64 protein-coding genes and 3 pseudogenes are annotated in these 56,090 nt (G+C 71.3%); 46 read left to right on the plus strand and 21 right to left on the minus strand.

Going from position 1 to position 56,090, the window contains the following annotated elements; genetic code table 11:
- Positions 1-155: 155 nt before the first annotated feature.
- The gene (locus ABH931_RS28610) at positions 156-1,055 is read left to right on the plus strand and encodes a DUF5655 domain-containing protein (protein WP_370119481.1); all 900 of its coding nucleotides are present in this window, start codon (positions 156-158) and stop codon (positions 1,053-1,055) included.
- Between the two features lie 509 nt (positions 1,056-1,564).
- Here the strand turns inward: ABH931_RS28610 and ABH931_RS28615 are convergent.
- The 3 genes from ABH931_RS28615 to ABH931_RS28625 form a co-directional block, all read right to left on the minus strand.
- Positions 1,565-2,488, minus strand: a complete 924-nt coding sequence (locus ABH931_RS28615; protein ID WP_370119484.1) for a LysR family transcriptional regulator — start codon at positions 2,486-2,488, stop codon at positions 1,565-1,567.
- 92 nt (positions 2,489-2,580) lie between these two features.
- Positions 2,581-3,720: a YbfB/YjiJ family MFS transporter gene (locus ABH931_RS28620; protein WP_370119487.1), complete on the minus strand. Its 1,140-nt coding sequence runs from the start codon at positions 3,718-3,720 to the stop codon at positions 2,581-2,583.
- Between the two features lie 119 nt (positions 3,721-3,839).
- Positions 3,840-4,142 carry a muconolactone Delta-isomerase family protein gene (locus ABH931_RS28625; protein ID WP_370119312.1) on the minus strand — a complete coding sequence of 101 codons (303 nt, stop codon included), beginning with the start codon at positions 4,140-4,142 and terminating at the stop codon, positions 3,840-3,842.
- Between the two features lie 270 nt (positions 4,143-4,412).
- Here ABH931_RS28625 and ABH931_RS28630 point away from each other — a divergent pair, with 270 nt between their 5' ends.
- From ABH931_RS28630 to ABH931_RS28650, 5 genes are all read left to right on the plus strand, one after another.
- Entirely contained in the window at positions 4,413-5,126 is a 714-nt protein-coding gene (locus ABH931_RS28630; protein WP_370119315.1) for an SDR family NAD(P)-dependent oxidoreductase, read from the plus strand.
- Between the two features lie 58 nt (positions 5,127-5,184).
- Positions 5,185-6,024: an oxidoreductase gene (locus ABH931_RS28635; RefSeq protein WP_370119318.1), complete on the plus strand. Its 840-nt coding sequence runs from the start codon at positions 5,185-5,187 to the stop codon at positions 6,022-6,024.
- Between the two features lie 49 nt (positions 6,025-6,073).
- The gene (locus ABH931_RS28640; RefSeq protein WP_370119321.1) at positions 6,074-6,718 is read left to right on the plus strand and encodes a DsbA family protein; all 645 of its coding nucleotides are present in this window, start codon (positions 6,074-6,076) and stop codon (positions 6,716-6,718) included.
- A 59-nt stretch (positions 6,719-6,777) separates the two neighbouring features.
- Positions 6,778-7,317 carry a YbhB/YbcL family Raf kinase inhibitor-like protein gene (locus tag ABH931_RS28645; RefSeq protein ID WP_370119324.1) on the plus strand — a complete coding sequence of 180 codons (540 nt, stop codon included), beginning with the start codon at positions 6,778-6,780 and terminating at the stop codon, positions 7,315-7,317.
- A 168-nt stretch (positions 7,318-7,485) separates the two neighbouring features.
- A complete protein-coding gene (locus tag ABH931_RS28650; RefSeq protein WP_370119326.1) occupies positions 7,486-7,902 on the plus strand; it encodes an Ohr family peroxiredoxin in 417 nt (138 codons plus the stop codon).
- A gap of 158 nt (positions 7,903-8,060) precedes the next feature.
- On the opposite strand, the gene ABH931_RS28655 is transcribed toward ABH931_RS28650, so the two are convergent.
- A complete protein-coding gene (locus ABH931_RS28655) occupies positions 8,061-8,447 on the minus strand; it encodes an SgcJ/EcaC family oxidoreductase (protein WP_370119329.1) in 387 nt (128 codons plus the stop codon).
- A gap of 75 nt (positions 8,448-8,522) precedes the next feature.
- Between ABH931_RS28655 and ABH931_RS28660 the strand changes: the two genes are divergently transcribed.
- From ABH931_RS28660 to ABH931_RS28700, 9 genes are all read left to right on the plus strand, one after another.
- Positions 8,523-9,143, plus strand: coding sequence for a TetR/AcrR family transcriptional regulator (locus tag ABH931_RS28660; RefSeq protein ID WP_370119332.1), 621 nt, complete (start codon positions 8,523-8,525; stop codon positions 9,141-9,143).
- Between the two features lie 814 nt (positions 9,144-9,957).
- Positions 9,958-10,479: a hypothetical protein gene (locus tag ABH931_RS28665; RefSeq protein WP_370119335.1), complete on the plus strand. Its 522-nt coding sequence runs from the start codon at positions 9,958-9,960 to the stop codon at positions 10,477-10,479.
- Positions 10,480-10,489: 10 nt separating this feature from the next.
- A complete protein-coding gene (locus ABH931_RS28670; RefSeq protein WP_370119337.1) occupies positions 10,490-11,557 on the plus strand; it encodes a hypothetical protein in 1,068 nt (355 codons plus the stop codon).
- Between the two features lie 248 nt (positions 11,558-11,805).
- Complete coding sequence (locus ABH931_RS28675) at positions 11,806-12,687, plus strand: alpha/beta fold hydrolase (RefSeq protein ID WP_370119338.1); 882 nt, start codon at positions 11,806-11,808, stop codon at positions 12,685-12,687.
- Positions 12,688-12,914: 227 nt separating this feature from the next.
- Positions 12,915-13,781 carry an enoyl-CoA hydratase/isomerase family protein gene (locus ABH931_RS28680; RefSeq protein ID WP_370119340.1) on the plus strand — a complete coding sequence of 289 codons (867 nt, stop codon included), beginning with the start codon at positions 12,915-12,917 and terminating at the stop codon, positions 13,779-13,781.
- A gap of 41 nt (positions 13,782-13,822) precedes the next feature.
- On the plus strand, positions 13,823-14,212 hold the full coding sequence (locus ABH931_RS28685; protein WP_370119343.1) for a heme-binding protein: 390 nt from the start codon (positions 13,823-13,825) through the stop codon (positions 14,210-14,212).
- A gap of 22 nt (positions 14,213-14,234) precedes the next feature.
- Positions 14,235-14,900, plus strand: a complete 666-nt coding sequence (locus tag ABH931_RS28690) for a hypothetical protein (protein ID WP_370119344.1) — start codon at positions 14,235-14,237, stop codon at positions 14,898-14,900.
- Positions 14,901-15,063: 163 nt separating this feature from the next.
- A complete protein-coding gene (locus ABH931_RS28695; RefSeq protein WP_370119347.1) occupies positions 15,064-15,978 on the plus strand; it encodes an aromatic prenyltransferase in 915 nt (304 codons plus the stop codon).
- 84 nt (positions 15,979-16,062) lie between these two features.
- Positions 16,063-16,848, plus strand: a complete 786-nt coding sequence (locus ABH931_RS28700) for a class I SAM-dependent methyltransferase (protein ID WP_370119350.1) — start codon at positions 16,063-16,065, stop codon at positions 16,846-16,848.
- 276 nt (positions 16,849-17,124) lie between these two features.
- Here ABH931_RS28700 and ABH931_RS28705 read toward each other — a convergent pair whose 3' ends face one another.
- The 17 genes and pseudogenes from ABH931_RS28705 to ABH931_RS28785 all read right to left on the minus strand — a co-directional run bounded on the left by ABH931_RS28705 (position 17,125) and on the right by ABH931_RS28785 (position 30,989).
- Positions 17,125-18,381, minus strand: coding sequence for a DUF317 domain-containing protein (locus ABH931_RS28705; RefSeq protein WP_370119353.1), 1,257 nt, complete (start codon positions 18,379-18,381; stop codon positions 17,125-17,127).
- A 61-nt stretch (positions 18,382-18,442) separates the two neighbouring features.
- A pseudogene (locus ABH931_RS28710) lies at positions 18,443-18,745 on the minus strand (DUF317 domain-containing protein); the annotation flags it as partial.
- A complete protein-coding gene (locus tag ABH931_RS28715; RefSeq protein WP_370119355.1) occupies positions 18,742-19,173 on the minus strand; it encodes a hypothetical protein in 432 nt (143 codons plus the stop codon). The pseudogene ABH931_RS28710 and the gene ABH931_RS28715, both read right to left, overlap by 4 nt.
- Before the next feature lie 7 nt (positions 19,174-19,180).
- Positions 19,181-19,780: a hypothetical protein gene (locus ABH931_RS28720; protein WP_370119358.1), complete on the minus strand. Its 600-nt coding sequence runs from the start codon at positions 19,778-19,780 to the stop codon at positions 19,181-19,183.
- A gap of 8 nt (positions 19,781-19,788) precedes the next feature.
- A complete protein-coding gene (locus ABH931_RS28725) occupies positions 19,789-20,280 on the minus strand; it encodes a hypothetical protein (RefSeq protein WP_370119360.1) in 492 nt (163 codons plus the stop codon).
- Positions 20,281-20,291: 11 nt separating this feature from the next.
- Entirely contained in the window at positions 20,292-21,005 is a 714-nt protein-coding gene (locus ABH931_RS28730; RefSeq protein WP_370119363.1) for a hypothetical protein, read from the minus strand.
- A gap of 476 nt (positions 21,006-21,481) precedes the next feature.
- Positions 21,482-21,859, minus strand: a complete 378-nt coding sequence (locus tag ABH931_RS28735) for a hypothetical protein (protein WP_370119366.1) — start codon at positions 21,857-21,859, stop codon at positions 21,482-21,484.
- A gap of 24 nt (positions 21,860-21,883) precedes the next feature.
- Positions 21,884-22,642, minus strand: a complete 759-nt coding sequence (locus ABH931_RS28740; protein ID WP_370119369.1) for a hypothetical protein — start codon at positions 22,640-22,642, stop codon at positions 21,884-21,886.
- Complete coding sequence (locus tag ABH931_RS28745) at positions 22,639-23,049, minus strand: hypothetical protein (protein WP_370119372.1); 411 nt, start codon at positions 23,047-23,049, stop codon at positions 22,639-22,641. Before ABH931_RS28745 ends, ABH931_RS28740 begins: the two co-directional genes overlap by 4 nt.
- A gap of 40 nt (positions 23,050-23,089) precedes the next feature.
- Complete coding sequence (locus ABH931_RS28750; protein WP_370119375.1) at positions 23,090-23,791, minus strand: hypothetical protein; 702 nt, start codon at positions 23,789-23,791, stop codon at positions 23,090-23,092.
- Entirely contained in the window at positions 23,788-25,314 is a 1,527-nt protein-coding gene (locus tag ABH931_RS28755; RefSeq protein ID WP_370119489.1) for an ATP-binding protein, read from the minus strand. The genes ABH931_RS28750 and ABH931_RS28755 overlap by 4 nt, the downstream gene beginning before the upstream one ends.
- Complete coding sequence (locus tag ABH931_RS28760) at positions 25,311-25,754, minus strand: DUF6238 family protein (RefSeq protein WP_370119377.1); 444 nt, start codon at positions 25,752-25,754, stop codon at positions 25,311-25,313. The genes ABH931_RS28755 and ABH931_RS28760 overlap by 4 nt, the downstream gene beginning before the upstream one ends.
- Positions 25,755-25,765: 11 nt before the next feature.
- Entirely contained in the window at positions 25,766-27,196 is a 1,431-nt protein-coding gene (locus ABH931_RS28765) for an SCO6880 family protein (protein ID WP_370119380.1), read from the minus strand.
- A gap of 85 nt (positions 27,197-27,281) precedes the next feature.
- Entirely contained in the window at positions 27,282-28,553 is a 1,272-nt protein-coding gene (locus ABH931_RS28770) for an ATP-binding protein (RefSeq protein WP_370119383.1), read from the minus strand.
- Between the two features lie 182 nt (positions 28,554-28,735).
- Positions 28,736-29,425: a hypothetical protein gene (locus tag ABH931_RS28775; protein ID WP_370119386.1), complete on the minus strand. Its 690-nt coding sequence runs from the start codon at positions 29,423-29,425 to the stop codon at positions 28,736-28,738.
- Positions 29,425-29,748, minus strand: a complete 324-nt coding sequence (locus ABH931_RS28780; RefSeq protein WP_370119389.1) for a DUF6112 family protein — start codon at positions 29,746-29,748, stop codon at positions 29,425-29,427. The genes ABH931_RS28775 and ABH931_RS28780 overlap by 1 nt, the downstream gene beginning before the upstream one ends.
- 101 nt (positions 29,749-29,849) lie before the next feature.
- Complete coding sequence (locus tag ABH931_RS28785; protein ID WP_370119392.1) at positions 29,850-30,989, minus strand: C40 family peptidase; 1,140 nt, start codon at positions 30,987-30,989, stop codon at positions 29,850-29,852.
- A 678-nt stretch (positions 30,990-31,667) separates the two neighbouring features.
- Here ABH931_RS28785 and ABH931_RS28790 point away from each other — a divergent pair.
- From ABH931_RS28790 to ABH931_RS28940, 31 genes and pseudogenes are all read left to right on the plus strand, one after another.
- The gene (locus ABH931_RS28790) at positions 31,668-32,426 is read left to right on the plus strand and encodes a site-specific DNA-methyltransferase (protein ID WP_370119492.1); all 759 of its coding nucleotides are present in this window, start codon (positions 31,668-31,670) and stop codon (positions 32,424-32,426) included.
- Positions 32,427-32,540: 114 nt separating this feature from the next.
- A pseudogene (locus tag ABH931_RS28795) lies at positions 32,541-34,308 on the plus strand (type IV secretory system conjugative DNA transfer family protein).
- Positions 34,305-35,207 (plus strand): hypothetical protein, encoded by a 903-nt coding sequence (locus ABH931_RS28800; RefSeq protein ID WP_370119395.1) that lies wholly within the window; start codon positions 34,305-34,307, stop codon positions 35,205-35,207. The pseudogene ABH931_RS28795 and the gene ABH931_RS28800 overlap by 4 nt, the downstream one beginning before the upstream one ends.
- A gap of 79 nt (positions 35,208-35,286) precedes the next feature.
- Positions 35,287-36,189, plus strand: a complete 903-nt coding sequence (locus ABH931_RS28805; RefSeq protein ID WP_370119397.1) for a hypothetical protein — start codon at positions 35,287-35,289, stop codon at positions 36,187-36,189.
- An 89-nt stretch (positions 36,190-36,278) separates the two neighbouring features.
- On the plus strand, positions 36,279-37,637 hold the full coding sequence (locus ABH931_RS28810) for a DNA cytosine methyltransferase (RefSeq protein ID WP_370119399.1): 1,359 nt from the start codon (positions 36,279-36,281) through the stop codon (positions 37,635-37,637).
- Positions 37,638-37,989: 352 nt separating this feature from the next.
- Positions 37,990-38,196 carry a hypothetical protein gene (locus ABH931_RS28815; protein WP_370119401.1) on the plus strand — a complete coding sequence of 69 codons (207 nt, stop codon included), beginning with the start codon at positions 37,990-37,992 and terminating at the stop codon, positions 38,194-38,196.
- Complete coding sequence (locus ABH931_RS28820) at positions 38,193-39,326, plus strand: DnaB-like helicase N-terminal domain-containing protein (RefSeq protein WP_370119403.1); 1,134 nt, start codon at positions 38,193-38,195, stop codon at positions 39,324-39,326. The genes ABH931_RS28815 and ABH931_RS28820 overlap by 4 nt, the downstream gene beginning before the upstream one ends.
- Before the next feature lie 46 nt (positions 39,327-39,372).
- The gene (locus ABH931_RS28825) at positions 39,373-39,864 is read left to right on the plus strand and encodes a hypothetical protein (RefSeq protein ID WP_370119406.1); all 492 of its coding nucleotides are present in this window, start codon (positions 39,373-39,375) and stop codon (positions 39,862-39,864) included.
- Entirely contained in the window at positions 39,861-40,517 is a 657-nt protein-coding gene (locus ABH931_RS28830; RefSeq protein ID WP_370119409.1) for a hypothetical protein, read from the plus strand. The genes ABH931_RS28825 and ABH931_RS28830 overlap by 4 nt, the downstream gene beginning before the upstream one ends.
- 329 nt (positions 40,518-40,846) lie before the next feature.
- Complete coding sequence (locus tag ABH931_RS28835; RefSeq protein WP_370119411.1) at positions 40,847-41,167, plus strand: hypothetical protein; 321 nt, start codon at positions 40,847-40,849, stop codon at positions 41,165-41,167.
- Positions 41,168-41,179: 12 nt separating this feature from the next.
- Positions 41,180-41,821: a hypothetical protein gene (locus ABH931_RS28840; RefSeq protein ID WP_370119414.1), complete on the plus strand. Its 642-nt coding sequence runs from the start codon at positions 41,180-41,182 to the stop codon at positions 41,819-41,821.
- Entirely contained in the window at positions 41,818-42,009 is a 192-nt protein-coding gene (locus ABH931_RS28845; RefSeq protein ID WP_370119417.1) for a hypothetical protein, read from the plus strand. Before ABH931_RS28840 ends, ABH931_RS28845 begins: the two co-directional genes overlap by 4 nt.
- Before the next feature lie 28 nt (positions 42,010-42,037).
- Positions 42,038-42,337: pseudogene (locus tag ABH931_RS28850) on the plus strand (DNA cytosine methyltransferase); the annotation flags it as partial.
- Positions 42,338-42,482: 145 nt separating this feature from the next.
- Complete coding sequence (locus ABH931_RS28855) at positions 42,483-42,815, plus strand: hypothetical protein (protein WP_370119420.1); 333 nt, start codon at positions 42,483-42,485, stop codon at positions 42,813-42,815.
- The gene (locus ABH931_RS28860; protein WP_370119423.1) at positions 42,812-43,093 is read left to right on the plus strand and encodes a hypothetical protein; all 282 of its coding nucleotides are present in this window, start codon (positions 42,812-42,814) and stop codon (positions 43,091-43,093) included. Before ABH931_RS28855 ends, ABH931_RS28860 begins: the two co-directional genes overlap by 4 nt.
- A gap of 102 nt (positions 43,094-43,195) precedes the next feature.
- On the plus strand, positions 43,196-43,762 hold the full coding sequence (locus tag ABH931_RS28865) for a DUF4913 domain-containing protein (RefSeq protein ID WP_370119425.1): 567 nt from the start codon (positions 43,196-43,198) through the stop codon (positions 43,760-43,762).
- A 12-nt stretch (positions 43,763-43,774) separates the two neighbouring features.
- On the plus strand, positions 43,775-44,524 hold the full coding sequence (locus ABH931_RS28870) for a hypothetical protein (RefSeq protein WP_370119426.1): 750 nt from the start codon (positions 43,775-43,777) through the stop codon (positions 44,522-44,524).
- A complete protein-coding gene (locus ABH931_RS28875; protein WP_370119429.1) occupies positions 44,521-45,054 on the plus strand; it encodes a hypothetical protein in 534 nt (177 codons plus the stop codon). The genes ABH931_RS28870 and ABH931_RS28875 overlap by 4 nt, the downstream gene beginning before the upstream one ends.
- Before the next feature lie 36 nt (positions 45,055-45,090).
- On the plus strand, positions 45,091-45,927 hold the full coding sequence (locus ABH931_RS28880) for a winged helix-turn-helix transcriptional regulator (RefSeq protein ID WP_370119431.1): 837 nt from the start codon (positions 45,091-45,093) through the stop codon (positions 45,925-45,927).
- Positions 45,928-46,064: 137 nt separating this feature from the next.
- Entirely contained in the window at positions 46,065-47,153 is a 1,089-nt protein-coding gene (locus ABH931_RS28885) for an MFS transporter (RefSeq protein WP_370119433.1), read from the plus strand.
- An 86-nt stretch (positions 47,154-47,239) separates the two neighbouring features.
- Positions 47,240-47,932, plus strand: a complete 693-nt coding sequence (locus ABH931_RS28890) for an HAD family hydrolase (protein ID WP_370119436.1) — start codon at positions 47,240-47,242, stop codon at positions 47,930-47,932.
- On the plus strand, positions 47,929-48,477 hold the full coding sequence (locus ABH931_RS28895) for a hypothetical protein (protein ID WP_370119438.1): 549 nt from the start codon (positions 47,929-47,931) through the stop codon (positions 48,475-48,477). The genes ABH931_RS28890 and ABH931_RS28895 overlap by 4 nt, the downstream gene beginning before the upstream one ends.
- Positions 48,452-49,027, plus strand: coding sequence for a hypothetical protein (locus ABH931_RS28900; protein ID WP_370119441.1), 576 nt, complete (start codon positions 48,452-48,454; stop codon positions 49,025-49,027). Before ABH931_RS28895 ends, ABH931_RS28900 begins: the two co-directional genes overlap by 26 nt.
- The gene (locus tag ABH931_RS28905) at positions 49,002-49,856 is read left to right on the plus strand and encodes a hypothetical protein (protein WP_370119444.1); all 855 of its coding nucleotides are present in this window, start codon (positions 49,002-49,004) and stop codon (positions 49,854-49,856) included. Before ABH931_RS28900 ends, ABH931_RS28905 begins: the two co-directional genes overlap by 26 nt.
- 17 nt (positions 49,857-49,873) lie before the next feature.
- Positions 49,874-50,251 carry a hypothetical protein gene (locus ABH931_RS28910; RefSeq protein WP_370119446.1) on the plus strand — a complete coding sequence of 126 codons (378 nt, stop codon included), beginning with the start codon at positions 49,874-49,876 and terminating at the stop codon, positions 50,249-50,251.
- Positions 50,248-51,108, plus strand: coding sequence for a hypothetical protein (locus tag ABH931_RS28915; RefSeq protein ID WP_370119449.1), 861 nt, complete (start codon positions 50,248-50,250; stop codon positions 51,106-51,108). The genes ABH931_RS28910 and ABH931_RS28915 overlap by 4 nt, the downstream gene beginning before the upstream one ends.
- A gap of 191 nt (positions 51,109-51,299) precedes the next feature.
- Entirely contained in the window at positions 51,300-51,749 is a 450-nt protein-coding gene (locus tag ABH931_RS28920) for a hypothetical protein (protein ID WP_370119451.1), read from the plus strand.
- 16 nt (positions 51,750-51,765) lie between these two features.
- A complete protein-coding gene (locus ABH931_RS28925; RefSeq protein ID WP_370119453.1) occupies positions 51,766-52,551 on the plus strand; it encodes a hypothetical protein in 786 nt (261 codons plus the stop codon).
- 191 nt (positions 52,552-52,742) lie between these two features.
- A complete protein-coding gene (locus ABH931_RS28930) occupies positions 52,743-52,964 on the plus strand; it encodes a hypothetical protein (RefSeq protein WP_370119495.1) in 222 nt (73 codons plus the stop codon).
- Positions 52,965-53,133: 169 nt separating this feature from the next.
- Positions 53,134-54,282 carry an AAA family ATPase gene (locus tag ABH931_RS28935; RefSeq protein ID WP_370119497.1) on the plus strand — a complete coding sequence of 383 codons (1,149 nt, stop codon included), beginning with the start codon at positions 53,134-53,136 and terminating at the stop codon, positions 54,280-54,282.
- The gene (locus tag ABH931_RS28940; RefSeq protein ID WP_370119456.1) at positions 54,279-56,078 is read left to right on the plus strand and encodes a hypothetical protein; all 1,800 of its coding nucleotides are present in this window, start codon (positions 54,279-54,281) and stop codon (positions 56,076-56,078) included. Before ABH931_RS28935 ends, ABH931_RS28940 begins: the two co-directional genes overlap by 4 nt.
- Positions 56,079-56,090: the final 12 nt, after the last annotated feature.

Below are 56,090 nucleotides of genomic sequence, written 5' to 3' on the forward strand. Positions count from 1 at the left end.
CACCCAGAGTGAACTCGCCTGCGACTTGCCCGGGATCTGAGCACACCTATCACTGCGTGATGTGCGCAACATTCACTAGACAGATGACCTTCTGCGCAGTAGGTTTCCCCGCTTGCGGATCATGGACCGCTGCATGAGGGGGATTTTTGCTGCAGGTGTTCCGGGTGACGGATGGGGCTGTACGTAGGATCGAGGGCGGGGCGGCGGAGTTGGAACGCCACCTGCAAGTGCTGATCGAGGCCAACATGCCGGAGATGCTCGGGATGCGCTTCCTGGCGCACGAGTACTCGACCGGGCCTCTCCACAGGGGCCGGATCGACACGCTGGCCCTGGACGAGGACGGGTCGCCCGTCGTCGTGGAGTACAAGCGGACCGGCAGCGCCAGCGTGTTGTCACAGGGCCTCTTCTACCTCGCCTGGCTGGTGGAGCACCGAGACGAGTTCGAGGCGCTCGTGGTGCAGCGGCTGGGCGAGGATGCTGGCCGCACTGTCGACTGGAGCAACCCGCGGATCGTCTGCGTGGCGACCGAGTTGACCCGCTACGACACTGTGGCGGCCGGCATGTCGCACCACCGGGTCGACCTTCTGGTGTACCGGCAGTACGCGCAGGACCTCGTGACTCTGGAGCTGGTGGCTTCGGTCGCCGGGGGCTGCGGCCCTCGGGCGGTGCGCGCGGGTTCGTCGACCCGCGCGGAGGGCACCGGTCGGCGGGGTGTCCGGCAGTCGCTGGATTCGGCGTCGCCTGACCTTCAGGGCCTGTTCGCCGAGCTGGAGGAGCGGCTGCTAGACCTGGGCGACGGTACGTGCGTCGAGCTGCAGCACTACCTGGCGTTCCGTCGCCGCCGGAACTTCGCGTGCGTGCGCGTGACCCGCGACTCCCTGGTCGCGGTCCTGAACGTCGACCCCTCGACTGTCAGCCTTGCCCCGGGGTTCACCAGGGATCTGCGCGGCGTCGGCCATCTCGGGACTGGCGACCTGGAGGTGCGGATCGCCTCGGCGGCCGAGCTCGACAGAGCCGAGCCGCTCTTTGCCGCGAGCTTCGCTGCGGCGGCCTGAGTGACGAAGGCGGTCCGGGCAACTCACGTTGTCCGGACCGCCTTCGTCGACGACACTTCGCCTGCCCTGGGGCGGCGTCTCCTGACCACGAAGCGGTCGCGGCGGGCGGCGGTGAGAGCCATGCGCGACCGGCACCCTCGGTAGTGCACCGTCACGTCGTCGGGCCAGAGTCGGCTGGTCACGGTGTGGCGGCTGCGTCGTATGCAGCCTGGAACTCCTGGGCCGTCAGAACCCCAGAGCCTCGGACCGCGTGGACGGTCCCACTGGTCATCATTTGAGAAGCCGCTTCTAGGACCTACGCTGGCCACCACGGGCAACTTCATACCTGGTCGGACGAGCGCGGGCTGCCCCAGAGCGAGACTGAGCCCTGACACGCACAGGCATGCACGATCCCGCCCTCGGTCGGTCCCATGGACCCGGCGGGGGTTCATCGTCTTGGCGAGAGATGGATGCAGTCCGCTTTCGCGGAAGTCTACGAGTGTGGGCCGGGCTGTGATCCACTCGGGTGTCTAAACTCTGTGCGGGTCGGTGGCGGGCAGCCAGGCATCCGGGGCGTGGATGCCGGTGTCGGTAGTGCCCTGGGTAAGGGCGTCGACTGTGGTCAGGACGGCGGAGCGGACTTCGTTGCGGCGCCAGACTAGGGACCAGGTCCAGTAGATCTTCGGGTCGATGACCGGGCGCTGGATCAGGTCCGGAGGCAGCGGCGTGGTCTGGCCCTTGGGCGAGTTGATGATGGGTCGGCGCGAGCGGCGTACGTGGTCGAAGAAGGCGGGCCCGGTGATGCCGCCGTCCAAGATGTGTTCGGCCTGGGCGCCGGTGTCGTCGGCGATCTGCTGGGCGTAGACGTTCCACGATTGCCAGGAGGTGGTGTCGTCGTCCAGGAGGACGGCGGTGTCCCCGGCCCGAACCGGCGCCGGATCCGGCCCGGCGGTGACCGCGTAAAGCCGGTCGGCGCCCAGCAGCCGGGCGTTCAGGTTATGGCGTTCGAGGCCTTGGACGTCGATCCAGCACACAGCCAGGTCCAGGCTGCCGTCGGCGACCCGGGCCGCCTGGGTGTGGGACGGGGCGACCCAGGCGTCGACGTGCAGCCTCGCGACGGCCGAGGCGCGCGCGTTCAGGTCCGGGGGGAGCCAGTTGACGTAGCCGAGTCGGACCGGTTCCGAGCCCGAGATCCGCGCGGCCCGGCTGCGCAGGTCCTCGGCTCGCTCCAGCAGCGAGCGGGTATGCGGGAGCAGTGCGGCGCCGGCGGGGGTGAGGGTCACCGAGCGGCGATCGCGGTCGAACAGCCGTACTCCCAGGTCGTGTTCCAGGGCTTTGATCTGCTGGGACAGTGACGGACCGGCGATGAACAGCCGGTCTGCGGCTCGCCGGAAGTTGAGCTCCTCGGCGACTACCACGAAGTACTGCAGCTGACGCAACTCCACCTGCTCAATGCTAGATGGACTGGAAGGCCCGGCTCACCACGGGACAGGAGCCGATCCTGGTCGCCGGGCATACCGGCTGGTGCGGGCATGGACGGCTTGATTTACGGGGTCGTCGGCTGGTGCGGGTTGCCGATCCGCAGTGCGGCAGCGGTCGCGGCTGAGGCAAGGACCACGGCTGAGGCCAGCAGCAGCGCCTGGTGGTAGCCGTGGTGCAGTAGCGGGGCGGCGGCGAGCGGGCCGAGGATCTGGCCGACGGAGTAGCCCGCGGTCAGCAGCGCGACCGAGCGCGGGAACTGCAGGTGCGCTCCGAGTCCAAGTGCGATCGTGCTCACGCCCAGGAACGTCGCACCGAACAGGGCGGCAGACAGGACAGCTGCCGCCACGCCGTCGAGCAGGGCCGGCAAGGCGATGCCGACAGCCTGGACCACCAGCGCGACGAACAGCAGATCGGGACCGGACCAGCGCCGGCCCAACCATGCCCACAGTGCCGGGGAGGGCACTGCGGCCAGCCCGACCAGCACCCACGCGCCGCTGCCGAACCAGCCCGGCGACGTCTGCTCGATCGCTGCTACCAGGAAGGTGCCGGCGATGATGTAACCGACGCCTTCGAGGCTGTAGCTGAGGAACAGCATCCCGAACCGGCGCCGTGTCCCGAATGCGGGCGTCCGGTCTGTGACGGGCAGGGCGACGTCCGGCGGGCGGGCTGGTTCCGGACGCAGCCCCCACGCGCCGATACTGAGCACCGCGGCCAGCGCGGCCGTGCCCCACCACGCGGCTCGCCAGTCGCCGACGGCCCTCAGCGCCAGAACCAGCAGTCCGGACAGGGCGATGCCCGCACCGACACCGCCGAACCCCCATCCGGGCAGGGACGGCGGGTGTCCGCGCAGGTTGCTCAGCAGGGCGCTGACAGCGACGACGAACACCAACGCGCTGGCGACGCCCGCGAGCAGACGCAGCGCCTCCCACGCGAGCACCGCGTGAGTAGCCGGCATCGCGGCCAGCGTCATGACCAGCACCACCAGCGAGGCGCGCAGCACCACGCGCGAGCGGGCCAGCGCGGGCAACGCAATGCCGCCGAGGGCGCCGACCAGGTAGCCGATGTAGTTCGCGCTGGCCAGGCGCGCGCCCGCGGATGTGGTCAAGCCCGCTTGGGCGTGCATCAGGGGAAGGATCGGGGTGTATGCGAAGCGCCCTACCCCCATGCCGGCCGCCAGCGCCGCGGCGGCCGGGATGACGTACATCCGCAAGACCGCAGGCCGGCTGTCGGCGGGGGCGACGCCATTCGCGACCGGGTTAGTCGCGAGGAATGAGAACAGCCCCCGCCAGGTCACCGAGGCCGAACGCCGCGGGGCGCGGTCTGTCACCGGGCGGCGTCGTCCTTGCCCGGGTCATTGGGGTGCGACTGCAGCGCGGTGACCTTCAGCGTCATCCAGGACCGCAGCGGGAGGGTGCCCAGCACCTTCTCGTGCAGGGCGGTCTCGTCGTCCGCGCGCCAGATTCCCAGGCTGCGCGTCTCGCCGACCGGGCGCCACAGTCGGAACAGATGCCCTGTGGCCGCGAGTTCCCCGGCCCGGACCGCCTCGGCGGCCCGGCGGCTGTCGACCTCGGCCTGCTCGGTGCCCTCGGGGATCGTCGTGGTGATCTCGACCAGGAACTCCTGCATGGTCTGCTCTCCGTCTCGTGTCGTGCGCCGGGGCCCTTGATCCGGTGCTCCGTCAACCAACCGTGTGCCTGCTCCGGCTGTGCCCGCCACGACCACTCTCCTCCAACCTGATAGGTACAGGCTCCCACCGCAGGTCACAGGTGGTGTGCGGCTTCGCAGGGGTCTTTGACACCGCCAGAGGGGGCCGTCTAGCGTCAAATACGTCAGCTAGCCGACCGGTCAACTATTTGATTCGGTCGAGTCACCGCACCTCCCACAGAGAAGGTCATCATGACTACTGCCGGACAGAAGGTCGCTGTCATCACCGGCGCATCGCAGGGCATCGGCGCAGGCCTGGTCGACGCGTACCGCAAGCTGGGCTACGGCGTGGTCGCCACCTCGCGCACCATCGCGCCGTCGGCGGACCCGGAGGTGCTCGCCGTCCAGGGCGACATTGCCGACCCGGCCACCGCCGAGCGCGTGATCGCTGCGGGCATCGAGCGGTTCGGCCGCATCGACACCTTGGTCAACAACGCGGGGGTGTTCATCGCCAAGCCGTTCACCGAGTACACGTCGGCGGACTACGAGGCGGTGAACGGCGTCAACCTGACCGGGTTCTTCCGCATCACCCAGCTCGCCGTCGAGCAGATGCTCGCGCAGGGCACCGGCCACGTCGTCCAGATCACCACCAGCCTGGTCGACCACGCCAGTTCGGACGTCACCTCGGTGCTGGCCTCGCTGACCAAGGGCGGGCTGCAGTCCGCGACCAAGGCGCTGGCCATCGAGTACGCCGGCCGCGGTATCCGCAGCAACGCGGTCGCGCTCGGCATCGTCAAGACCCCGATGCACCCCGAGGCCTACCACGAGACGTTGGCCGCGATGCACCCTCTGGGCCGGATGGGCGAGGTCGGCGATGTCACCGAGGCCGTGATCTACCTGGAAGGCGCCTCCTTCGTCACCGGCGAGATCCTCCACGTCGACGGCGGACAGAGCGCCGGCCACTGACCGGGCCCTAGCCCGCGGCCAGCACGTCCACGACATCCCCGCGACCAAGGAGTTCCCGATGAGCAAGACATTTCTGATCACCGGAGTCAGTAGCGGACTGGGCCGCGCGTTCGCCCAGGAGGCCCTGGCTGCCGGGCACCTGGTCGCCGGCACCGTCCGCAACCGCGACCAGATCGCCGAGTTCGAAGCCATGGCACCGGGCCGCGCCACCGGCTGGCTGCTGGAGGTCACCGACGACGCGGCCGTTGTCGCCGTGGTCGAGGACGTCCAGACCCGCATCGGCCCGATCGACGTCCTGATCAGCAACGCCGGTTACGGCGTGGAGGGCACCGTCGAGGAATCCTCGATGGACGACCTGCGCCGCCAGTTCGACGTCAACGTGTTCGGGACGGTGGCCGCGATCAAGGCGGTCCTGCCGTCCATGCGACAGCGGCGCAGCGGACACATCGTCACCGTGTCCTCCATGGCCGGGCTGACCGCGCTGCCCGGCGTCGCGTTCTACGGCGCCAGCAAGTTCGCCGTGGAGGGCATCTCAGCGTCCCTGGCCCAGGAGGTCGCTCACCTCGGCATCCACGTCACCTCCCTGGCCCTGGGCGCGTTCCGCACCGACTGGGCCGGACGCTCGATGACCCGGGTGCCGCGGACCATCGGCGACTACGACGCCGTCTTCGACCCGATCCGTACCGCCCGCCGGGCCAAGGACGGCCACCAGCCCGGAGACCCCCACCGCGCCGCCAAGGCCCTGCTCGCGGTGCTGGACGCCGACAAGCCGCCGGTCCACCTGGTGCTGGGCACCGACGCCCTGCGCCTGATCGAAACCGGCCGACAGCGCCTGGACGACGACATCGCCGCCTGGTCGGACCTGACAGCCTCCACCGGCTACCCCGCAGCCGCGTGACCCATCCGTTGCCGCGCGCCCCGGCCGCGGCCGTTGTCTGGAGACCCCGATGAGCGATTCCCCCACCCCTACCGCGGTCGATTTCTGGTTCGACCCGGTGTGCCCGTGGACCTGGCTGACCTCCCGCTGGATGCTGGAGGTCCGAAAGACCCGGCCGGTCGAGATCACCTGGCACGTCATGAGCCTGGCCGTCCTCAACGAGGCACGCCTGGACCAGCTGCCGCCGGCCAACCGCGAACTGATGGGCCAGGCCTGGGCACCGGTCAGGGTCCTGATCGCCGCGCAGGAGGGCTTCGGCCCCGGCGTCCTGGAGCCCCTCTACACCGCGCTGGGCACCCGCTACTTCTCCCAGGGCCAGCCCAAGACCCGCGCCACGATCGAGGCCGCCCTGCGCGAGGCGGGACTGCCCGAGCACCTCGTCGATGCCGGCGACACCGACGCCCACGATCCGGCCCTGCGCCGCTCGCACCGCGAAGGAATCGAGCTGGTCGGCCAGGAGGTCGGCAGCCCCATCATCGCCGTCCCCGGCCCCGATCCCGCCAGCAGCAAGATCGCCTTCTTCGGGCCGGTCCTCACACCTACCCCCACTGGCGAGCAGGCCGCCCGCCTGTGGGACGGCGTCCTGGCTGTCGCCTCCACACCCGGCTTCTACGAGATCAAGCGGACCCGCACGGTCGGGCCGATCTTCGCCTAGCCGCCCCCATCCCCGAACAGCGCCCGCAGACTCCAGCACACTTCGAAAGGACCGACGCGATGAGTGCCAACGACCCCTTTGCCCGCCTCCCCGAGGCGGACTCCTTCACCGTTTCCAGCACCACCGTCGCCGACGGTGCCGCCTGGTCGCCCGCCCAGCTCTCCGGCATCCTCGGTGTCCCCGGCGGCAAGGACGCCTCCCCGCAGCTGTCCTGGAGCGGCGCCCCGGCGGGCACCAAGAGCTACGCCGTCACCGTCTACGACCCCGACGCCCCAACCGGGTCCGGGTTCTGGCACTGGGCGCTGGCCGACATCCCCGCCACCGTCACCGAGCTGCCCGAGGGCGCCGGCGACGACACCGGATCAGGGCTGCCCGAAGGAGCCTTCCAGCTGCCCAACGACGCCCGTGCAGCCCGGTACATCGGTGCCGCCCCGCCGGCCGGGCACGGTCGCCACCGCTACTTCATCGTGGTGCACGCCCTGGACACGGCCTCCATCGGAGTGCCGGCCGACGCCACCCCGGCCTTCCTGGGCTTCACGATGGCCAGCCACATCCTCGGCCGCGCAGTCCTGATCGCCACCGCTGAGACCCCGGCCTGACCAGTCGCCTCCCGCGGCATCGGCGAACGACCTGTCCCACCTCAGCGTCGCCAGCGCTGACGTGCTCGATCCGGTCCAAGACCAGGAAGGCACAGGACCGCTGGGCAGCGTTCATCGGCCGCGACCGCGACCACCATCCACGCCACAACCACAAGGAGCAGTCCATCCATGGACGCCATCTACACCGCGGTAGCCACCGCCAACGGCCGCAAGGGACGTGCAGTCAGCTCCGACGGTCAGCTCGACCTCAAACTCGCCTTCCCGCCCGCGCTCGGCGGTGACGGCGCGGGCACCAACCCCGAGCAGCTGTTCGCTGCCGGCTACGCCGCCTGCTACTCCAGCACCCTCGGCGTCGTCGGGCGCGAGCGGAACCTCGACACCGGCGACGTGTCGGTGACCGCCGAAATCAGCATCGGCCACGACGAAAACGCCACCGGCCTGGCTCTCTCAGCCGTCCTGCGTGTCGAGCTGCCCGAACACCTGCAGAACTCCACGGGCCGAAAGCTGGTCAAACTCGCCCACGCCGCGTGCCCCTACTCCAAGGCGACGCACGGAAACATCCCCGTCGACATCGTCGTCCAGTGAACACCACGCATTGGCGCCGCACTATCGTGCGGCGCCAACAACGGAGCAGACAGCCGCTCCTGGGTGATATTCGTCCCGGGGCAGGGACGGCTGTACGACGCGTTCCGGCCGCCCCGGTTGCCGACCGGACGGCCGGCAACCGAGGCCGGTCGCCGGGGTCAGTGCTCGTTGCTGACCCGGGAGACGTGGTACTGACGGATCTCCCAGCGATCACCAGTGCGCTGCAGGACCAGGGAGAGATACACCCGCGCCTCCCAGTCCGCCGGGTCGCGGAAGGTGACGTCCACGAATCCGCCCGCCGCCTCCTGGCCGATCGCCCACGCGTGCAGCACGCTGACGTCCTCGGCGCGGCGGTAGTTGGGGACGGCACCGTAGTACTCGGCCACCGCGTCGCGGCCGACCAGAGGCTCCGGCCCGAAGCCCTGGAACAGCGCGTCGGGGGCGAACAGCGCAGCCATGCCCTTCAGATCACGGCTGTTGAACGCCGCCGTCCAGCGCTCCACGACCTCGTGCACAACACCCACTTCGTGCTTCGACTGATTCATCGCGTCCACGTCCTCCATCACCGTAGTAGCCGACCGGTCTACTATAAGATAGACGACCGGTCGTAGACTTACGTCATGGGACGGACCAGTGACGCCAGGGAGAAGATCCTGGATGCCGCGCACGAGCTGATCGAACTGCGCGGCTACTCGGGGCTGGGCGTGGCGGAAATCTGCAAGGCCGCCGACGTGCCCAAGGGCAGCTTCTACTACTTCTTCGAGTCGAAGGAAGCACTCGCGCTGGCGGTCATCGACGAGCACTGGGTCGGCGAGCACGGCGACTGGAAACGCATCCTGCGCAGCGACGCCGAGCCCTTGCAACGCCTGCGGCGGCTGTTCGCGGAGACCGAGGCCGGTCAGCGGGCCGGGCAGCAGAGCTGCGGCACGGTTTCGGGATGCCTGTTCGGCAACCTGACCCTGGAGCTGAGCAACCAGACCGAGCCCATCCGCCTACGTCTGCAGAAGATCTTCGAGGATCAGGTCGACATGGTGGAGCAGGTCGTCACCGAGGCCCAGCAGCGGGGCGAGGTCGCGGTCGTCGATGTCCGCGAGGCCGCCTACTCGGTGGTCGCGCAGTTGGAGGGCCAGGTCATGTTCGCCAAGCTCTACAACAATCCCCAGCGCCTGGGAACGCTGTGGAGCAACTGCCTGGCCCTGCTCGGCGCTCGCGTCCCGCAAGCAGCCGCGCACGCAGGCTGACGGCGTCGGACTCGTCACCGCGGTACCGCTGGTCCTCTGCCTGCTGTTCGCACTGACGCGCCCAGAGAAGTTCTGAGAAGCACCACCCCGGCAGGGTTCCCATCCTGCAGGCGCCGCACGTCGTCTTTCCGGCGCCAGCCGGGCGAGCCGATGCCGGGCCGGCTCGTCGACAACGGAGCGTTCCCCCGGGAGGTCTTGCACCCCGGACCCGGACCCAGGCCTGGGGCCTGGCCAGCGGCGAGGTCCCCGAAGCGTCCAATGGGGCAGGCTCCCATACGCGCTCGAACCGGCTGCCCACGGCCCGCGACCTCTGCATCCCGCCGCAGCCGGTCGGCGGTGCCGACATGCAACCCCGCAAGCCCGCCACGCAGTACCTGCGGCAGCGCCGGCCTGAGGTGCCGTCACTCGATAGCAGGATTCTTGTCTGCATCCGGACAAGCCACAGGGGGCCGTGAGCTGCGGTAGAAGTCTGCGTCTATCAGGTGGAAGGAAGCGGATCGTGGCGACAGCGCGATGGCGGGGGGAGCGTTGAACCTGCCGGTGCACCGGCGAGAACCTTCAACCACCCTGCAGGAAGCGGCCGATGCCCCGATCGGCAGGCTCGCCGGTGTGTCGGGACCTAAGTAGACGACCGGTCGAATATCTTCTCCTTCGTGACGCCCACGGGCAGCCGCCGGCGTCGTCCGACCACCGCACGAGAGGAACGTAAGTGAACGTCGTCAGAGGTAGACAAGAGCATGCGCAGCTCCAGCGCGTGGAGGGTGTGAGTCCAGGAGCGCTGGGTCGGCGCGGTTTCCTGGGTGGGCTTGCCGTCTTGCCTGTCCTGTACAGCGTCGGGTCGGCCACCTCTGCTGCGGCCGTCACGGCGCCGCAGCCGGGCAGCGCCCCGACGGCTACCGGCGACTTGCTGCGCGGAACGGAGCGCAGATACCACGCCCCGCTGCTGGCTGCGGGAACCCGCCTGGTGTTGCCGGCGGGCATCAAAGCCGCGTCCATCCAGGACTACTACCGCCGACCGCATCTGACCTCGGCCGAGTCCGCCTGGCCGCGCATGACAGCGGCCGACGGCACCATGGTCGACGCGTCGACCGTCCCCGAGCGCGGCGCACCCACCCGCACCGCGATCCTGAGCGGCTTCACCGAGGGCTGGTACGAACTCATCCACGCCAACGGCAGGGCCGACCGCGTGACCTGGGACGCCGGCAAGTTCCCCTTCCTGTCGCTCCACGGCGAGTTCGGCGCCATGACCGAGGCCCTGTACCGCGACCGCCTCTACACGCTCGCCCTGCAGCCGTTCTCCTTCAATCCGTACTCCCGCAACACCTCGACCCTCTAGGAGGCGCGCAATGTCTCATCACCTTGACTACCCCGCCGATGAAACGCTGGACATCACTGACGCCTACTGCTTCGCCGGAGCCTGCGGCAACGACGACCCGCGCACGGTGATCGGGGTCAACACCTCGCCGCTGAAAGGCGAGCCCTGGAACCCCGCAGGCTACTACGAGCTCAAGATCGACACGGACGGCGACTACGTCGAGGACATTACCTTCCGCGCCACCTTCCCGATCGGCCCCGACGGCACGCAGTACGTGCAAGTCGAGCAGCTGACCGGCAAGGCTGCCACGGACCGCAGCGCCTCGGGCACCATCATCACACCCCCCAATGCTCCCGTCGGGCAGGTCGTCGAATGCCTGAACGGCATCAGGCTGTTCGCCGGGCAGCGCACGGACCCGTTCGTCAACTTCGTGCCCTACCCCATCGCCACGACGACCGCGCTGAAGGACGGCACCTTCCCGGACTTCGCCGCGGCCGGTCCCCCCAGTGACTTCTTCGCCGGCACCACCGTCCGGTCCTACGTTCTCGAACTGCCCGTCGAGATCACCGGCAGCGACCGGTTTCACTTCTGGGCGACCACCGCGTACTTCGACACCGGGCACAACATCTGGGTCCAGGTCCAGCGCGCCGCAGAGCCCAACATGACCACCTTCTTCGACTTCGCCAACGGCTCGGCGCACGTGGACTACAACGCCACCGTCCCCACCGACGACCTCGTGGGCCGGCCCGCCGACCCGGCAACCGATCCGGCCTCGGGAATCTGGGGCCAGGTCAGGGACAACATCGCGGCAGTCGTCCAAGCCGGCAACACCTACGGCAACCACCCCCACCACTACCCCACCGCACGGGCCTACGGCGCGTGGGCGGCAGACACCCTTCTCCCGAACGTCATCCGGTTCACCCCCGGCACCGAGGCCGACTGGAACCCCTGGCACGGCCTTCACAACGGCAAGGGCCTGTCCGAGGACATCGGGTCCAACATCATCAAGATGATCGTGAACCAGGACTTCTCCTCCGGGCTCAAGCCGGTGCCGCTCCTGGACTACTTCCCCTATGTCTCCCCGCCGCCGGCCAGCTGACCGTGCCGCGATCCGGTACGTGCTGGTCGGGCCAATGCGGGACGGAGTTCACCAGGATTACCCCTCCCGAAATCCTGACGACGACGGTGCACCCGACACCGATGACAGCGCCTGCGGTGATCGAAACCCTTGCAGGTTCCCGCTGGACTTGCGTCCCCAAGTGGTGTTGACCCGCACGGCGTCTGCTGATTTGCCCCCGACCGACGTCGCGGCCGGAGACACGTTCTCTCACAATCCGGAGCACAACGATGAGCGACAACAGGCATCAGGACGGCATTCACCCCTTCCCGGCCGGTATGCAAACGCGTGAGATCGAGACCAACGGCGCCACGATCCACGTACGCGTCGGCGGACAGGGCCCGGCGGTCGTCATGCTGCACGGCTTCGGCACGACCGGCGACATGTGGGGTCATCTGGCGAGCACACTCATCGAAGACCACACGGTGATCGCGCCCGACCTGCGCGGGCTGGGACTCTCGTCGAAGCCTGACGGCGGCTACACCAAGAAGAACCAGGCAGCCGACGTGTGGGGCGTCCTGGACGCGTTGGGCGTGCGGACGATCGAACTCGTGACGCACGACATCGGCATCATGGTCGGCTTCGCGTCTGTCGCCACGCACCCCGAGCGCGTGAGCCGATGGGTGGCGATCGACGCGCCGCTGCCCGGCATCGGCCCCTGGGACCAGATCACGCAGGACCCGACCATGTGGCACTTCGGCTTCGGCGGTCACGACATGGAGCGCCTGGTCGCCGGGCGCGAGCGCATCTACCTCGACCGCTTCTGGAACGAACTCTCCGCGGTCCCAGAGCGGTTCGACGAAGCGAAGCGCGAGCACTATGCGGCGCTCTACGCGCAGCCCGGCGCCATGCGAGCGAGCTTCGCCCAGTTCCTGGCGTTCACCCAGGACGCGGCCGACAACGCGAAGTTCCTCGCGCAGGGCAAACTCCAGATGCCAGTCCTGGCCTTCGGCGGAGAAGCCACCTTCGGCCCCGGAATCGGCGATGTACTCAGGTGTGTCGCCGACAACGTCGAACATGCGATCATCCCGGACTGCGGACACTGGATCACCGAAGAGCAGCCCCAGACCACGACCGATCTGGTCGTGGACTTCCTGCGCCAGGCGCGCTGAAAGCCCGCCCCTTTGCGCCCAACGCAGTTGCATGACAACACGCGGTGTCCAAGCGCAAGGCTCGACGACACGAGCGCGCACACCGGCCTGGTTCGCACCGATGACCGCGCCGCAGCGAATTCCGCGCCCGCACGATCGGCAACCCGCGTGCCTCAACAGAGCCGGCGCGATGTCCCCGGCGAGAAGGAACAACCCCATCAAGTCAACATCACTTCTCGGAGATCATCATGAGTACCACTGACGGGGCCCCAGCAACCGAGGCCGCGCAAGTCAGGCTCAACCGAGTCACCGATTCCTACTTTCGCGTGGCGCTCGACAACCCGCCGCTCAATCTCATGGGCCCGGAATTCGTCCTGCAGATCCGAGAGGTCGTTACGGCGCTGGAGAACGACAACCGAGTGAAGGTGGTCGTCTTCGAAAGTGCCGTTGACGGCGTGTTCCTGAACCACTCCGACTTCCTCGCGAACTTCGACGATCTGACCAGCATTCCGCAGGGCCCGACCGGCCTGGAGGCGTGGCCGGATGTCCTGGTGCGCCTGACGCGTGCCCCGTTCGTTTCGATCGCGCTGATCCGGGGGCGGGCCACCGGAAACGGCAGTGAGCTCCTGCTCGCTTGCGACATGAGCTTCGCGAGCCGCGAGAAAGCACTCTTCTCACACTTCGAGGTGGGCGCCGGCGTCGTCCCCGGTGGAGGGCCAATGGCCCGACTGCCGCGGGTCATGGGGCGGGCACGCGCCCTCGAAGTACTCCTGGGCGCGGACGACATCCCAGCCGCCGATGCCGAACTCTTCGGCTACGTGAACCGTGCGCTGCCGGATGCCGAACTGGACGGCTTCGTCGACGCACTGGCCACCCGGATCGCCTCGTTCGACAAGTGGGCGATCGCCAACACCAAGCGCCTCGTGAACGAGGCCAGCCTGCCGCCCGACGTCGAAATCAGAGCGGGCTGGGATGCCTGCATGGCCTCCGTCAAGCGCCCAGCGGCACAGGACCGAGTCAAAAGCCTACTGGCGCAAGGACTCCAGAAGCCCGGCGACACCGAAGATCGACTCGGATTCTCTGTGGGACAGCTCGGCCCCAAGGGCGAGCGCTGAATCCAACGCCTATCTCGCACTCTGAAAGGAAGCACCACACCATGGACCTGCTCACCACCGCGAAGGCAATCGCCGACCGCGTCCAGTCTGAATCGGTGAAGCAGAACGTACCCGTCGCGGTAACCGTCATCGACGTCCACGGCAACGTTGTGCTCGTCCACCGCATGCCCGGAGCGCCCGTATTCGCGCTTGAAATCTCAGAGCGGAAGGCCTACACGTCGGCGCTCGTCGGCATCCGTACCGCCGACCTCGTCCCCCTCGTCCAACCCGGCGCGGATCTCTATCCACTCCTGACCATCGCCGGCGGTCGCTACACCGCGATGGGCGGCGGCGTGCCGCTCACGGACGATGGCAAGGTCATCGCTGGCGTCGGAGTCAGCGGCGGAACGACGGAACAGGACATCGCCATCATCGAAGCGGCGATGAAATGAGTCGCAAGTATCGAGCGCGACGGTGACGACGGTTCGCGGCGGCGCGCTGAACGCGGCGGACAGCGCGGAACTGGAGCGGCTCGTGCAGCAGGCGGCGCGCGGCGGGAGGGACGTGCTACTCCAACAGCTGGACAGCCCTGGCACCGATCCGGATGCCGTGGCGGAACTGGCGATTCACTGCGCCTTCGACCACGTGGCCACGCTCGTCTTCCCCCGCACAGTCGACGAGGTCCGCGATTGCTTGACCGCGTGGGGCTGGGCCTGCGCTCCAGCAGTCCCCAGCGTCGTAGTCCGCGGCCGCCTCGCCGCCCGCTACCCCCTGCGCGTGGAGGACCTGGATGTCTGGATCCTCCACGCGCGAAAGGACAGGCACCCCAACCTGGAAGTGTTCTGCCTGCCCACCACTCGGCTCGTCGACATCGTGGCCGCGCGCGAAAGGCGCGAAGGCAACGAGCGCCACCTGGCACTGCTCGTCCGGACCCCCGCCCCAGAGACCCTGGACCGCCTGGCCCACCTGATGGTGGGGAGGCTCGGCATGGTGCCCGACGGCGGTGGCTACAACCCGCACGAGGACCGAGGAGCCGGCGGGCGTACCGTCCTGTACTTCCGACACCCGCTCCGCGGACGCCTGGAAGTGACCTGCGCGGGCGAGTTCTCCGACGCTCTGGACCGCCACCTCTTCTTGTGAACCACGGCCCCCGGCACGGAGCCGCACGCTTGAGCGTCTCCGCGAGAGACCTCCTGCGCGGGGCACGCACCCACACAGAAGCACGCGTTCGCAACCGGGCCCGGACCATTCGGTGGTCTGTCGCGCTGAGCGAGGAAGATCGACTCACCGCAGTGGAGGAAACATGCCTGGATCGTTCCAGTTCTCATCCGACCAGTTCCTCGCCGACATCCAAGCGACAGCCTCTGCCATCGGGGCTGACTACTGTTCGGACACAACCAGCCGCATGCTCGACACCTTCGCCGCCGGATTCCACAACGGAGCAGTCCTGTGGCGCACCACCAGCAAACCCTCCGGCGCCCTCAACTACCGCTTCTACGAGCGCCGGTCCACCGACACCGTCGCCATCGCGACAAGGGCGGGTCTCCTGAACGCCACCGATCCCGTGACCCAGCTGATCGAGACATGGAGCGGGCTGTACGCGGACTCCGCCGAGTTGTGCGACTTCGACGCTGCCGCCGGGCTCGTGAAGACGTGGGTGTTCCTGGGGGGCATGCGACCCGTCACCGACCTCCTCGCGGTCCCCACAGTGCCCGAGGGAATCCGCCGCCACGAGGCCACCTTCGACAGGCTGGGCCTGACCTGGGTACGGCATGCAGCCGTCGACTACCAACACCAGACGGTGAACCTGTACTTCCGCACCACCGAGGGCTTCTCGCCAGCGCAGGCGCGGAACTTCCTAAGCCTCACCGGCGCCGAGTTGCCGGCCGCCGCCGTGCTGGAGGACATGCGGGAATTCACCGCCCCCTCGGGCTACACCCTCTCCGTCACCATGACGGCCGCAACAGGCAAGATCGAGCGCATCGGCATCTACGCCCTCAAACTCCCCGTCGGCCGGTTCCCCACCATCGGAGACCGGCTGGAGCAGTTCTTCCGCGCTGCACCGTCGCGCGACGACGAGGAAATGAACGCCATCGCCTGGTCCTTCGGCGCCGAGGACAGGCAGTACCTCAAGGCAGAGCGGTCCTACTGCGGCCGCCTGGTCGCACTCATGCAGGAGTGGGCCAGCCCCATGACTGACATCGGCCAGCAGGCATGAAGGCCAGCGTCGGCGAGCAACGGAGGCAGCCGTGTCGGCGAACAGGCTACGCATCCCCCTGCCCCGCCCCATGGCGGTGAGGCAGTGAACGACTCCTACGCGAAGGGGCTGCTGGGCCACAGTACGGCCGGGGAACACGAGCGACTGCTCCTCCTGGAGAAACTGTGCGACCCCGGCACCATCCGCATCCTCGAACGCCTGCCCCTTACCCGGTCGTGGACGTGTGTCGACGTCGGCGCGGGAACCGGCTCCGTCGCCCGGTGGCTGGCGGATCGCTGCCCCGAGGGACAAATCACCGCTACTGACCTGGACACCCGATTCCTCGAATCCATGCCGCGGCCCGACAATCTGGCTGTCTCGCAACAGGACGTCACGACGACCGACTTCCCCGCCAACTCTCTCGACCTCGTCCACGCACGAGCGGTGCTCACCCATCTCCCCTATCCCGAAATAGTGGTGCAGCGCATGTCAAGCTGGCTGAAGCCGGGTGGGTGGCTGGTAATCGAGGACCCCTCCTACCTCCCGGCCCAAGCATCCCCCTACCCCGACTTCGCGGCCCTCCTCCTCGCCTGCGAGAAGCTGCTGGCCCAGACACACGGCACCGACAACTCCTGGGCAAGACGCATCCCTAGAGTCATGGCCGAAGCCAGACTGACGAACCTCAAGATGTCTGCCGAGCTGTCGGCATGCGGCCGGGACGAACTGGAGGACGCGTACTGGAGGCAGTGCTTCTCCCAGGCAATCCCCGCCCTTATGACCTCTGGGCTGATGACCGAACAACAGATCAACCGGGCCATCGAGCATCTGGACCAACCGGAGTTCACCGACATCGCCTGGATGATGGTTTCCTGTTGGGGCCAACGTCAATAGCCATCCTCGGCTGCCAGCGGCGGGGGTCGAGGCTGGCCTCCGCGCACATCTCGGCGGCGACCTCGGCGAACGCTTCGGCGATCGTTACCCTGCCGGGCTTCGAGCCGTCCGGTCCGTCCCGGCCGGTGTAGCGGTCTTCGGCCAGCTCCAGGCCGGTGTACACCGCGGCGCCCGGTGGCACAGTCGTACCCGTCGCGGGTGTCGATCTGCTCGCGCAGGACGCGCTCGTACGCCTCGTTCAGCAGGTCCAGGTCGGACAGCTCGGCGGTCTGGTGGTCACCGTAGCGCTCGGCGGTGGCGCGCAGTTCGGCGACGCGGTCGGCGGCGAGCCTTCCCCAGGTGCCGGTCATGGTGTCCGCCGGCGGGGCGCGGGCAGCTGCGGTCGGGACGCCTCGGCGGGCAGAGGCCCACTGGCCGTGACCGTCTTGCCGTCGAGGGGCGTCGGCGGGCGGCGGCGGCGCGGTCGCCGGCGGGTGCGGCGGCCCGCCACTCCAGGGGGACGATGTCCATGTACACCCGGTGTTCCTGGGGGATCTGCCGGGCGAGCCGGGCCACGGGATCGGTGTTGGTGAGCGCGGTGGCGACGGCGGTCAGCATCGGGCGGGGCACGCGGTCGGCCATCTCGATGTACCAGCCCTGGCCACCGGGTTGGAGGTCGCCTCCGCTGAACCGCCAGTGGGGGTTCGCGCCCTCGGCGAGCGCGGACACGCTGGTAGTGCGGCCGACCGAGGCCATCTCAGCGTCGGGCGCGGTCCAGACGATGTGACCCGGCACGCTGTCCATGAACCAGTCGGCCTCGGCCAGGGGCTCAAGGCCGCCGGACAGTGCTGGGTAACGCAGGTCAGCCGGTGCGGTGGCCTGGCTGGCGGCGAGTGCCTCGTGTATCGCGGCGGTGATCTCGGCGGGGGTCCGCACGTCGGCGGTGACGTGCCACAGCTGGTCGCCGGTTGCCCGCTCGGTGTAGGCCGTGCTCCAGCTCGTACCGGCTGCCGAATGGAGGGCGGTGGTACGGATCCGGCCGCATGGGCTGAGGTAGACGTCACCGGACGGGACCTCGACGCGGCTCCACCGGGCGGCCAGCAGCGGGGCCGCCGGGATGGTGGCCGTGTTGTGGCCTGGCCCAGCAAGGTAGGCGGGAGCTGCGGAGACCAGGACAGGGGGCTGGGGCATACCCGGCGCGAAGAGGTCACCCGACGAGTCGTGGACGGCTGTGAACCGTCGGCAGATCTCGTCGTAGGCGGGCTGTGCGATGTGGTCGGGGTGCTGGTCCCAGAACCGCTGCGAGGTCGCCTCGTCGGCGCGGCTGGAGATCGGTTCGCCGTGGAACCCCTCCAGGATTCCGGAGGGGTCGTCGGTGGTGGCGATCATGTGGGCGGCGATGGTGCCGGCTGCGGCGTAGAGGTCTTCGTTAGTGAAGCGCAGGTCCGCGATGGGCACGGCCGGCACACTCCCGCGGGTGAGGTTCTGCCACACCTGCCCGGTGGTGTCGTCGTCCAGGCCGAGCAGGCGGTGGCTGTAGCGGGCGGAGTCCATGACGAGGTCGAGTGTGAGGTAGCAGGGTGCGACATCGAGGGGTGTGCTCGGCCCCGACGAAGGCGCTCAAGATCTCTGCGGGCGTCTCCTTGGAAAACGTGGCCTGCCACAGCGGCGCGCGGTCGGTGGGGTGACGCCGAACGCTGACGCGCCACAGGTGCCAGATCGCGGGCTCGGCGGCGACTTCGATCCGCCCGCACCAGCTAGTGGCCGTCAGCGCTCCGGTGCGGGCATCGCGCTGGTGCGGCCAGGCGTGGCGGTTGACGAGGAGGCCGAAGATGATGCTCCCATCGCCGGCCCCGGCCAAGTAGCGGGGCTGGACGAGCATGGGGACAGCTGGAGTTGTCGACGGCTGGCGGGTCATCGGTGGTTAGGTTCGACGATGCGGGAGTGCGGGACGGCGGCGGGCGCGGCCTGGACCTGCGGCCCGGGGCCAGCTACCCGGATGGCCGGGGAGGCGGTGGTGGCCGCTCGGTGGCGGGCGCCTCCGTCGAGGAGATCGGCGACGGGGGCTGCGGCGCGGTACCCGGTGGCGGCGAACCGGGCGCCCGCGTCCAGGACGGGCTCCCAGACCTCGGGGTGGTCGCCCAGCTCGGCGCCGAGCTGGTTGCCGAGAGCGGTCATGGCGCCCGCGAGCCGGTGAGCTGGTCCGGGTCGAAGCCCGACCCACTGAACGACGTGGGCGGCGTCCTCGGCGGTCAGCTCGGGGGCGAGCTTCTCGATCTGCCGTAGCGCTTCGCTGGCGCGGGCGACCGCGGCCTCAACAAGGGCGACGGTGGGGTCGATGGGCACGGGGCTCCTACGGGGAACGGTGGATGGGGCGGGCCGCGGCCTGCGGGACCGCGGCCCGCGGTGCGGCGACGACGGTGCCGCGCGAGGCTGGAGCCGAACGGGCGGCCGTGAAGCGGGGGTTGCGGTCCTCGTGCTCGGCCAGCTGGCACACGGCCAGGGCAAGGGAGCGGTCGCGCGAGGTCTCGGCGAGGCTCTGGTCGACGCGCGCCAGCGGGGCCACGACGCGGGCCTCGTGCGGGTCGGTGCGGATGAGGACCCAGCGGCAGGCGGCGGGGTCGTCCGGTGCGGCGATGCCGGTGGCGGCCAGGATCCGCCGGGCGACCTCGGCGAGCCGGTGGTCGGGGACCGGGGCCCGGTCCGGGTCGGTGCGCAGTGTGCACTGCCACACCACCCGGGACCTCACCGTCTGGGCCGGACTTGATGCCCGGGGGAGGTGGGCGGTCAGCTCCGCGACGAACTCGTGCTGGTTGAGCACGGCGAGTTCGGGAACCGGCCGCCAGGCGTCCAACAGCCGCAACGGCTGCCCCCGGTTGGCTGCCGCCGTGGCCAGGCCGGCGATCAGGTCCTGAGCCGAGGAGTAGCGGGAGATCACCGGGTACACGGTCACCTTGGGGCTCAGTACGGGTTCTCGGTGGTGCGGGCATCGTGGGCGGCGGCCACCAGCTCGGGCAGGTCGCCGGGGGCTGCGTCGCGCTGGTCGATCCACCAGGTGGCCTTGTCGAGCAGGCGCACCTGGTCTTCGGTCTCCTGCCAGTCGGCCTCGTCCATGCCGCCTTCCTCGACGAGCACCCGGTAGGCGCCGGTGACCAGCTGGTGGCGGCATCGCTCGCCCCACGGCACAGCCTTCGGCGGGCCGTCCAGGGCGGGCATGCGGAACTGCTCGGCCCACTCGGTGGCGGCCTGCTGCTCGGCGGCACGACGCTCGGCCAGCCAGGCTTCGCGGGAGGCGGTGTCCGACTGACGCTCGGCCAGCCAGCACTCCTTGCAGGAACGTTCCGCCAGCCAGCGGGCGAAGCCAGCCCGCTTGTCGGCGGGACGTTCCGACAGGTCGTGGTCGACGCTGTGGCCGCAGGAGTGCTCTACGGGCCATATCTTCTTGACGGCCAAGTTTGCGTTCCTTAACGGGAGTTCGAGTGTCCGGCGGCCCACTGGATGCGGGGGTCGACGGCGGGGACGGCAGCTGCGGCGGAAGCGGCGCTCTGCGAGTGGAGGGCGGCGGTGGAGCGGACCCGGCCGCCGGTAGCGAGCGCGGCGCGGGCGCGAGGGTTGGCCGGACTTGGCCGGGCGGCGACGGAAGCGAGGTCCCGGCTGTTGCCGGCCAGGACGGTGTCCGCCTGGGCGATTACGGTTTCCACGCGGGAGAGGTCGACACCGGCAGGGTCGGAGCGCAGCTGGGCATCGATGGAGCGCAGGCTCGCGGCGACCTCGTTGGTCATCGCCACGCGGTCGTGCAGCAGTGCGTCGGCACCGCGGTCGTGGGCGCTGGGCCCGGCGTGCACGACCGTGCCGAACGGGTCGGCCTGGCCAGCAGTGTGCGTGGGCGCGGGAGGAGTCCGGTCCTGGGGGGCGATGAGGCGGGTGGCGAACGGGTCGGTGTGCTCTGGGACCGGGCTCGGCGCTGGGGAGGGCGGGGTGCGGTCCATGGCGGCGATGAGCTTGGTGGTGAAGGGGTCGGTCGGCACGTACGGGCCACCGAGCGGCTCGAAAGCGAGGTCGGTCGCTACACGCACACCCTGGTTGCGCAGCTGGGCGACCGCGCGGGTGGCACGGTGGTCGCCTTCGTGCTCCGGCTCGTCGAGGGCGAACAGGTCGGAGGTCGGGGAGGTGCGCACGAACCCCGCCTCGGCGAGCGCCGGCCTCATGTGCGGCTGGACGAAGGGGATACGGGCGACAATGCCCAGTTGCGGGTGTCGACCGATGGCGACCTCGTGAGCCAGGGCCGGTGCAGGCGGCCCGACATGGACGACGGCGTCCGCACCGGCGGCAGCTTGGGCCGGGCTCGGCAGCGAGGGCTTGCTGGCGGGGGTGTAGTCGAACTCCGGGGCAGCCTCGACCTGGACTCCGCTGTGGCGCAGGAAGGCGACGGTCTGCCGTACGTGGAGGAAGAGGTTCTGCTCGTCGGGGGCGGCGTCGATTGTCAGGCGGCCGTCGGCGAGCGGCCGGAACCCGGCGCGGAGCAGGACCTCGCGGGCAGCCGGGTTGCTGTCGGCGCCGAGGGAGGCGGCGATGCCGTACTGCGGATCGCGGGCGATGGCGACGTGGTGGGGGTTGATGCGCTACTCCTGTTGGAGGCTGGGCAGGGAGAGGTTCAGCGGCGGGCCGACGTCCGGACCGGCGCCTGGTCGGTGGCGGCCGTGGCTGCGGGCGCTGCGACGACGCGGGTGGGGCCGGTCCCGGTGCGCGCGGCGTTCGCGCGGCCGGGTGGGGTGTTGCGGACGGCGATCTCGACGCCGAGCAAGCCCAGCGCGGCGATGGCCCGGTCGGTGGCGCGGTTCTGCTGCTCCGCGTCCCGCGTTGCGAGCGAGTAGCGCTCGGGGGCTGCGGGGAGGCCGAGTGCGAATCCGGCGTCCTTGAGCGCCTGGTGCACCGCCTGGTCCCGGCTGGCTGTCGTGGCGGTGACGCCGGCCTCCCGGAACCGCCGGAAGGTGACGCGGGAGGGGTGGGTGGATTCGGCATCCTTGTGCACGAGTTGGCTCCGTGGGCTTAGGGTTCAGCGGCTGCGGGGCGCCCCGGGCGACTCCGGGGGCACACGCGGCGGCGCGACGGACGGAGCTGCGCTCATCCGCGCACGCGGAGCCCGGAGTGCGGCGGCGGCGCGCAGGCTGGCCGGGTTGGGAAGGGTGGTGTCGCGCTGGTAGAGGGCGCGGAAGTCCCTGCGCGGCAGGTCTCCGTAGGAGGGGTTCCAGCGGTCGGTCCCGGACAGGTACCGGTCGCGCGAGTTGTAGCGGATCATCACGAACGGCCTTTGCTGGTCGAGCTGTTCGCTGAGCCGGGCAAGCCACCAGTGGTCGTCGTCGAACCTCTGGATCGCCTCGACGACGATCCGGCCGTCCCGGACGTCGGTCGCGATCTCCCGACTGAGCGGATCCGCGAGCCCGGCGCCCAACTCGAGTTCCGCGACACTGCGAGCCGTCACGGCGGCCAGGTCGGCGTCGGGAAACGGGACGGCTGACTGGAGCCACTCGTAATAGAGCAGAACCTGCAGCGAGGGCTGCTCCGGCCTGTGCCAGTTCGCCACCGGCACGCCGGCCTTCATCAGGGCGCGCAGGGCGTCGGCAGCATGCTGGATCTGGTCGTGCGCCTCGACGCCGGGCCGCTGGCGCCACCCGTTCTCCTCGACCTCGGGTGCGCGGCACCAGAAGCCGGCCTGGTAGAGGATCTCCCCGGCGACCTGTGAGGGCTGACCCCGGATAACGGCGAACTCGCCCGCGTCGAAGTCCCAGCCGAAGGCCACGTGCGACTTGTTCATCGGCGCCGGGGAGCACCCTGGATGACCAGGACCGACCGGGCCGGGGCGTTCGCAGCAGCCTTCTCGCGCTCGGCGGCCTGCTCGGCCTCCTCCTCACGGGCCTGGATCAGGAGCAGCAGCTCCGCCTCCAGCTGGTCGCGCTGGTCGGCAGCGGTCTCCAGGGCCTCCAGCTGGGCGTCGAGCTGATCGAGGACAGCGTCATCCACCCGACGGCGCGCCGCCGCGACGTTGATCAGCTTCACGCGCAGGAAGGAGACGCGGGTCTCGGCCGCCACCAGGGCGCGGTGGGCCTCGACGAGCCGGGCGGTGGCGGCGTCGGCGCGAGCCTCGTTGGCGGCCAGAGAGGGGAGCGAGTCGCCGGCGGCGGCCTCCAGGCGTTCGTCCAGTCGGGTCAGGGTGTTCGGCATGGATCTCCAAGCAGTGAAAGGAAGTTGAGAGCTGGGTCGGTCAGAAGGGGCGCGGTATGTGGCCGGTGGTAGGCCAGGGCGGGCGCACCCGGGCGGCGGGCGGCGCCGCCGGATCGGCCGAGGGCGGCGCCGCAGAGGCGGCGTGCGCCGGTCGTGAAGGCGACGAGCTGAGGGCCGCGGTCTTGCGAGGGCCGACGACGGGAGGTTGGGTGGCGTAGCCGGAGGCCGTCCACGCCATCAGCGCCGAGTCCAGGTCCTCGTGCCGGTGGACCTCGTAGTACGACCGCATGCCCCCGTAGAAGATGACCCCTTCCCCAGTGGCGGCGTAGAGGCCGAGCAACTCGCGGCGCTCGTGCGGTGAATCGTGGGAGGCCAGCAGCGTGAGGTGCCCGGTGCAGATGTCAGCGGTGAGCTTGTCCCTGTAGGCAATCCTGTCCAGCGCAGTCCGCACCCCGCCGTCCCCGACCCACGACGGCCGATTCTCGATTCGCGCGCGCTGCTCAGCCTCACTGAATACCCTGGTGACGCCGTACCCGTCGGCGGTGAGCAGCCGGATCGCATCCCGCAGCTGCCGCTCGGCGACGGAAGCGGGGGTGTCGCGGCGCGGGCGGTGAAGGTCGAGCGCGTCGTCGCGGACGAACCCGGCCTGCTCCAGCCACCGGGCACTGCGGCGGTCCGCAGCGCCGGCGACCAGCAGGCCCAGGTCCGGACGGTGCCCAACGGTGACGGCCGCCGGACTCACGCCGGATGCCCCGGGTCGTGCATCCGGGCATCGGTGTCGAACAGCTCCAGCTCGGCCTTGTGAAGAAGATGTTGAACAATAAACGACCGACCGGCCACCTTCCACAGGCCGCGCCCCCGGCCGAGCTGGGAGATCGCGGCGGTCTCCACTCCGGTCAGGCCGAGCAGCCCGGCGGTGGCGGCGAGCTGGTCGGCCTCCTGCCGGTAGATCACGCGGGTCGCGCAGTCGGTCATCAGGCCCTCGGCCAGTGCGCGGGCGCGGGAGCCCTGGTCGCCGGCCGACAGCAAGTCGCTGAGCCGGTGAATGATCAGCATGTTCGCGATGCCGAGGCCACGGGACAGCTTCCACTGGGCCTGCATCCGCTCCAGGAGCGCTGCGTGCCGCATGATGCGCCACGCCTCGTCGTAGATCACCCAGCGCCGGCCGCCGTTGGGGTCGCTGAGTGCAGCCTCCATCCACGCGGACGCGCAGGTCATGGCGAGCGTCAGCGCCGTGTCGTCGCCGCTGGACCCGAGCCGGGACAGGTCGATGGTCAGCATCGGACTGCGCGGATCGAAGACGGCGGTGGACGGTGCGTCGAACATCCCGGCGAGGTCGCCGGTGATCAGACGGCGGAAGGCGTGGGAGAGGTCCTGGGAGGCTTCGCCGACGCGGCGGGACGGGTCGCCGAGCGCCGAGTCCAGCAGGTCGGGCTGGCCGAGGACGGCGGCCACGTCGCCGAGCAGCGGAACCCGGCCCGCAGTAGCGGTCTGCCGGACAGCGGTGTCCAGCGCGACATCGAGACCGGTGTACTCCATCGGCAGCAGGTCGCGGCGCAGGACGGTCCGGGCGAGACTGCCGAGGAGCAGCAGGCGCCGCTTGCGGACCTCGCTGGCCCACGCCTCCTCAGAGATGCCCTCCGGCGCGGCGGTCGCATCCAGCGGGTTGAGGCGACCTGGCAGTCCGGGGCCGAGCGCGATGGTCGTGCCGCCGACGGCCTGCGCGACGCTCGTCCACTCGCCCTTCGGGTCGGACGCCACGTAGACGCGGTAGCCGAAGGCGGTAGAGCGCAGCGCGATCGACTTCGCCAGCGCGGACTTGCCCTGGCCGATGACGCCCGCGATGAGGCAGTTGGGATTCGTGAAGTTCTCGACCTTGCCGTAGAGAGCGAACGGGTCGAAAACGAACGACGCCTCGGCATGGACGTCGCGGCCTATCAGGACGCCGGAGCTTCCGAGGCCGCCCTCGGCCAGGAACGGGTAGGCCCCGGAGGCAGTCGCGGTGGTCATCCGGTGCGCAGGCAGCTTGAGCTTGCCGCCGCGCAGGGAGGCAGGGCCGGGGCGCCCGCCGGCCGGGTAGAACGGTCGCAGCTCCTCGTTCTCTTCGCGGCGGGTGCGGGTGCGCGTCGGCCGGGAGTTGTCGCGGGCGGTGCGACGGGCGGCGGCGAGGTCGCGGCGGGCCTGACGCCGGGAGGCCCGGTCGGATCGGCTGGGGGTGAACAGGGGGGAGGCGGAGGAGGTGCGCAGGGACGTTTCTCCTGTCAGGCGCGGGAGGAGGAGGCCGGGGTGCCGCGCAGTTCGGCAGGGGTGGAGATGCGCCGCATCCGGGCGGAGGCGAGGGTGTGGCGCTGGCAGATGACCAGGTCGGGCGCGCCCTCGGGCAGTCGCAGTGCGCAGGCTTCGCGGGTGGGCACGCGGCCGTCGGCGCGCGGGGCGCGATGGTAGGCGGAGTGGAGGGCGTCCGCGGTCTGCCACAGACGGATCCGGGCGGCGTGGAGCTGGTCGGCCTCGGCGGGCTGGTGCGGCCGGGTGGTCGCGGTGGAGGTGTCGACGAGCCGGAACAACGCGGTGCAGTGCGCATGGAGCGCATCCAACTCGGCGCGCGACGCTGGTAGTTGGTCCGGTGCGCTGGTGTGGTGGTGGACGTCCACGGCGGCGGTGGCGAACCGCAGCAGCCGGGGACTGTCGGCGGGAGGGTGGTGCACGCGGTCTCCCGTCACAGGCGGGCGAGCGGGAGGGCGGCGCGGGAGAACGCCTCGGCCTGCTCGAACTTCAGGAGGCGCAGGTCCAGGCTGGTGCTCGCCGCTGCGGTCTCGATCGTGGCGCACTGGCGGCGCAGGTCCTCGGGGGTGTCGGCGCCGACGACCACGAGGCCGGTGAAGTCGACGTCGGCGTGGCCGCTGATCAGTTCGCGTTCGTGCTCCTTGGCGTCGGCGTACTCCATGGAGTCCGCCTCACTGTCCACCTGTCCCTTGCGGACGCGCTCGGCCGCGTCGGCGACGATCGACGCCTTGCGCCGCTGGACGGCCTTGAGCGCGGCGTCAAGGTCTTCGGGCCCGTAGTGGAGAGACAGGGTGCGGCGTACCCCGGCGGAGAAGACGAGGCTGTGGAGGAAGCCGTGGCTCACCTCGCTGCGCGGCCACTGCTCGATCCAGTAGACGGCGTGGCAGGCCGTGTCGCTGGTGATGCGCTCGCTCTCCTCGACCAGGACGACCGGTCCGGCGGCGGCGGGGTCGGCCTCGGCGCGGCCGGTGTCGGACCACTGGTCCATCGGGGCAAGGGACTTGGGGTCGTAGGCGCTGCGGATCACGGCGGCGAACTCCCGGCCGGTCAGCCAGCCGGAGGGGACCAGGCCCGCGTTGCGCAGGGACTGCTCGAATCCGGGGGTGAGCTGGGACAGGACAGTGAAGGCGCCGGTGAGCCCACCGCCGGCCTCGCCGATCAGCCGGCGGGCGGCCTTGAGGTCGAGGGCGATGGCGATGTACGCCTCGTGCGGCGCGGCGGTCGGACCGGCTGCGGCGAGGAGTTCCTGGTAGACGGGCCCGGCGACCGGCGTGTCCGGGTCGCCGTGCTCGGCCCAGTAGCGCTGCAGCGCGTCGCCCGAGTCGGGCACGGTGCGCTCGATGACCTGGACTGCGCTGATGTAGCCGGTGCGGGCGAGGGCGGCCAGGGCACGGCCCCAACCGGACACGTTGGCGGACTGGGCGGGAGCGTCGAGGAGGGCGAAGGCCCGGGAGGTGACGCGGATGGCGGCGATCAGGGTGCCGCGCTGGGGGTCGTGGACGGCGCCCATGGTCCCGCTGGGGGCGGTGACCGCGCGCAGGCTCGCCGTGGTTCCGGGCAGGTGGAGCAGGCCGTCGCGGCGGGGGCGGGAGCTGGGGCGGGCGAGCCAGATCAGCTGTCCCTTGGCGCGGCGCAGGTAGTAGCGGATGACGATGGGGGCCCAATCTGCCACGGAGCGGCTGTGGAAGCGGATGAGGACGAGTGCGGCGGCCAGTGCCCATACGGGCGTCAGCAGGACGGCGCCGACCAGACCGCTGCCGACCATGGTCACCAGCAGAAGGGCGCCCGCGAGGCCGACGACGGTCAGCTGGGCGGGGCTCAGGCCGAGCAGGATGCCTCGGCGGGAGCGGGTCGGGAACCGCACGGTGGAGAGGAACTCGGTGGACAGGGGCGACTCCTGGTGGGGGCCCGGCCGGGGCGGTGGGGTGGTCGCCCCGGCCGGGGCGGGATCAGGCGAGCGGCGAGGACGGCGGACCCGCCGCCGGGGCGGGGCCGGCGACCGGCGCGGTGGAGGTCGCCGGGCCGGCGGGTGCGGGCGAGGAGGCCCGCGGGGCTGCCGGGCGGACGCCGCGAACGACCGGGACCGGTACGCCGGGGCTGCCGGGAGCGGCGGCAGCGGCTACCGCAGGCGATGCTCCGCCGCTGCCTCCGTCGGCCGGTGCGGTTCCGCCGCCCGACGGGCTGCTGGCGGAGCGGGTGATCAGCGGCTGGCCGGTGCCGGAGGCACGGCGGGTGATCAGCGGCTTGGAAACGGCTCCCGCGTTCCCGCCACCTGTGCTGGTGCCGGGGTAGGCGAAGCTGGTCTGCGCCGGGGCGTCGGAGGGGGTGCTCGACGGGGACGGGGTGCTGCCGATGGCACTGCCCTGGCCGGGGACCTTCTCCGGCCCCTGGGGTGCGGCCCCGGCTGCGGCTGCAGCCCCGCCGGTTCCGGCACTCGCAGCCATCTGGGCGCCCTTGCGAGCGGCTGCGGCTGCGGTTTGCAGGCCCGCGCTGGTGGTCCGATGCAGGTCGGAGGCAGTGCCGTCCGCAGCCCAGTGGATGAACTTATAGGTGACCATCGGGCACAACAGAACCAGGACCATCACGACCATCCCGGACATGATGTCCGAAAGCGCCCCAACGCCGCCGCTGCTGTTGGAGTTGCCGATCGCGGAGACGCCGATCAAGAAGACGATGGTCATGACCAGCTTGGAGAATACGAGGGCAGCGGTTGCCTCGATCCAGGCACGGCGCCAGCGTGCCGCCGGTTCCCAGCCGCCACCAGCTCCCGCGAAGACGGCCAGCGTGACGAGGACGAGGAGGGCGACCTTCCGCAGCACCATCGTGCCCCAGTACATGACGGCACCGACCACGCAGCCCAGCGCGACCAGCGAGGGCACCCCCCAGCCGAGTCCGGCCGTACCGGCGATCTCGCCGACCTTGATGACCCTGGTGACGGCGTCCGAGGTGCTGGTGTTGGCAACGTGGAACAAGCCGCTTGATAGCGCGTCCACCACGGACAGGGCGATGCCCGTACCGGCGACGGCGACGAAGGAGAACAGGACGCCGGAGATCGTCCCCGTCAGGGCCTGCGACAGGGCTTGGCCGTCGCGTTTCCAGGCCGCGCGCATCAGCTGCAGACAGAACGTGCCGACGATGGCGATCAACCCGATCGGCAGGATGATCGCGTAGTTCTCGCGAAACCAGCTGGCGCCCAGGTCGACGGATGTGGTGGCGTCCACCGCTTGGGAAGCGAGATTCGCTGCGCTCTGCGCGAGATCACCGCAGCTGCGGGCGATCCAGTTGCCGATGGAGCCGGTGATCGAGTCGGCGATGCCACCGGGGGTGACGTCGCACAGGGCGCCGGCGAGAGGGAGGTCACAGAACCCGATAGGGCACCCCCTCCTTTCTTATAGGTGGCGGGTCAGGGGTAGACGGTCGGGGCGATCGACGCGAGAGCGCAGTCGTGGCCGGGGCGGCACTGCACGGCGAGGGTGATCGCCCGCTGCTCGTCGCCCCGTCCACCTCCGGTCCAGGTGATGGACTGGGAGCCGGTGACGGTGACCGCGTACACGTAGGCGACCGTGAGCTTGGTGGGGTCGGCGGCCACGGCCTGGTTGAACGCGGTCGGCAGGTGCGCCTCGTTGACCTTCCCGCTGGCGAACTGGCCGTTGTCGCGCATCCGGTCCCACAGGGTGGGGTCGGGGACCTGGCTGGCGAGGGCGACCGGGTCGGCGTACGTGGTCTCGCTGGTCAGCCAGGCGTGCAGCCCGGCGAGCTGCTGCGGCTGGGACGCGGTGCGGGTGTCGTAGGTCCACAGCGCCTGCGCGAACGCCTTCGCGAACACGATCGGATCGGTGGTGTGCGGCGGCGGGGCGACCGGCTTGGTGGCCGCAGCGCCGGTCGGCTCGGTGCTCGGCCCGGCGGTGGACCCGCTGATGGGCGAGGCCCCGGCGGTGGCGGCGGGGGCGGCCTGGCTGCGGTGGCCGCCGCCGGTGTACCGGGCGATGAGCCCGGCCACCAGGGCGACGGCCACCAGCGCCACCAGGCCGACCAGCACGCGACGGGCCATCAGCGATTGCCCGCCGGGCTTGAACGGCTGGGGCTTGGGCATCAGTGGACGCTCGTCCCGACGTTGCTGAAGAACGCCACGATGCCGTTGGCAGCGCCGAGGAGAAGCGCGCAGCCGGCCGCGACCAGCGCGCCCTGCTTCCCCTTCTGCTCACTGCCGTGGGAGCCGGTGTGGTGGCCCCACGCCCACACGATGCCGGAGACGCACATCGCACCGACGACCGCGATGATCGCGAACAGGTTGATCGAGCCGACGGTGCTCTTGAGCACGTCGAGACCGGGAAGTCCGCCCTCGGAGGGCTTGATGCCGGGGTCGAACGCCAGCTGCTGGACCTTGGCGGCGGCGTTGGCGAGGTAGGTGGTCAATCACACTCCACAAGCTGGGGGATGGGGTAGACGCGGCCGGGCCGCGGCGTGACAAGGGCGGAGAGGCGCGCGAAGTGCGCTGGAAAGGGCCGCAGTTGGCGTCAGGGGACGATGCGGCGGGCGGCGACGATGGCGGACCGCCAGGAGGCGAGACTGGTCACGTCGACGACGGCGCCTGTGTGCGGCGCCTGGACGACGAGGCCCTGCCCGATGTACATGCCCACGTGGTTGGGGCCATTGGGGCCGGGTTCGGTGAACAGCAGGTCGCCGGGCTTGAGGGCGTCGACCGAGATGGCGGTGCCCTCGCTGACCTGCGTGTACGTGGTGCGGGTCAGCGTGATGCCGCCGGCGTGGTACGACTGCTGCACCAGGCTGGAGCAGTCGCAGCGGCCCATCGGGTCGGGGCCGTGCGGCGCGGTGCACGAGCCGCCCCATTGGTATGGGGTGCCCAACTGCCCGAGTGCGTAACGGATTGCGGACTGCACTGCGGGTGGCGCGTCGGTCGGGATCACGTACCCGGCGGGCAGGGTGCCCGGCGGGATCGTCCCCCAGTCGATGCCCGAACCGCCCGTTCCGCACCAAGTCGCGGCCGGAGGCGGTGAGCCGGGCGAGGGCGACGGCGCCGGGGTCGCGGAACTGCCGCCCAGCGCCTGGGAGATGGCCTGCTGCAGAGCGTTGGCCAGGCTCTCCCACTTGGCGTAGGCGTCCGGGAAGCCGGACTTCTGGACGGCCTGCGCCGCCTCGGTAAGCGGCAGCTGCTGCCACCCGTCCACCTGCAGCAGCGCCTTGTAGAAGGCGGTGGAGGCGTAGACGGGATCCTGCAGCTGGGCCGGGGTGCCCCAGCCCTGGCTCGGACGCTGCTGGAACAGGCCCAACGAGTCCCGGTCGCCGTACGAAAGGTTTTGGAGACCGGACTCCTGCAACGCGGTTGCCAGGGCGATGACTTGGCCGCGCGCCGGGACCTGCATCGCGATGCCGGTGGCCACGATGGCCTTGGCGTTCGGGATCTGGGTCGTCGGCTCGTCCAGGCCGGACACCGGCACGGTGGGCCCACCCTTACCGGACAGGATCTGCTGGACCTGAGCGGCGACGGCCGCGACGTCCACCTGCTGACCTCCGGTGGTGCAGTTGGCCTTGATGGCGGCGTCGTTCGCCATCACCGCCACGGCCGGGAAGCCGATCGCGATGGGAACGCCCAGGATGAACGCGGCACAGCCGCACGCCACCTTCTGCCAGCTCATCGGACGGCCGGCCGACCGCCTTCGACGGCGGCCGGGAGGTCGGTCGGGGGCCCGGGCAGGCGCGGGTTCAGAGAGCTGATGGGGGTCTCCATTTCAGGCGGGAGCGGGGGCGCCGTCCCAGCCGCGAAGGCGCGGCCGGGACGGGTCGGGAGCGGCAGCAAGCCGCCCTCGTAATCTGCGAAAAGGCATGGCGGTGCCCTTTCCGTGACATGACGGAATTCGGAGGACGTGGTTTTTCGACCGTAGGCCCGGCGCGGCCGTTTTCCTAAAAGGCAGGGATGCGGCCTGCTCAAGGGCCAGGTGGACCCGGCAAGCTCGGACCCTCTCCGGCCGCTGGCCATGGGTGCCGTCACCTGGCGCGGAGGGGCCCGGTCCTGCCGGGGTGTCACACAGTAGGAGCCGGTCGGCCGGAAACCTAAAAAGGGTTCTTGCATCGGTCGGCCCGGGTTCGCCGTGCGACGTGGAGGACGTTAGACGCCGGTCGGCCGGAAACCTAAAAAGATCACGCTCCGGTGGAAAGCACGGCCCTTTTTAGGTTTCCGGCCGGAGAACGCCTAACGTGCCATTTCCGCCCCGCGAAAGCCCCAGGCCCGCACGGTCCGCGCTTCGCGCTGCCGCCCCGACCGCACGGGCGGCCGAGGGCGACGACACCCCTGTCCCCGTTCTGCAGGAGCCCCCCTGAGCTACAAGATCCACCGCGGCGACGCCCTGCTCCGGCTCGCCGACATCCCCTCGCAGTCCGTCGACTGCGTCATCACCGACCCGCCCTACAACAGCGGTGGGCGCACGGCCAAGGAGCGCACCGCCCGCACTGCCCGCGAGAAGTACACCACCGCGGGATCGCAGCACACGCTGGAGTCCTTCCCCGGCGAGAACAAGGACCAGCGCTCCTACACGTACTGGTTGTCCCAGCTGCTCGCCGAGTCCTACCGCGCCACCCGCGACGGCGGCACAGCGCTCGTTTTCACCGACTGGCGCCAGCTCGGCTCCACCGCCGACGCCCTGCAGGCCGGCGGCTGGATCTGGCGCGGCGCGCTGGCCTGGTACAAGCCCGCCGCCCGCCCGCAGCGCGGAAGGTTCACCCAGCACTGCGAGTTCGTGCTGTGGGGTTCCAAGGGCGCGATGGACGCCGACGCCAACCCCGTCTACCTGCCGGGCCTCTACACGGCCTCCCAGCCCAAGGGCTCGGGCCGGGTGCACATCACCCAGAAGCCCGTCAGCGTGATGCGCGAGCTGGTCAAGATCGCCAATCCGGGCGGCACCGTCCTGGACTTCTGCATGGGCAGCGGCTCCACCGGGGTGGCCGCGCTGCTGGAGGGTCGGAGCTTCGTCGGCATCGAGGTCACCGACCACTACGCCGGCGTTGCCGAGAAGCGCCTGGCGGAGGCCGCCCGGCAGGTCCGTGAGGGCACGGCCGACACGGAGCCCTCCCCCTGACCGCCATCGCCGTGTGCCGGGCCGCCGACGTCGGCGGCCCGGCCAACGCGGCCCCTGCTTCTCGTGCCGTCCGCCCCCGGCGCGCCAACTCCCATCCCTTGTAAGGACCCACCCCTGCCCGCCACCCCGAAAAGCCCATCGCAGAGTCCGGGCACCGACGCCCTGCTCTACGCCCTCATAGGTGCAGGCTCCGCCCTCGCCGTCTTCGGCTCCCTCGCCTGGACCGGCGGCAACACCGCCAACTCTTTGACGGGAAGCGGCCCCTGGCACGCCCCCTTCGAGCCGGTGACCGCCGCACTGCACCCCGGCCAGCTCTACCCGCACTTGTCGTCGATGGCGCTGCTGATCGCCACCCGCGTCGTCCCCGGCATCGCCGCGCTCGCCCTGGCCGCCACCGGCCTGTGGCTCTGGTCCCGACACCGGAGCAAGCCCAGCGGCCTCGCCACCTCCCGCGACCTCGCGCCGCTGCTGCCCGCCGAGATCACCGCCAAGGCCCGTGACCTGCGTCCGAGTCTCGCGGACTGTAAAAGACCGGGCAATCCGCCCCGATGACAGCGGGTTGCTGCTCGGCAACCTCGGCCCTTCCGGCCCGGAGGTTCGCGCCTCCTGGGAGGACGTGTGCGTCGCCATCATGGCGCCGCGCTCCGGAAAGACCACCAGCCTGGCCGTCCCAGCGATCCTGCGGGCTCCCGGCCCCGTCCTCCTGACCAGCAACAAGGCCGCGCGGGACGCCTACACAGCGACCCTGGAGGCGCGGTCCGAGGCCGGCCGCGTCTGGACGATGGACCCGCAGGGCATCGCCCACACCCCGCAGAGCATGTGGTGGGACATCCTGGCCGACGCCAAGGACCTCCCCGGCGCACGCCGTCTCGCCGGGCACTTCGTCGCCGCGGCGGTCGACGAAAGCTCGCAGGGGGATTTCTGGAGCACCGCCGCCCAGAACACCTTGTGTGCGCTTTTCCTGGCGGCCGGATGTGACCGGCGCCCGATCACGGATGTTCTGAAGTGGCTCGCGGTGCCCTCCAACCGGACGCCGATCGACATTCTCCGCGACCACAAGCTGCTCGCCATCGCGGACCAGCTCCAAGGCACCGTTTCCGGCGCGGTTGAAACCCGCGACGGTATTTACGAGACTGCCCGCCAGTATGCGGCCTGCCTTCTCGACCCGAAGATCTCCCGCTGGGTCACCCCGAATCCGGACCTTCCGCAGTTCAAGCCCGAGGAATTCGTCACCGACAAGGACACCCTCTACCTGCTGTCCAAGGACGGCGGTGGATCTGCGGGCGCCCTGATCGCCGCGGCAGCAGACTCCGTGATGCGCACCGCAGTGATTCAGGCCGAGCGTGCCGGCGGACGGCTCGATCCTCCGCTCCTCGCGATTCTCGACGAAGCCGCGAATGTGTGCAAGATCTCGGATCTCCCCGACCTGTATTCACATCTGGGGTCACGAGGGGTCATCCCGATCACCATTTTGCAGTCCTATCGACAGGGCCAGAAAGTCTGGGGCGAGACCGGCATGGACGCGATGTGGTCCGCCGCCACGGTCAAGGTAGTGGGCTCCGGCATTGACGACGCGGATTTCGCGGACAAGCTGTCCCGCCTGGTTGGTGAGCACGATGTCGAAACCGTTTCGCACTCCACCTCGGAATCCGGGCGGTCCACCTCGACGAGCATGCGTCAGGAGCGCATTCTGCCGCCCGACCAGATCCGCGCCCTGCGTAAGGGCACCGCGTTGCTGTTCGCCACTGGCATGCGCCCCGCCATGCTTGACCTGCGGCCTTGGTACAAGGAGCCGGGTGCCGGTGCGATCGGCAAGGCGTCCTCGCGGCAGACCGATCTCATCACCGAGCGCGCTCTCGCTGCGGCGGGTGAGGCCGCATGAGTTACACCCCCGAGCCCGCCCACCGCATTTTGTCGCTAGGTGCCGGCGTGCAATCTACGACGCTCCTCCTGCTGTCTGCGATCGGCGAGCTGCCGACGCTCGATTACGCGATTTTTGCGGACACCGGCTGGGAGCCTGCGGCCGTTTACCGGCATTTGGACGAGGTGGAGCGCCTGGTCCCCCACCCTGCCAATATCCCGATTCTCCGCGTGTCCTCGGGGAACATCCGAGCGGACGCCCTCGACCCGGGCCACCGCTTCGCCTCCATGCCCTTGTACATTCTGAACAAGGATGGCAGTTCGGGGATGACCCGGCGCCAATGCACGGGCGAATATAAGATAAAGCCGATTAAGCGGGAAGTGCGCCGTATTCTCGGCTACCCGTACCCGGCGCGGGTGCCGCGCGGGGTGTACGTCGAGCAGTGGATCGGGATCTCGACTGACGAATTCCACCGCGCCAAGGACTCTGACGTCAAGTACACCCGCCACAGCTTTCCTTTGATCGATCTCGGCCTGTCCCGCCAGGACTGCCTCAAGCTGCTCGCCGATCACGGCTGGGAATCCACCCCGAAATCCGCATGCCTCGGATGCCCATTTCACGGAAATGCCCAGTGGAGGCAAATCCGCGACGGTTCGCCCGAGGAGTGGGCCGACGTCGTCGAGTTCGATGCCGCGATCCGCGCCGGAAATGCTCGGGCCAATTCAGAGGGGCGCCCGCTGCTCGGGCAGGCATACCTGCACCGTTCTCGTCGCCCGCTGGCCGAGGCTCCGATCGACCGTCTCGGCCGCGCCGAACTCCGCGCCCTGCAGCAGCTCACGCCGGCCGAGGAGGAGCTGGAGACCGGGCCCGAGGACGGCTGCTCTCCGTTCAGCTGCCGCTCCGGCGAGGCGGTCGCGTGACTGCCCCGGGCTCGGCACCGTCGCCTCGCCCGGCCCGCTCACGCTGACCCTGCCCTCACACCACCGGGAGGTACCTCACTTGGATCCCTGGCGCACTCCCGTCGACCGGGCCAAGGCGCTTAGCCTGATCAGCCCGTTCCCCGACGGCACCGTCGTCGGCGTCCAGCAGCAGGCCCGCCGTGGCGGCATGGTCGTGGTCGCCACGCTGACCCAGACCATCCGGCAGGACACCTGGTCCGGCATCCGGGTCGGGGTCGTCTCCCCGGCCGCTGGCGAGGTGGACTCGAACTGGTTCAGCTTCGCCGACCACCGCCTCTTCGACGAGAGCCTCTATCCCCGTGATGCGCGCAGCGGCGAACTCGACCGGCTGAATCAGCGGGACCTGCTGCAGCCGCACTGTCTGCGGCCGGACCGGCTCCGCGACGCTGTGGAGGTCTATACCGGCGCCTTCGCCCCGCCAGCCGACCCGGAGTTCGTCGCCCTCGCCCGGTTGGGGGCGCTGCACGGATTGGCGCGGCGGCTGGACCACGTCGGCTCCGCCTACCCGCAGACCCTGCCTGGGAACGCTTTCGCGCACGCGGAGGTGCTGCGGGAGGTGGCGAGCGAGATCCACACCTCCCTGCTCCCGCTGGCCGGTGAGTCGCAGGCCGCCGACAGCGCGCCGCTCGGGCTGCCCGACGGGCTGGCCTCACTGCGCAAGCTCCGCACGGCGCTGACCTGGCTGGCTCGCAGCGCCGGCGAGGCAGAGCACCCGGGCTACGGCGAGGTGTTCAGGAAGCACGCCGCCGCCCTCGCCGAGATCGGGGAAGCGATCACCACCGACTTCGCTGCGTGCCCTCCCGCCGCCGATGGCATGCGCGTCGGCGCAGCGCGGAGCACCTCTCTGACGGCCGCTTCGGTGGCGGTGGCGGACCGGTCGACCACCGGCGTCCCGCGATCCGCCGCGGCATCGGGCCAGGCGACTGGTCGGGGGCTGCACTGAGCTACCGGTACCCCGAGATCCCGCCGCGGGACTTCCGGCCGCGGTTGTCCACGGCCGGCGACCTGCGCTGGCCCGATGAGGGCCCGCAGATGGGCCCCTGGACGCACGACCGACTGGTCGCCCTCGCCCACCCCTGGCCTGTGTCCTGGTTGTTCCCGCCGCGACCCGGCGATCCCCAGCGAGTCGTCAACCTATTTGCTGGTCCTGGTGGTTGGGAGCAGGGACTGCGGGTTCTTGACCCTTCGGGGTTCGACGTGGTCGGCGTCGAGATCGGCTGGGACGCCTCGGCGACCGCCGTCGCAGCTGGTCACCGGCGCATCGTCGCCGACGTGCGGAGCCTCGACCCGGTGCACCCGGCGCTGCGGTACGTCGAGGGGCTCACGGTCAGCGCGCCGTGCCAGGTGTGGTCACCGGCCGGCAAGCGCGCGGGTCACCAGGAGCGCAACGTCGAGTTGCTCTTGGACACGCTCACCATGGCGTGCGAGGCGACCTTCGGGCACTACCACGACACCGGCGAGTGCGAGGCCGCGGACATCTGCGGTATCTGCTCGGACCCCGAGTGGGACGGCTACAACGGCTTCACCGGCCCATTGCTGACCTTCGACGAGGCCCGCTCCCTGGTGCCGCAGATGAGTGACGAGCGCATCGGGCTGATCGCCGAGTCGCTGATCTGGTCGCTGGCGCTCACTGCCCGCTACGACAACTTGCGCTGGATGGCGATGGAGCAGAGCAGCGCGCTGCCGGAGGTGGTGCTGGACGCCATCACCGAGGAATTGCAGATCGCTGACTGGTGCTCAGCCGACTACCAGGTCCTTGACGCCGCTGACGTAGGCGTTGCTGCCCACCGGCGGCGCGTCTACCTGGTGGCCGGGCGCCACCACTACGTCAACCTGCATGCCATGCAGCCTGCCACGCCGGTGCTCGGCCGCACTCTCGCCGAGTCCCTCGGTTGGCCCGAAGGCGTGCGCATCAACACCCGTGGCACCCGCCGTACTTCCGGCGGCAACGAGTTCTCGGCCGACCGCACGGCGCCTGGCACCACCAGCAAGATCCGCGGCTGGTACTGGTCGGACAACAAGGACCGGAAGTACACGGTTCCGGAGGCGGCCCTCACCGTCGCGATGCCGGCCGACTACCCGTGGACTGGCTCCCGCTCCTCCGCGTGCCAGCAGCTCGCCGACATTGTGATCCCCACCGAGGCCGCCCGGGTGGTCGGCGGCGCGATCCTGCGCAAGGAGTGGGAGCGGCCGGTCTCCCAGTACCTGGACACGATCTACAGCCCGGAGAGCCTGGCCCTGGCGGCCCCTGCCGCCGCCGAGCCCGCTTCGCCCAGGGCGACCGCGGCCACCTCCACCGGCACCGCCCAGGTGCAGATGCTGCCCGGCTTCGACGACCTCTTCGTGGCCGCCGCACCCACCGCGCGCAGCCGGGCGGCCCGCCCCCGGTGACCCTTCCCCGGCTCCGGCGCCCGGCCGCACGCCGGAGCCGGGGAGGCCGTTGCCCCCTCCACTACTTCGGGAGACCCACCATCGACCGCATACCCGACCGCCCGCCCGTCGCACCGGACCGGCTCTCCAGTTCCGGCGCCTGGGCCGCCTACCAGTCCGCGCTCTCCCGCTACGCCGCCCGCCAGGCCGCCGTCCGCCAAGCGCTACGGGCCAGCGAGCCCGCCCCTGTCGACGCTGACCGGCCTCTGCCCGCACAGCGCCTCCGCAGCTCACGGGGCTGAGTCCGGCCCGCGGCCGAGCAACCCACCAAGCTCTTCAACTCACAACGGACTTGTTCACTGTGCACTCCCCTTTGCTGTCTCCCAGCGCGCCAACGAACCCCCGCCCGGACACGGACCCCGGCGCGCTACCGTCGCTCCCCGTCTCACGGATCGACGGCCGCTGGCACCTGGCCGTCGGCCTCGGTCACGTCTCGATCGAAGACGACGCCCTCACCCGCGACCTGGAGGCGCTCGCCTCGCTCCTGGCCCCCGCCACCTCGCCCGGGCGGCGCCCGTGAGCGTCGACAGCCCCGGCCTCAGTCCGCAGCTGGAGGCAGAGCAGGCCGTGCTCGGCGCCTGCCTCCTCGCCCCCGCCCAACTGGATTCGTTGCGTGCTTGGTTGGAGCCGCGTCATTTCCTCCGGCCGGCCCACGGCCAGTTCTTCGCGGTCCTGCTCGCCCAGCTCGACGAGGTGCCGCTGCCCGTCACCGGTGACGAGCGCCGCGACTGGGCACTGCGCGCGATGGCGTCCGGTGCTCGTACCATCCCAGGCTTCAGCGCCAGCTACGGCCAGTCGTTGATCTCGGCGTGTCCGACGGCGGCGCACGCAGCCGCGTACGGGCGGATGGTGCTGGAGACTGCGGTGCGCCGCGCCTTGGAGCAGCACGCGCACCGGCTGCTGGCCGCCGCCGAGAGCGGCTCCGTCCGGACCACGGTCGACCTGACGGTCGCGCTGCACACGGTGATCGACCAGCTCACCGGCGCGTGGGGAACGATCGACGTCCGGTCGACGAAGCCGCTGCCCGAGCCGACCGCCGCCGTTGCTCTCCTGTCCGGCCGCGCGGCCGACGCCGCCCGCGACGACGAACGCATGCTGCTGCCCTCCCTCGTCGAGTCCCCGGCTCGGATCAGCGAGATCGCCTCCTGGCTGACCGGCGGCGACTTCCTGGCGCCGGAGCACCGCGCCGTCTACCAGGCCCTGACCGCCCTCGCGCACCGGGGCGAACCGGTCGACGAACTCACCACCCTGTGGGAGGTGCAGCGACGCGGAGCCCTCGCCGACGGGACGACCACGGTCGAGGAAGTCCGGAGCCTGATGGGGCCGGGCATGCCGGGTGATCCGGGCTACTGGGCCGAGCGCGTCCTACGGGTGTCGCTCCTACGCGCCTCTGCCACCTCCGCTGGGATCGTTCGCGTCCTGGCACTGGACGCCTCCGTCTCCGCCGGCACCCTCCTCGGCGACTCGCTGCGCGCGCTGGAGCCCGCCGACCGCCTCCAGCAGCGCCATCGCGCCGCTCTCGGCACCCCCGCTTCGGACCGTCGCGGGCCCGTGGTCCTGGGCACCCGGCGCCAGGCCGCCACCCGCACCGCCGGAGCGGCAGACCGGTCCGCCCCAGCCCCTGTCGAACCCGCCCCGCCCCGGCGCTGACCTGCGAACCCCCGGAGTCACCCTGACCAGCACACCCAACGCCTCCATGCGCGACCTGACCACGGTCGCCGGGATGCTGCGCCTGCTCGGCCGCGTTGCCGCCGCGCCCCCTGGGCCAGGCCAGCTGGCTCCCGCCCCCGCCGCCGTGTCCGAACGAATGGCCCAGGCCCTCGCGTTCGAGCGCCAGTGCACGGAGCACGCCGGGCAGCACCGGAAGCCGAACGGCGCCAATCCGGCGTTAGCCAGGGCCTACTCGGCAGCGGCCGTCCGTGCCGCCACGATCACCCGGCACCTCGGCGTTGCCTTCGACCTGTCCGTCAAGTGCGCCATGACCGAGCGCGGCGCCCCGCGCAGCGCGGCCGAGTCCCTGCACCAGCGCCGCCACAAGGCGGCACTGGCGGCGCTGGCCGAAGCAGAGATGGAGGCCGACCGCGGCCACCAGGAGATCCTCGGCTTCGCCACCGCCATCGCTGCCGGCCCCGCGGAGCCCCCGCCCTCCCGACCCGTCGCCGAGCCTGCTGCCCGGGGCCGCCGATGACCGACGACCAGCACGAGGTCGGGCGCCTCCTGCGTCTCCTGGCCTCCGACGCCGGGAAGGCGGCGCTCGGAGGGGTGCCTCCCGCCGAACCGGTCGACCTCGCCGAGCAGTTCCAGGATGTCCTCGCCCTGCAGCAGCGCACAGCCGTCAACGCCGCCCGCTTCAACCAGGCGTCCCCAGGGCAGCCCGCGGCCCGCACCGGTGCGCTCGTGTTCGCCTGGGCGGCAGCCCGGTTGGGCCTGGTCGGCGCGGTGCTCGGGGAGACCCTGGAGGCCGCAGCCCACCTCTTCGACGCAGGCGCCGCCTCCCTCAACGCCCGTCAGCTCGACGCTCTGGAGGCCGTCGTCGCCCAGGGCTTGGAGAGCACTCGGTTGGGCCTGCACGCTCTCTCGGCCGATCTCCTCGCCATCAGCACGGCCGTCACCGCGGGCCCGCCCTGGCCCAAGGTGCCGCTGCCCGCAGCAGCGGTCGCCCTCGCCGACCCGCCCGCGCGCCACCCTGCGCCGATGCACCCTGCTGCCGGCGAGCACGAGCCTCGCCCAGGCGCAGCTCGTCAGCGGACGCGGCACCTGCTGATGGTGGCGGCCCCGCCCACCTCGCCCCCCGGTGCACCGCCGACGTCAGCGACCGTCCTGCCGTTCCGCCGTCCCTGACCCGGCAGCCACCGCGCCGGTCACCGCCGCTACAAACGGAGCCCAGCACGCCCGCCCCCGCATCCGCACCGACTCTCGACGACTACCAGAAGCACCTGCGCCTGGTCGCCGACCAGGCTGAGGCCCTGGCCCACAAGCTGCCCGGTCCGTACCACGACGACCCCGGCGTCCCGGACGCACGCACCGTCGCCCAGCAGCTCAGCGCCCTCCAGTTCGTCCAGACCAGCACGCTCGGCGCCGCCGACTACGCCAACAACATCCCGCTCGACCCCGCCGCCACCAGCGCCGCCAGGCGGACCGCCATCGCCCTCGCCGGTGCCCACACCCGGGTGACGGAGGCGACTCGGCACCTCGCGCACCTGTTCCAGCACTCCGTCACTGCGGACGTGTGGGCCGTGCCCGACGCGCAGCCGGTCGACCCCCGGCAGGTCTACACCGCTGTCTGGCACCAACTCGGAGCCGCAGCACGGGAGCTGCGGGCCGAGGCTGACCGCCTCCCGTCCGCCGGCGTCTCGCACCTGCCTGTCCAGGCCCGCCAGCAGGCCGCGCTGAGCATGTCGCAGCGGCTGCGCCGTGCCTTCACCGGCCGCTCGGCCGAGCCCTCGCCCGTCACCGCCCTTCCCCGCAGCGCCGTCACGCCGCGCCGCTGAAACCGAGGCCACATGACCTACCGGACCCCCGTCGAGACCCAGTCCGAGTGGCTGCTCGGCACCGCCAACAACCTGCATGCCTTCCGCGAGGAGCTGTGGCGCCTCTACAGCTACCGCGATCCCCAGAACGCCCGCCTCGGCGCGGTGCTGGAGGGGCTGACCCAGGCGCAGGAGAGGCTGCTGGCCAACACCACCGACGAGTTCGACACCATCGCGCCCGACTCCGCCGAGCCGGAGGACATCGCCTGGCGTCGGTGCACCGTGGCGTACGCCTACGCCGGTCTACTGAACGCCAAGGCGATCCTGCGCCTGCAGCCCGCCGTCGTCTCGGCGACCCTCATCCGCCTGACGCCCGGCCCCGCTTACGCCTCACCGCACCGCCTGGCCTACTTCAAGTCGCTGTCCGCCGGTCAGGAGGTCCTGGACGAGGCCGTCTGGAAGCTCCGGGAGACCGCGGAGCACCTGACCGGCCCCGAGCCCGACCGGCTCAAGGCGTTCACCGGCGACGCCGCCTTCCGCATGGTCCGCTCGGCCGCTGTGACCGCCAAGCCCGCCGAGCCGGACACCGCCCAGAAGGCGGCCGGGCCCGGCGCCGTGGTCGTCGCTTCGCCGCCCACCCGCGCCGCCAGCGCCCGCACCGGGGCGCGCCGATGAGCACACCGAACCGCGAGGGGCCGCGGATCGGGTCGATGTGCTCCGGCTTCGGCGGCCTGGACATGGGGGTGCAGGCCGTGCTCGGCGGCGAGGTCGTCTGGCACGCCGAGATGCACCCCTCCGCCGCCCAGATCCTCGCCCACCACTGGCCTAGAGACGCCAAACCTTGGCGATATCACCGCAGTTGACTGGTCAAGTGTTCCCTCGATCGACGTCCTGACAGCAGGCTTTCCCTGCCAGGACCTGTCGGTCGCCGGCAAGCGCGCCGGCCTGATGGAGGGCACCCGCTCCGGACTGTGGCACACCATCGCCGACGCGATCGACGTCCTCAAGCCGAAGTTGGTGATCATTGAAAACGTACGCGGAATCCTCAGCGCAGCCGCTGCCGCGCCAACCGATGGCGACCTGGAGTGCGGCTGGTGCAATCTGGGAGACAGCGGAGGTGAGCCTCCTCTGCGGGCACTTGGCGCGGTACTCGGAAGTCTGGCCAACCTCGGGATGGATGCGCGGTGGACGCTGCTATCCGCGGCAGCCGTCGGTGCCCCTCACCGCAGGGAGCGTCTCTTCCTCGTGGCCTGGCCCGGCAGCTCCGGGCCTGCCGACGCCACGGGCACGCGATGCGAAGGGCCCGGATGCCTGGCGGGCCGACCTGGGTCACACGGTGGCGCTACTCAAAACTCCGACGAGCAACCTCGGGCAGATCGGCGGCAGCCAGCACCCGGACAAGCGCCGGTCGGGCGGCCACGGCCCGAACCTCTCGGACGAGGTGGAGCACCTGCTGCTGCCCACTCCGAAGGCGTCGGACGGGACACATGGCGGCCCGAACTCCCGTGGGAGCAAAGGGGATCTGACGCTCTCATCGGCGGCGGCACAGCTGCTGCCCACTCCGCGGGCCTCGGACACCGGGACACCGGGGCGCCGGGCAGGGCACGGGTTCCGGCCGCCGCTGTCGGCGGTGCTGCTGCCGCTGTGGGACCGGGTTCCGGAGGAGTGAGCCGGTGGGGCCCTTACGCCTCGGCCGTCGCGCGGTGGGAGCGGGTCACTCGGCCCGCCCCGGAGCCGGTCGACGGCAACGGTCGCCTCGCCCCGGAGTTCGTCGAGTGGATCATGGGCCTTGATGCCGGGCACGTCACCGGCGTTCCCGGCCTGTCCCGCTCGGCCCAGCTGACCGCCCTCGGCAACGGTGTCGTCCGCCAGCAGGCAGCTGCGGCGATGCAACTGCTCGACGCCCCCAGGCTCCTCGCCGCTGCGTGCTGCGGCGGGCCGCGGTGAGCCGGGCGCGCTTATACCCCACGATCGGCCGGATGCGTCCGGCCGATCGCGGCGGAATCTTGTCTCACGACCCGCGACCGCACCGAAAGGTCTCTTCCTCCCTTGACCGCATCCGAGCCCGACGAGGGCGCCGAGCCGAATTCCGGCTACGGCGACGCCCAGATCGAGGCCCTCTCTGCGAAGTTGACCGCCTTGGCGGCCGGCTTCGACGCGCAGGCCGAGCAACTGGCCACCATGTCGACCGCGTTGGAGCCCGAGGACGATGGCGCCGGCGCCGAGCCGATGTTCATCGTCGCCTTCGAGGACCCGGCCTACTACAAAGAGGTCGAACTCATGGTCCCGTGGGTCGACGAGATCTTCACGAAGATCTACGGACCCGAAACCACGGCGTCCAGGCCGTGGTGTGTGCGCTGGCCTGAGCATCCCGAGGCCGTGGCCCGGCTGCACGCCCTGTGGCTGGCCTGGCAGGCCGCGATCGACCCCGAGTCCGGCGCGAACGGCCCCAGCTCCTGGCAGCGCGACCACCTGGAACCGGCGCTGATGAAGCTGCGCAGCGCGGACGGCCCCTTCGGGGCGTGCACCAGCTCCGGCGGCCATGTCAGCCACCGCCTGCTGGATCACCCGGCGCTGACCGACCCCGATTCCCTTGCCCTCCCCACCTCGACCTGATCGGAGGCCGACATGCCCGACCTCAGCAATTGGCAGCCCGCGGACACTGCCTCCGCCGACGCCCAGCAGCACTTCCTGGACGCCGAAGGGGTCTACGACCTCCTCACCGAGACCAACCCCTGCGACCTCGACGGCCCCGAGCCGGGCAGTGAGAACTTCCTGCTGTACGAAGACCTCGACGCCTATGAGGAGACCGCCAACCCCGCGCTCGCCGCGCACCTGCGCTACGGCACCGACGGCACCTTCACCCTGACCACCCACCCTGCCCCCACCTTCGCCATCGCGGCGGCATGGCTGGTCGACCGCGGCGCCGACCCGGGTGCCTTCCTCCACCGTGCCGGCCACGGTGGCGCCCCCGCCGACGAGCGCAGCGCCACGGTCGCCGCCCGGTTCATCTCCGACCACGCCCGGTACGAGCAGGTCGAGCACGGTGTCGAGCCGGGCGAGACCTGGGTCATGCTGCGCGACACGACCTCGGCTGGTGCCGCCCGCCCGTTCCTTCTGCAGTTGGAGGCTGGCGACCCGGAGCGCGGCTACACCCTGCGCCAGGGCGCCTTCGCCAACCCGCAGGAAGTCCAGCAGTGGCTGGAGACCCGGCGCACACCGCTGCCGCCCGTCGCCCAGGGCGAGGTCACCGTCGTCTACAGCCCGCAGGCGCTGGCGGCACGTACCCGCACCACCCCCGTGGCCGCCAAGGGCACGACAGCCGAGGCCACCCCCGTCGCTGTCCCAGTGCCCGCCGGGCGGCGGGCCGTGCGGTGACCGAGCAGCGGCCGAGCAGTCCTCCGGTGGGCTTCTCCGCCCACCCGGAGGCGCTCGCCGACCTCCTCGACGCGCCCGCGGACGTTCGGGACCTCGCGCTGGAGTACCTCGACCGGCTGCTGCGCGCCGAGGTCCGCGGTCCGCTGCTCGACCAGCAGGGCGACCGCGACCTGCGCGACGCCCGCAAGCTCTACCTCGACGACCGCAACGCCTACCGGCTCGTCTACACCGAGCAGCGCGCGGCGAACAACCCGCGACGCTTGCTGGGAATTCACCTCGTCGCGGTGGGTCGGCGCTACAACATCGAGGTCTACAAGACGGCGGCCGAGCGGCTGCAAGCCGAACGCCTGAAGCAGGCCGCCGCCCAGGAGGCCCCGCGCCTCGGCATGCCGGCAAGGTTCCAGGCCGCCCTCGCGGCCTCCGCCTCCAGGCCCTCCCCGGCGCACGCCGTTGCGACCGGCCCCAGCGGGGCTCCGCCCACCGTGGTCGCCGCACCGCCCGCCACCCCGCCCGCCGTCGTCCGACGCTGACACCCGCCACGCCCCACTGCCATAACGGAGTTCGCCATGCCCGCATCCGCCACCGTCACCGTCCTGGGCCGCGCCCAGCTGGCCGCCGAGGGGATCTCCACCCGCTGGTCGACCCGCGTGCTGCGCACACTGCGCTCCTCCGGCCCGCTGCGCCCGGCCGAAGTCGTGGACGCCACCCCGATCCCGGCGGGGAGCCTGCACAAGGTGACCGGCCTGCTGGAGCGTGCGGGCGCGATCACCCGGCTGCCCGTCCCGAGCCGCTGCCGGTACGAGCTTGCGCTGACCGATGCCGGCCGAGCGTTGGGCCCGGTCCACGCCGCCGCCCTGGCCTGGGCCGACCGGCACCTGGTCGGCCGCACGGAGTTGGAGGCGCCGGAGGCGATCGACGATGCCATGAGCCTGTTCGCCAGTCCCCACACCGGGGCCGTCCTGTTCGAGCTGGTGGCGAGCGAGCCGTTGACGGTTCCGCAGCTCGCGGAGCGGCTGCCGGTCGGCGGCACCGGGATCCTTCACCACCGCCTGTCCGTACTGGCTGAGCACGGCCTGATCTCTCGCAGCGGCACCCCGCGGACCTACCGGTGGGCGATCAGCGAAGCCGGCATGCACACCGGTGCCATGGTCCGCGAGCTGTCCGGGTGGGCGGAGCGGTACCTGCCCAGCGCCGCCCACCCGGGCCCTGCCGCGCGGGCAACCTCCGCCGTCACGGCCGCCTCCGGCACGGACGTCATGGTCGTCGCGGCTCCCAGTCCCGTTTCCTCGCGGACCGCAGTCGCCAAGCTGCGCCGGGACACCCTGCGGATCCACTTCTCCCACGCGCCCGATCCCCAGCCCCCGGCGCTCCTGCACAGCGCCGCCGCCGGCCCGCGCCGCTGAACCGCCCGCCCTCGACCGGAAGCTCCGCCCTGACCACCACACCCGTCACCGACACCGTCCAGCGGTCCGGCCCGGATCGCCCGATCCGCAGCGTCCTTCGCACCCCGCACGTCACCGTGCTGCTCACCGCCACCCTAGTGGGACGGCTGCCCACCGCCATGGCCCCGCTCGCGCTCCTGCTCGCCGCCCGCGCCGACCACGCGGGGACGGCGCTGGGAGCGCTGCTGGCCGCGCTCTACGCACTGTGCGGAGCCGTCGGCCAGCCGCTGCTCGGCCGGGCCGTCGACCGCCGCCGCCTGGCGGGCGTCGCTCTGGCGGCGGCGGGCGTCGCGGGCAGCGCGTTCGCCGCACTCGCCGTCCTCGGTACCGGCCGCAACCCGGTGCTCTCGTGTGCCCTGGTCGCTCTCGCCGGTCTAGCCACCCCGCCGCTGGAGGCCGGGTTGCGCGCGATGTGGCCGCGCCTGGTCGCCCCGCGTGACCAGCAGGCCGCGTTCGCCCTGGACGCCACCGCCCAAGAGCTGGTCTACGTCGCCGGGCCCGCCCTGGTCACGGTCACGTGCCAAATCGCCTCACCGGCTGTGGCATTGATCGGCTGTGCGGTCCTCGGTTTGGTCGGCACGATGGTGGTCGCCTCCCGCCGTCCGGCCCGTGCCCTCAGCCCGGAGCGGCGGTCGGTCCACTGGCTGGGGCCGCTTCGCTCGCAGGGCCTGCTGGTCCTGCTGGGCGCCGCCGCCCTCCTGGGCGCGAGCCTGGGGTCGTTCAACGTGTACGCCCTGAGCGCGGCCGACCACCACCACACGAGCTGGCTCGCCGGAGCGCTGCCGGCCGCGCTCTCGCTGGGCAGCCTGCTGGGCGGCATCGCCTGGGCCCGGGTCGCGCACCGCGTGCCCACCGACCGCCTACTGCGCACGGTCAGCGTGCGCTTCGCGGTGCCGTTCGTGCTGTTCCTGCTCACGCCCGAGCCGACCCTCGCGGTGGCCGCCGCCGCCCTACCGGGCTTCTTCCTCGCCCCGTGGCTCGCCTCAGCGTTCCGTCTGGGCGACCGGCTCGCGCCCCAGGGGACGGCCACCGAGGCCGCGGCCTGGCTGGTCGCCGTCATCGGCCTCGGCGGCGCCGCCGGAACCGCCCTGGCCGGGCCGCTCTCGACGGTCGGACCCGTCGCCGTCGCCGGCCTCACCCTGACGAGCGCCGCCGCAGCCTCACTCGCCCTGTTCCTGCGCCGCTGATCCGCCCCGTACCCGTCGGAGCCCCGGCCCGACAGCGGATCATCGCACGCCAGCTCCACCATCAACTTCTGCTCGGAGAAGCCTTCTTGCCCCACTCCACCGCCCCGGCGCCCGTCACCATCATCTGGGACTGGAACGGGACCTTGCGCGACGATGTCCAGGACCACCTCGACGCGCTCAACGCGACCCTGCCCGATCTGGGCAGCGAACCGATCACGCTAGAGCGCTACCGCGCCGAGCACCGCACCCCGATCCGCGCCTTCTACGACGCCCTCCTCGGCCGCACCCTCGACGACCAGCAGTGGCACGACGCCGACGCGGCCTTCCAAGATGAACTCGCCTGGCACCCGGTGCGGTTGCAGTCCGGTGCACGGGACCTGCTGCTGCGGCTGCGGGCTCAGGGGGTCCGGCAGAGCCTGCTGTCCCTGTCCCAGCACGACCGGCTGCTGACCGAGGTCGGCAAGACCGGCATCAGCGGTCTCCTCGACCGGATCGATGGCCGCCACGAGCCGGTCGTCGGCAGCAAGGCGCCCGCCATGGCCCGGCACATCGCCGCCCTCGGTACAGCCGTCGACCCGGCGCGCACCCTGGTGATCGGCGACACGGTCGACGACGCGCTCGCCGCCCTGTCCGTCGGCGCGGTGCCGGTCCTGCACACCAGCGGCCTCCACTCGCCTCAACGCCTGGCCACCCCCGGCGTCCCCGTCGCTGACAACCTGGAGGCCGCCGTCGAGACCGGCCTGTCCATCATCAACTCGGTACAGCAGGAACGACAGTGAGCCCGGAGCTGCGGGCCGAGCGGCCCATCCAGGAGTGGAGGCCGCGTCAGGCCGGGAACGTCGACCTCGGCACGCGCCTGGTGTGCACTCGGCTGCAAGTCGACCACCCGCGTCGTCTTCCCGGCGCCGGAACCGCCACGATCCATGGCGCTGTCGCCGACCAACTCGCCTTCGAGGCACGCCGTCTGGACGATGTGCAGGCCCGCATCGTGCAGCTGGCCACGGCCCTGCGCGGCGACCTGCAACGCATCGTCGAGGGCCACGAGGCGGACCTGCCCGCCATCAACGGCGTCCTCCACAACACCGCGCCGGCCATCGACCTGCTCGCCGCCCGTCGAACCGAGCTGCACCGATCGGTGGCCTCCCTCATCGAGGTCTACGAGACCCTGCCCCCCTTCGCCCCCGCACCCGCACCGGCGCCCGCCGCCGCGGCGAAGACGACCCGGCAACGCGCCGCCTCCACCCGTGCCCGCCGCTCGCCAGGCGAAGCAGCGGCTTCGGCGACCGCCGCCCCGGCGAATGCCGCGCGGCCACGGAGCCGGTGAACATCTGCCCGCCCGACGAAGGGACCACGCCCTGACCAGCCCCTGGGATATCGGTCCGTACTACGACGCCGACGGCACCCCGCTCCTCGCCGGCCAGCGCCTGGTACGGCACCACCTGGACGTCTCCTCCTCGGACCTGCGACGCCGCCACCGCGAGGACGAAGGCGCACTCCGCGAACTGGCCGACCACGTCGACCTCCTGGCCCGCCAGCTCGACCTCCTGGACGACCAGATCCGCTCGAAGGCCGCCTCCATCCGCGACCGCCTGCTCCCGCTCTCCTGCGGCAACCACCGCGGCGTGGACACCAACGGCGTACTGCGGCTGGGCGCCATGGACCTGGAGGTCATCGGCATCCGGTACGCCCAGAGCCTAGACACACTCGAGCACGCAGTCCTGGCCTACCAGAGCGCCGCCCCAGCCTCACCGCCGCCCGATCGCGCCACGGCTGCCAACGCCCGTGGCGCCGTCCACTCCAGCCCTACCCCCGCATCCGCCCCCAGCACCGGAGACCCTCATCACCGACGTGCACGAGCCGCTCCTCGCCATTGACGAAGCCCTCCAGGTCGAGGACCTCGAAGCCCACACCGACGAAGACAAGCGCAGGTGGTGGGAGTTCGCGTCCGAGAAGCAGGTCGACGTCCTGGCCGTCCAGCACACCGTCAACCCGCACACGCCGCTGCTGACCGAGTCGTACCTCCTCGTCCACGACGCCACCATGACCTGGGACATTCCCGGGTCGCCGCAACTCGCCGGGATCCACGTCCAGCGCGACCGGGGAGCCGGGACGTTCCGGCTGGAGTACGAGCGCGCACCGATCGTGGCACTCGCGCAGCAATGGCTCGTCTCCCGCGGCGCCGACCTCGGCCAGGTGACACCGCACGCCGAGTGGCTGCCGACCACCGACCAGCCCAGCCGCGACCTGGAGCAGCGGCTCGCCCTGGCCGGAGACCGGTACTGGTTCGCGAACTCGTACACCTCCGACCTCGTCCTGGACCCCGCCCACTCCTCCGGCGGGCCGCCCAGCGCCGCCGAGGACCTGGTCTACGACTTCAACACCTGGATCATCGCCCAGGACCGGCAGCCGGAGCCCGGTCAGCAACCCGTCCGGGTGTTCTTCGAGGACGTCGACTACCTCGGCCGCACGTACACCCTGCGGGAGGGGGGTTTCCCCGACCTCGATGCCGCCTACGACTGGACCCGGCGCGCCGGCGAGCCGGACAACCCCCTGCCGCCCGTCGAGGTCGCTCCCGTCGCCAGCCCGCGCACCGCTGCTGCCCGCGCCACCAGCTCAGCCACCGCGGCCGGTGCCGCCCCGGCCGAGGTCGCAGCCTCGCCCACCGCCACCGACCCAACCGCCACCCGCCCCCGCAGCCGGTGACGGCCCAACCCCCAGGAGTGCCCATCTCCACCGAAGTTCAGCGGGTGCGCCGCCGCCCGCGCACCACCGAGCCCCGGACCGCGCAGAAGTCCGTCCGTCTGACCCCGAGCGCTCTCGCGGCCATCCGGGAGCGCGCGGCACACGAACGTCTGACAACTTCCGGGTTCATCGCCAACGCCGCGTTGGCCGCCGCGCTGGCGGACGGACCGGTCGGCCGACCCGACGCCGACCCCCGGCGACCGCTGGCCGAAGCGCTCGACCGCCTGGCTGGCGAGCTGCGTGCCCTCACCGACACCGTCCCCGAGCCCGCGCGGGCGCAGGAAGCGCTGGCCCTGCTGCCCGGCCTGGCCGAGCGGACCTATGCCGCGCTCGACGCCGTGCTGGAGGCCGCGTGATCCCCGACATCTCCACCGGCAACACGCCCCGGCCACTGCTCAGTTACCTCTACGGCCCCGGTCGGCGCGAGGAGCACGAGGATCCGCACCTGGTCGCGGCCTGGGACATGTACGGGGCGCCCGACCCCGGCCGCGACACGGGTGCGACCGTCGGCCACCTGGCCTCCCGGCTGGACCAGCACGCCCGGCTGCGCGCCGCCGAACTCGGCGCGATGCCGCCCAGCAGGGTCTGGCACTGCTCGGTGCGCACCGCCCCCGAGGACCCTCTGCTCACCGACGACCAGTGGGCCCAGGTCGCGCGGCGGATCGTCGCCGCCACCGGGCTCGCCCCCGCCCATGGCCCGGGATGCCGGTGGGTCGCGGTGCGCCACGCTGTCCACCACATCCACATCGCCGGGGTCAGCGTGCTGCCGGACGGCTCGCGTCCAGCGATGCACCGCGACTCGACCCGGGCCCAGGCCGAGTGCCGGGCGATCGAAGCCGAGTGGGGACTGCGCCTCATCGGCCAGGGGGAGCGCGCAACGACCAGCTTCCCGACCACTGCCGAGATCATCAAGGCCGAGCAGCAGGGCTGGGCCGAACCGTCCCGTGTCTGGCTTCAGCAGCGGATGCGCCACGCCGCAGCCGGGGCCCGTAGCGTCGCAGAGTACGCCGCTGCCCTGGCGAGCGACGGCGTCCTGCTGCGCTGGCGCATCGACGAGTCCGGTGCCCGGATCGGCTACAGCCTCGCCCGCCCCGGCGACACGGGCACGAGCGGCATGCCGGTGTACTTCGCCGCCGGCCGCCTCGACTCCGCACTCACCCTGCCGCGGCTGTCCCAGTTGCTGGCCGGCAGCGCTGCCCCGCAGCCGTCCTGACGAGCGCCCGCCGCATCCCCTTAACATCGCCCTGCCTGCTCGGGCGCTCCAAAGCCGATCTCGCTGAGGAGGCGAACCCGCTGACGCCCACCCCACTCGACGACTTCACCCGAGCGCTGGCCCTGCGCCTGCCCGGCCCGTGGAGCCCCTCGCTGCGCAGCAACACCACCGCTGGTCAGCGCAACGCTCTGATGGACCGGCTGTGGGACCTGGGCACCGCCCACTGGGCGCTGCTCGACTTCGCCAACGACCGCGTCGGCCAGGTCAAGCACCAGGCGGGACTGGACCTGATGGTCGTCCGACGGCCGGTTCGTTCCCACCAGTACCTTGTCGCTGCCCTCGTCCCCGTCGGCCACGGACTCGCCCACCAAGTCCAGGACTGCGCTGTCCCGTTCGGCATCGCGGTCACCGACGACCCCGCCCGTGCCGCAGCCTCCGTCACCCGGCGCTTGCTGCCCTCCTACCAACAGGCGCTGCGCACCGTCGGCCACAGCGCGGGCTGGAGCACCCTCACCGGGATCCCGGCCAACCGGGCGGTCGCCGCCACCGGCCGCAGCTCCCGTGACGTCACGGTTGTCGCCTCCCCGCCGACCACCGTATCCGCCCCGTCCGGCGCCAGCGCGCGCCGCGTCCGAACCTGATGGAGCTGCCCGCTTCTTGTCCACCGCCGCACCGCCCCGTCCCGACCTCCTCATCCGCCCCGCCCACCTCGCCGGGCCAGAGGAAACCGACATCGTCTTCCTCCTCGCCTCCGAGCACGGCTGGTTCCGCCCGTTCAACGCCCCCGCCGACCTGGTCCTCATCAGCCCTCAAGAAGGGCTCGCCCTCACCCGGCAGGACCGGCAGTGGACGGTGGCCGGACCCGGCGGCTGGACAGTCCGCTTCTGCGACCGCGCTCCCGTCGAAGTCCCCTACGCCCTCATCGCAGCAGCTCAGGAAGCCGAGACCGCGCCCACCGCCAGCGCCGGCCCGGCCACCGGCCACACGGCCACCGTGCTGCTGATGGAATCCGGCTGGTCCGGGTTCAACCGCGATGGGTACCGGCTGGTCGCCGCACCCGACCGCCGAGCCGCCCTCTCCTGGCCCGACACGGCCCCCGACCCCGGCCCGATACTCACTGCCGCCGCGCGTACCGGCGTGTGGACCGTCGAGTTCAGCCGAAGCGCACCCGACTACCTCCTCACCGCAGCCACCGCAGCACTGCTGCGCCCCGTGCCGCGGCGGCCAGAGCAGATCCCGGAGCAGTTCCCGCACCTCGTCCGCGCCGCCCCCCTCAACGCCCACCGCAGCGGTGACGGCCCCATGGGGCGCACGACCGCGGCCCGGGCACACGGCATCGCCTCGCACCCAGCCCTGCGATACCTTCCTCCGCCCACCTCTCCGCCTTCCACCGTGCACTACGGCCCAGCGGGACCGGCCCGTCCGCGCCAGGATCCGCGCTGACGGGCACCGGCGGGTCAGTGGCGCCCCCAAGCCCCCGAACCGAACATCACGGAGAAACCCTGACCTCGCATCCTCCCGACTCCGTCGCCAACGTCAAGGCCAGCGCCGCGACACCGCAGGAACTCGCCGACCACCTCACGACGGTCGACACCGAGGCGGCAGCACCAGCAGAGCTCACCGCCCAGCCCTTCGTGCCGATCCGGCACGCCCGCACGGGCGAGATCACCACCACCAGGTACAACGCCCACGCCCGGCGAATCCTGCTACAGGCCGGCTTCGAGGAGGCTCCTGGCTGCGCCTGCCCGGCGACGGAGGCCAGCACGGACCGGACGCACGGGCCCGCTCGGCAACCAGCGAGCTGCTCGCCGTCGGCCACCCCGTTCGCCTGGACCGAGCCCTCGGCCAGCCGGTGAGCACCGACGGTACGCCCCTGCCGGGCACGCCCGTACAGACCAGCGGCCTGCCTTCCAGCGCATTGCCAACCCCGCCCGCACGCGCACCCGTTGAAGGATCCTCGCTTTGACCACACCCGGACCGCCCGTCACTTCAACACACGCCAGGCCCGGCGAGCTGCGGGCCAAGGTGGCCCGCCTGCTGGCCGACCGGCCGGCGGACCCGCTCACCACCGGGGAAATATCCAAGGCGCTGGGCCACTCCCACGGTGCCGTCCAGCAAGCGGTCAACACCCTGGTGCTACGCGGCGAGGCCGACCGGCTCGGCTCCGGGAAACAGTTCCGAGCGAACGCGAAGACGGCCGCAGCCGCGCAGGCCGCGGTGATCAGCCGACCGGGCACCCACTCTCCCCGCGCCGCCGCGGCCACGGCCCGCACCACCTCTCCCGCAGCAGCGGCGCCCAACCCGGGCGGCCCGATTCGCCGCGCGGGTGGCCAGCTCTACCACCCGCGGGAGTTGGCCGACCTGCCCGACGTGGAGGCGCTGGCGCGTCTCCGCGCCGCCGAGGTGCCGGTGCTGCTCTACGGCCCCCCAGGTACCGGCAAGACCTCGCTGGTGGAGGCCGCGTTCCCGGACCTGCTCACCATCGCCGGCGACGGCGACACCACGGTCGGCGACCTGATCGGCGAGTACACGCAGGACGACGCGGGAGCCTATGTCTTCCAGTACGGCCCGCTGGTCACCGCGATGACCGAGGGCCGCGCCCTGCTGATCGACGACGCCACCCTGATCTCGCCCAAAGTGTTGGCCGCGCTCTACCCGGCGATGGACGGCCGCCGCCAGATCCAGGTCAAGGCCCACAAGGGCGAGACCATCAAGGCCGAGCCGGGCTTCTACGTGGTCGCGGGCCACAATCCGGGCGTACACGGTGCCGTTCTGACGGAGGCGCTGTCGTCCCGGTTCAGCGTGCAGATCCAGGTCGGGACGGATTATGACCTGGCCTTGGCGCTGCGGATCGATGCCCGGGTGGTCCGGGTCGCCCGAAACCTCGCCCGCCAGGTCGAACTCGGGGAACTTGGCTGGGCACCGCAGCTGCGGGAGCTGCTCAGTTACCAGAAGACCGAGGCTGTCCTCGGCACCAAGGCCGCGCTCGCGAACTTGGTCGGCATCGCGCCCGTCGAGGACCGCGACGCCGTCGCCGCCGCCGTCAGCAAGGTCGTCGGCGTCAAGGACCTCGCTCCCCTCACCCTTGGCAAGCAGCTCCCCGCCGCGACCGCTTCGGCCACCCGGCAGCCCCCGGGAAGCACCAGCTCCGCACCCCGGGGCCGCCAACGATGAGCGCCCATCACCACGTCCAGTCCCCTGCCACCGCGCCCGACGACGACGCCGACCTGGCACGCTGGGACGACGACGGCGCCCCGCCCGCACAACCCCGTTCCTCCCCGGCCGCGTGGCTGCGCGTGGGAGCCGAGCTCGGCGATCGGCTGGTCGCCCTGTCCGGCCGCCAGGACCTGCTCGTCACCTGCCGTCCCGGCACCCGCAGCGGTGCACCGGCCGCCTTCTTCCCCGATCTGGGGGAGGTCGAGTTCGACGCCGGCCTGTTCGCCCCCCTCCAACCGCACGAGGTCAATCCGCGGATCGTGGGCGACGAGGAGCGCTATCCCGCCGCCTGGGGAGTGTTCGTCCACGAGGCCGCCCACGCGGCCCACTCCGTATGGACAGAGCCGTCCGGCGCGGACCCGCGTGTCGTCCAGGCCGCGCTCCTGCTGGAGGAGAGCCGTGTCGAGGGCGCCCACCTGATCAGGCGGCCCACCGACCGCACGTACCTGCGCACCAGCGCCCGGACCCTGGTCATGCCCGACATCGGCAACCCCACCTTCCAGGGCATCGAGCACGCCGCCAGCGTGGCGGCCCTGATCCTCGGCCGCCGGGACGCCGGCATCCTGGACGCCGGCGAGACCAAGGCCGTCGCCGATCTGTGCGAACGGGTCCTGGGCGCCGACCTGCTGGCCACCCTCACCGGCATCTGGACCGCAGCCCATCGGTGCGCCGACCACGACGCCACGACCATGCTCGCGCGCGCCCAGGAGTGGTGCGACGCCCTGGACACCGCTGCCCCCGCACTGCCCGTGCCGGAGGACCTCACCGATCTGCTGTCCGGCGCCGTGGTGGTCGTCATGGACAGCATGGACGCCAACGACGCCGCCGACCTCGCGGCGCAGGTCGCCGCGGCCAACGCCATGGCCTCGCAGGCCAAGGCGCAAGCCCAGGACCGCGCCCAGCAGGCAGGCCAGCGGCGCAAGGCCGCCGCCACCGCCAAGTCGGTATTCAATTCCCGCGGCGCCACCGTCAACCCCGACGGCACACCAGAACCCTCCAGCAACCCCGTCACCGGCACCCGCCGGCCGACCGCCGCCGAGCAGACCGCTGCCGCGCAGCTCAGCCGAGCGCTCCGGGCCGCCGCCTACCGGGAGAGGACTGAGGAGCGGACCACCAGCCCCACCCCGCCCGGCCGCCTCAACATGCGCCAGGCCCTCGCTCGCGACGCCCAGCGCGCCGCCGGGTCGACGCCCACCGCAGAGCCGTTCACCCACACCCGCCGCCGCCACTCTCCCACCCCACCGCTGCGCGTGGGCATCGCCGTCGACGTCTCCGGCTCCATGCGTGCCGCCTGCGGGCCCGTCGCGTCCGCCGCTTGGATCGTGGCCCGCGCGGCGGCCCTGACCGACCCCGACTCCCGCACCGCCACCATCGCCTACGACATGAATCTAACCGCACTGACCCGGCCCACCAACCGGGCGCCGGAGCGCGTGACGACGTTCGACGCCCGCGGCGGCAGCCACAACCTCGGCGACGCCCTCGATGCGCTCGACCACGGCCTCGACCTCAGCCGCCCCGGCACCGGCCGCCTCCTCGTGATCGTCACCGATGCCCAGTACACCCCCTACGAAACCGCAAACGCCGTCACCCGCATCAAGCGCCTCACCACCGCCGGCTGCGCCGTACTCCAGCTCACCCTCACCAAGGAATCCCTCCACCTACAAGGGACCACCCTGCTCCACCTGCCCCGGCCCTCCAGTGCCCCCGCCGCCATCGCCAAGGCCGCCACCGACGCCATCCGCAAAACACGCTGAGACGCCGTCACA

It is taken from the genome of Streptacidiphilus sp. MAP12-33 (assembly GCF_041261265.1).
In the GTDB taxonomy this organism is placed as follows: domain Bacteria; phylum Actinomycetota; class Actinomycetes; order Streptomycetales; family Streptomycetaceae; genus Streptacidiphilus.

What these genes read in the sequence shown, in the direction of transcription:
- ABH931_RS28870 (WP_370119426.1), top strand. Translation starts at nt 43,775, where the DNA reads ATGCCCGACCTCAGCAATTGGCAGCCCGCGGACACTGCCTCCGCCGAC.
- ABH931_RS28625 (WP_370119312.1), bottom strand. Translation starts at nt 4,142, where the DNA reads ATGCAGGAGTTCCTGGTCGAGATCACCACGACGATCCCCGAGGGCACC.
- ABH931_RS28830 (WP_370119409.1), top strand. Translation starts at nt 39,861, where the DNA reads ATGACCGACGACCAGCACGAGGTCGGGCGCCTCCTGCGTCTCCTGGCC.
- ABH931_RS28660 (WP_370119332.1), top strand. Translation starts at nt 8,523, where the DNA reads ATGGGACGGACCAGTGACGCCAGGGAGAAGATCCTGGATGCCGCGCAC.
- ABH931_RS28740 (WP_370119369.1), bottom strand. Translation starts at nt 22,642, where the DNA reads ATGAACAAGTCGCACGTGGCCTTCGGCTGGGACTTCGACGCGGGCGAG.
- ABH931_RS28920 (WP_370119451.1), top strand. Translation starts at nt 51,300, where the DNA reads ATGGACCGGCTGTGGGACCTGGGCACCGCCCACTGGGCGCTGCTCGAC.
- ABH931_RS28810 (WP_370119399.1), top strand. Translation starts at nt 36,279, where the DNA reads ATGGGCCCCTGGACGCACGACCGACTGGTCGCCCTCGCCCACCCCTGG.
- ABH931_RS28825 (WP_370119406.1), top strand. Translation starts at nt 39,373, where the DNA reads ATGCGCGACCTGACCACGGTCGCCGGGATGCTGCGCCTGCTCGGCCGC.
- ABH931_RS28645 (WP_370119324.1), top strand. Translation starts at nt 6,778, where the DNA reads ATGAGTGCCAACGACCCCTTTGCCCGCCTCCCCGAGGCGGACTCCTTC.
- ABH931_RS28785 (WP_370119392.1), bottom strand. Translation starts at nt 30,989, where the DNA reads ATGAGCTGGCAGAAGGTGGCGTGCGGCTGTGCCGCGTTCATCCTGGGC.
- ABH931_RS28635 (WP_370119318.1), top strand. Translation starts at nt 5,185, where the DNA reads ATGAGCAAGACATTTCTGATCACCGGAGTCAGTAGCGGACTGGGCCGC.
- ABH931_RS28775 (WP_370119386.1), bottom strand. Translation starts at nt 29,425, where the DNA reads ATGCCCAAGCCCCAGCCGTTCAAGCCCGGCGGGCAATCGCTGATGGCC.
- ABH931_RS28840 (WP_370119414.1), top strand. Translation starts at nt 41,180, where the DNA reads ATGACCTACCGGACCCCCGTCGAGACCCAGTCCGAGTGGCTGCTCGGC.
- ABH931_RS28940 (WP_370119456.1), top strand. Translation starts at nt 54,279, where the DNA reads ATGAGCGCCCATCACCACGTCCAGTCCCCTGCCACCGCGCCCGACGAC.
- ABH931_RS28685 (WP_370119343.1), top strand. Translation starts at nt 13,823, where the DNA reads ATGGACCTGCTCACCACCGCGAAGGCAATCGCCGACCGCGTCCAGTCT.
- ABH931_RS28705 (WP_370119353.1), bottom strand. Translation starts at nt 18,381, where the DNA reads ATGGACTCCGCCCGCTACAGCCACCGCCTGCTCGGCCTGGACGACGAC.
- ABH931_RS28675 (WP_370119338.1), top strand. Translation starts at nt 11,806, where the DNA reads ATGAGCGACAACAGGCATCAGGACGGCATTCACCCCTTCCCGGCCGGT.
- ABH931_RS28640 (WP_370119321.1), top strand. Translation starts at nt 6,074, where the DNA reads ATGAGCGATTCCCCCACCCCTACCGCGGTCGATTTCTGGTTCGACCCG.
- ABH931_RS28745 (WP_370119372.1), bottom strand. Translation starts at nt 23,049, where the DNA reads ATGCCGAACACCCTGACCCGACTGGACGAACGCCTGGAGGCCGCCGCC.
- ABH931_RS28670 (WP_370119337.1), top strand. Translation starts at nt 10,490, where the DNA reads ATGTCTCATCACCTTGACTACCCCGCCGATGAAACGCTGGACATCACT.
- ABH931_RS28900 (WP_370119441.1), top strand. Translation starts at nt 48,452, where the DNA reads ATGCCGCGCGGCCACGGAGCCGGTGAACATCTGCCCGCCCGACGAAGG.
- ABH931_RS28680 (WP_370119340.1), top strand. Translation starts at nt 12,915, where the DNA reads ATGAGTACCACTGACGGGGCCCCAGCAACCGAGGCCGCGCAAGTCAGG.
- ABH931_RS28630 (WP_370119315.1), top strand. Translation starts at nt 4,413, where the DNA reads ATGACTACTGCCGGACAGAAGGTCGCTGTCATCACCGGCGCATCGCAG.
- ABH931_RS28800 (WP_370119395.1), top strand. Translation starts at nt 34,305, where the DNA reads ATGAGTTACACCCCCGAGCCCGCCCACCGCATTTTGTCGCTAGGTGCC.
- ABH931_RS28620 (WP_370119487.1), bottom strand. Translation starts at nt 3,720, where the DNA reads ATGTACGTCATCCCGGCCGCCGCGGCGCTGGCGGCCGGCATGGGGGTA.
- ABH931_RS28650 (WP_370119326.1), top strand. Translation starts at nt 7,486, where the DNA reads ATGGACGCCATCTACACCGCGGTAGCCACCGCCAACGGCCGCAAGGGA.
- ABH931_RS28655 (WP_370119329.1), bottom strand. Translation starts at nt 8,447, where the DNA reads ATGAATCAGTCGAAGCACGAAGTGGGTGTTGTGCACGAGGTCGTGGAG.
- ABH931_RS28695 (WP_370119347.1), top strand. Translation starts at nt 15,064, where the DNA reads ATGCCTGGATCGTTCCAGTTCTCATCCGACCAGTTCCTCGCCGACATC.
- ABH931_RS28845 (WP_370119417.1), top strand. Translation starts at nt 41,818, where the DNA reads ATGAGCACACCGAACCGCGAGGGGCCGCGGATCGGGTCGATGTGCTCC.
- ABH931_RS28880 (WP_370119431.1), top strand. Translation starts at nt 45,091, where the DNA reads ATGCCCGCATCCGCCACCGTCACCGTCCTGGGCCGCGCCCAGCTGGCC.